The following is a 57465-nucleotide window of genomic DNA, read 5'->3' as shown; positions in this document are numbered from 1 at the left end:
GAGAGAGCCCTCGTGCTGCAGCGCCGCAAGCAGACGCGGATGCGCTCGGGCGATCGGCAGCTCGTCGGGGTGCATCGAGTGCACACCGCGCACGACCGGCGCGACGAGCCCCTCGACGACCGCGTCGCCCATCCGCCGTCGCACGAGCTCGCCGAGCGTCGCCGACTTCGCCGCCACGGGCGCGGGCAGCAGCGAATCGAGCTGCGCGCGGAAGGCGGCGCGTCCGCCGATCGCGCCGATCACATCCGTCGCCATCGGCACACCGGGGATGCCGAGGATGCTCGTCGCGGGCAGCGGCACCGACGAGCCGTCGGCACGGCGCAGCCAGGCGGGCGTGTCAGCCGGGGTGATCACGTCATCCGTCAGCCCGAGATCGTCGACGAGCGCTGCGACGGTGCCGCCGCGGGTCGCGAAGGATTCGGCGGCCGCATCGAGCTCGAGCCCCGCGACGGTCTGGCGCGCCAGCTGGCCGCCGGCGCGCTCGGAGGACTCGAGCACGACCACGCGGCGTCCGGCGCGCGCCAGCTCCCAGGCGAGCACGAGCCCGCCGACGCCCGCGCCGACCACGTAGGTCGTCGCGTCATCCTCGGACAGCGGCGCGTGATCCGTCGTCACGCGGGCCTCACTCCTCGCCGTGCACGACCCGCACGATGCGGGTCAGCACATCGGGGTCGGTCTCGGGGGGGACCCCGTGACCGAGGTTCACGACGTGCGCCGGGGCATCCCGACCGCGGTCGATGACGTCGTCGACGTGTGAGCGCAGCGTCGACCAGGACGCCGCGAGCAGGGCCGAGTCGATGTTGCCCTGCAGCGGCGTCGTGCCGCCGAGCCGGCGGTTCGCCTCGTCGAGCGGGATGCGCCAGTCGACGCCGATCGCATCCGCGCCGATGTCGCGCATCACGTCGAGGAACTCGCCGCCGCCGAGCCCGAAGTGGATCTTCGGAACCGTGCGGTCGTCGGCGTCGGCGATGCCCCGCAGGTGCGAGAATGCGCGCTCGGAGTGCGGGGCGACCCGGCGCTGGTAGTCGCGGCGCGAGAGCGATCCCACCCACGAGTCGAAGAGCTGCACGGCGCTCGCGCCCGACTCGACCTGCGCGCGCAGGAACTCGCCCGAGACGTCGGCGCACCAGTTGAGCAGTGTCGCCCAGGCGTGCGGGTCGGAGTACATGAGCGCTCGGGCGCGACCCTGATCCTTCGACGGACCGCCCTCGACGAGGTAGCTCGCGAGGGTGAACGGGGCGCCGGCGAAGCCGATCAGCGGGGTCTCGCCGAGCTCGGCGACCGTGAGCTTCACGGCCGCGCGGATCGGGTCGAGCGCGGCCGGGTCGATCGGGCGCAGCTTGAGCACGTCGGAGGCGGTGCGGATCGGCTCGTCGATCACCGGGCCGCGGCCGGGCACGATCTCGACGCCGACCCCCGCCAGCAGCACCGGCACGACGATGTCGCTGAAGAAGACCGCCGCATCCACCCCGTGCCGTCGCACCGGCTGCAGCGTGATCTCGCTCGCGAGCGCCGGGTCGAGGCAGGCGTCGAGCATCTTCGTGCTGACCCGCAGCTCGCGGTACTCGGGCAGGCTGCGGCCGGCCTGGCGCATGAACCACACGGGGGTGCGCTCGGGTCGGTCGCCGCGCAGGGCGCGCACCAGCGGAGAACGCGTGGTGCGGCCGTCGACGAGGGGATGCTCGGCGCTCAGACTCACGCGCCCATCCTCCCACCGCGCGCCTGCGGGCCCGCCCGGGCCCTGGTGCCCCGGACTAGGGATGCCTGACCCGGGACCTGAGCATCCCTGCCGGTAAGGGTTGCCTTTCTATACGGTGCGCGCACGCGGTTTTACCATGAGACACGTGCTCGTCTGCCTCACGGCGAACCACCGCAATGCGGGGTTCGACCTCCTCGACCGACTCTCTGTCGGCGCGCCGGGGGCGGTGACCGAGCTCATCTCGGCCGAGGCCGGCATCCAGGGCGCTGTCGTGGTCGCGACCTGCAACCGCTTCGAGGCCTACCTCGATGTCGACGGCGTGGATGCGGATGCCGCGGTCGAGCGCACCGTCGCCGTCATGAGCCGCGCGGGCGGGGTGAGCGGCGCCGAGCTGCTCGAGGCCGCCGACGTGAAGACCGCCGATGACGTCACCCGCCACCTCTTCGCGGTCGCCTCGGGTCTCGAGTCGGTCGTCGTCGGCGAAGACGAGATCGCCGGCCAGGTGCGCCGCAGCTACGACCAGGCCCGCACCGAGCAGACCTCGACCAGCGCCCTCGACCGTCTCTTCCAGCGTGCCGCCGCGACCTCGCGCGCCGTGCGCGGCGCCACCGACCTCGGCGGAGCCGGTCGCTCGATCGCGCGCCTCGCTCTCGAGCTCGCGACGAGCCGGGTCACCGACTGGTCACGCGCCCGCGTGCTCGTCGTCGGCACCGGCAGCTACGCCGCCACGACGATCGCCGCCCTGCACGACCGCGGCGCCGTCGACATCAGCGTCTACTCGGCCACGGGACGCGCCCAGATGTTCGCCACCAAGTACGGCGTGCGCGCCGTCAGCGAGCTGCGCGAGGGCATCGCCGCGGCGGATGTCGTCATCACCTGCACCGCCCGCTACGCCGTCGCCCCCGCCGACGTCACCGACGAGAACCGCCGCCTCGTGATCGACCTCGGCCTGCCGCGCAACGTCGATCCGGCCGTCGGACGCCTGCCCGGCGTCGAGCTGCTCGACCTCGAGATCATCGCCCTGCACGCGCCGCTGCCCGAGATGGGACTCAGCGAGACGGCGCGCGACCTGGTCGGCTCGGCCGCATCCGCCTTCGCCGCCGAGCAGACCGCCGCACCCGCGATCGTCGCGCTGCGCCAGCACGTCTTCGACGCCCTCGACGAGGAGATCGCCCGCGCCGAGTCGCGCGGTCACGGCGACCCGGCCGGCACCGCGAAGACCGTCGAGGCGCTGCGCCACCTGGCCGGCGTGCTGCTGCACACCCCATCGGTACGTGCCCGCGAGCTGACGGCCGAGGGCCGCGGCGCCGAGTTCGCCGCCGGACTCGAGGCCCTCTTCGGCGTGAGCGTCGAGGATGCGGCGAGCGCCGCCCCGGTCAGCCCGCTGCGTCGCGCGTCGGCCGACGAGGTCGCCGATGCCGCGGCCGCCTCCGGGCACGCCGCCGGCATGCCCGACGACGAGTTCCACCGGAACCTGCGCCGCAACGCCTGAGCCGGGTCAGGGGCTCCATGCGTCGCGCACCTAGGCTCGGCCCGTGACCGACGGACGCGGCCGCGCCGCCCGCGCCGTCGAGGTGCTGCGGGCGAGCGGAGTCGAGCTCGCGCCGGGACTGAGCGACCACGAGATCGCGCACGCCGAGCGGAGCTTCGGGGTGCGCTTCGGGCCGGATCACCGGGCGCTGCTCGCACTCGCGCTGCCGGTCGGCGAGCGCTGGCCCGATTGGCGCGACGACGACAACTCGGGGGTGCGATCGCAGGTGCGCTGGCCCGTCGACGGCGTGCTCTTCGATGTCGAGAACAACGTGTTCTGGCCGACCTCGTGGGGCGATCGACCCGACGACGAGAGCTCGCGCCGTGCCGTCGTCGAAGCCCGCGTCGCCGCATGGCCGCGCGTGACGCCGCTCTACGGCCACCGCTACCTGCCGGCCGACTTCGCACCGGGCGCGCCCGTGCTCTCGATCTACCAGACCGACGTCATCTACTACGGCGACGACGTGCTCGACTGGGCCGAACGAGAATTCGGATCGCGCCGCGGGAGCGCGACGCCCACGCGGTGGACGGCGCAGACGCTCGAGCCGTGGTCGCTCTTCGCCTTCGCGGAAGAGGACTTCTGAGCGGCGGCGCGGGGTAGCGTCGGCGGGGTGAGCCTGCGCATCCGTGTTCCCGAGCTGGTGACCGCGCGCACGCGGCTGCGTCCGCTGCGAGTCGACGACGGGGATGCGCTGCAGGCCTGGCAGGGCGACGCCGAGACCTGCCGCTACCTGCCGTACGCGCCGCGCACGCCGGAGCAGGTGGAGCAGTTCGTCGCCCGCTTCGTCGACGTCGACACCGTCGCCGCCGACGAGGACCGCGTCGTGTTGGGCATCGAGCTGCTCGCCGCGCTGCACGGCGACGACGGACGCACGATCGCCGATGCCGGCGCCGTGGTCGGGGAACAGCATCTGGTGCTGAAGTCGGCGGAGCTGGGCGAGGTCGAGCTGGGCTGGGTGCTGCATCCGGCCGTCGCCGGGCTCGGCATCGCGGGCGAAACCGCGCGGGCCGTGCGGGATGCCGCCCTCGCGGCCGGGGCGCACCGCATCGTCGCCGAACTCGACCCGCTCAACACCGCATCCACCCGGCTGTGCGCGCGGCTCGGGATGCGGGAGGAGGCGCACTTCCGCCAGAACTTCCGCGACTCCGACGGACGCTGGGCCGACACCGGCATCTGGGCACTGCTGGCGGGCGATCCGCTGCCCTGAGGCGTGGACGGAGCAGCCCGGTCGCGACGACCCCTCGGCCCCGCCGCTCACGACTCCACCCACGCCTCCGCCCGGTCGCGAGTTCAGCTGACGGGTCGCAAAGGCCCCGGAGACGCCCCGAATCGGGGCGATCTCGGGGCCTCTGCGACCCCTCGCGGATCAGGACGAGGAGGTGAGGCGTGTGCGGCGGCGGCTCCGTGCTCGGAGCACGGCGACCACGCCGAGCGCGAGCAGGGCGACGCCGAGCCCGAACCGCGGGCTGTCGACGCCGGACGCAGCGAGGCTCCCGGCGCGATCGGCGCCCGAGCCCGCGCCGGCCCCCGTCCCCGCACCAGAACCCGAGCCGACCCCGCCGTCACCCGGCACCGTGCCCGGACCGCCCGGCTGACCCGGCAGGCCGGGACCGCCCTGCTCGGTCGGCACGACGACCCGCACGGTGACCGAGCCGGCCGTCTCGACGTTGCCCGCCGCATCCAGCGACCGGAATTCGACCAGGCTGTCGCCCGGCGTCGACACGACCGCGCGCACACCCGGCGTCCACGTTCCGCCGGCGATGCGATACCAGGTGGAGGCGACGCCCGAGGTGGCGTCGGTCGCGGTCAGGTCGACGACGGCGGATGCGGCGTCAGCGGCCGGCGCGACGGCGGCCATCGCCGAGACGCCCGACGCAGCCGACGCACCCGGCGCACCCGGGACTGCCTCTGCGCGCACGCTCCGCGCCGCGACGGGCGAACCGGTCGACACCGTCGCCGAGGTCACGGGCGCCGTGCCGTCGATCGGCACGTCGATCGTCTGCTCGCTCCGGTTTCCCGCAGCGTCAGCCGCCGTCACCGCGAGCGTGTGCCGGCCATCGGCATCGAAGACGACCGGACCGTCGTAGTCCGCCGCCTCGGCGCCGTCGACGCCGACCTGCAACGCGACGTCGCCCGGGCGGTCGTCATCGCCCGCCAGCGCGACCGTGACCGGCGTCGTGCGGAACCAGCCGGCTTCGCCGTCGGGCGTCGCCGGCGTCGTCGTCGAGCTGACGACGGGCGCGGCCGCATCCACCGGCGCCGGCAGCGACCACACGTCGGCGATCGACGGGTCGTAGTACGTGTGGTCGTCGAGGTTCTGGAAGGTCACGCGGACCGTGTCGCCCTTCACCTTCTCGGCCGGCACGAGCACCTGGAAGGTCTCGGTCCCGGCGCCGGTCGTGCGGGCGTTCTGCCGCGTGTGCACGACCTCGCCGTCGACGAGGATGCGGTAGCGCTTCGTCTGCGAGCGGTCGTAGGTCTCGATCGACCGCAGCAGCAGCGGCTGCCCCGCCTTGGCCGCCAGGTCGAACTCGAACTGCGAGAAGTCGGTCAGGTGCCCGGCGTAGCGACGGGTGAGTCCGGCCTCGGTGTTCGTGCCCGAGCTGGCGGATGCGGTGAGCGCGTGCGCCTGCTCGGAGGCGTCATCGCCGAGGTCGACGTGGTCGATGGCGCCGTCGGCGCCGGCCGCGATCGCGACCGTCACCGCGACATCCTTCTGCGGCGGCAGGCCGTCGGCGGTGGCGAAGCGCGTCGTCAGCGCGACCTGGCGGCTGGCGACGGGCGCATCCACCGGCGACAGCACCGGCAGGCGCAGCTCACGCGACTCCCCCGGCGCGAGCGTCACGGTCGCTCCGGTGCCGACGGTCCAGCCCTCGGGCGCGTCGATCTCGAGGCGACCGGTGGCGCTCGCGACGCCGTCGTTGCGCACGACGGCGGTCACGGTCGTCGGCGATCCGGGCTCGATCGAGGTGGGCGCCGCGGTCGCGGAGGCGATCGCGAGGCCGCGGTTCTCGGCGACGTGGAAGGAGTACGTTCCCGACCCGAGCTGCAGCACGAGGTCGCCGCCGTCCATCGCGGCGGCGCGCACGCCGGCCGCGTCGGCCACGGGCGTTCCGCTCTCGGTCACCGCGCCGAGGCTGGCGGCGGGGATGCGCACGGTCGCGGTCGACCCGACCGGCACCCGCGCGTCGAGGGTGAGCCCGTCGGCGCCGACCTTCCACGACGACGCGACCTCGCCGAACGGCGTCTGCACCGAGGCGCTCGCGTGGTCGAGGCCCGAGCGGGTGACCTTCGGCGCGATCGAGAGGTCGCGCCATCCCGTCTCGTCGCCGGGCGTGATGCCGGCCACGTCGTGGAAGAACCAGTCGTCGGCGGTGCCGAGGAAGTAGTGCCCGAGCGAGCGGGCGTCGGTCGACCAGTGCTCCCACATCGTCGTCGCGCCGTTCGCGAGCATGTAGCCCCAGCTCGGGTACGTCGTCTGCTCGGCGAGCGCGTAGGCGACATCCGCGTGGCCGTAGTCGGTCAGCACCGGCAGCAGGTTCTTGGTGCCGAGAACCCCGGTGTTGAGGTGCATGCCGCGGGCGCGCACGTCGACGGCGATGTTGTCGGCCGCCTTCTGCGCCTGCGCCGTGGTGAGCGGCAGACCGTAGGCGACGGCGAGCACGTTGTGCGTCTGGCGGTAGCCGTTGTCGCCGACGCCGCGGTAGTACCCGGCCGCGGCATCCCAGAACTCGTGGTCGAAGGCCAGCTGCACGACGCCGGCCCGCTCGCGGAACGTCGCCGCGTCGGCCGTGTGCCCGGTCATGTCGGCCATGCGGCCCATGAGGGTCAGCATCCGGTAGAGCGTCGCGGTCGCCGAGACGCGCTTGTCCTCCTGCGGGTCGCCGCCGGCCGGGCTCGCCTCGGGCGCCACCCAGTCGCCGAGGCGCGAGTTCGCGAGGCCGCCGGGCGAGCGCGAGTACTCCAGATCGACGTACTTCTTCATGTCGTCGTAGAGCCCGGTGAGCACCTGCCGGTCGCCGCCGTAGCGGTTCAGCTCCCACGGCACCTCGACGAAGGCCATGTGCCACGGCGGTACCACACCCCAGTCGCCCCAGTTGTTCGACGACGGCGCGATGACCATCGGCGAGCCGTCGGGCAGGCGCGACTCGTCGACGTCGCGCATCCACTTGGCGAAGAGCTCCTGCGAGTCGAGGTTCATGAGGAACATCTCGGCGCCCACGGCCGCATCGCCCGTCCAGCCGTTCTTCTCGAACATGGGGGTGTCGGTCGGGATGCCGTGCAGGTTGTTGAGCAGCGTGTTCACGACGGCCTGGTGGGTGCCGTTCATGGTCGCGCTGCCCGAGTCGAACTCGCTCGTGACGGCGGTGTCGCTGTGCAGCAGCTGCGCCGTGAAGGCGCTCAGCGGCGGCTGGCCCGAGCCCGGCCAGCCGGTCACCTGCACGTACTGGAAGCCCTTGTACGAGAAGCGCGCCGCCCAGGTCTCGGGGCGTCCGCCGGCGAAGACGTAGCGGTCGGTCTGGAATCCGGCCGCGAAGCCGCCGTTGTTGTCCTGGTTGACGGTGCCGTCGGCGCGCAGCTTCTCGGCGTAGCGCAGCTCGAGCTGCGTTCCGGAGGGGGCCTCGGCGGCGATCTTCACGTTGCCGGCGAGCACGCGCGGGAACTTCACGACCCACGTGCCGGGTTTCGGCTGCGTCATCGACACGGCCGGCAGCTCTTCGGTGACGCGGATGGGCTGCTGGCGCTGGTGCACGAGCTCGCCCTTCGGGCCGGTGGTCTTCGCGGCCTTCTTCCACGCGCTGTCGTCGTAGCCGGCGGTGTCGGCCCCGGGCAGCTCGGTGCGCGCGTCGTAGAGCTCGCCGCCGTAGAGGTCGTCGAAGCGGGTGGGGCCGTCGTGACGGCGCCAGCTGTCGTTGGTCACGACATCCTGGATCGAGCCGTCGGCGTGCTGGATGCGCAGCACGGCCCGCACGGTCGGCTCGTCACGCCAGGCGGGCGACTGCCAGTTCCACACGTTGCCGCCGGTCATCGCGTAGAAGCCGCGGCCGAGCTCGACCGAGAGCGCGTTGCGCCCGGTGACGAGCTGCTTCGTCACGTCGATCGCGTCGTACTGCACGGTGTCGTCGTAGTCGGTGAAGCCGGGGGCGAGCATGTGGTCGCTCGCGCTCGCGCCGTTGAGCCGGAAGTCGGCGTAGCCGCCGGCGGCGAAGAACAGGGTCGCGTTCGCCGGAGCCGAGTCGAGGTCGAACTCGGTGCGCAGCAGCGGTGCCGGCACGGCGGCGTCGGCGGGCACGCGCACGCCCGAGCCCCAGGCGCCCTGGCCGTAGCGGGCGATCACGTTCGCGGCCGCCCAGCCGGAGTCGTCGAAGCCCGGCTGCTCGAATCCGGAGGGGATCTGCTTGCTGCCGCGCCAGCCCGCATCCGTCACGATGTCGGCGGTCGAGCCGTCGTCGTAGTTGACTCGGATGACGGCGATGAGCCCGGCGGGCGAGTTCGGCCCGTTGGTCGTGCGCACGGCGACGACGCTGCCGGTCTTCTTGAGGTCGACCGCGTACGAGCGCGACTGCTGCCAGCCGTTCTCGACGGGCTCGGTCGCGCCGATCTGCGCGCCGTCGACCCAGAGCGTGTACGAGTCGTCGGCGGTCATGACGATCTCGGCCGAGACGGCGTCGCGGCCGCTCGGCGAGGTGAGGGTGCGCCGGAACGCGCGGTCTTCGGCGGGCGGGTTGCCGGCCGCCTCGGGGGTCCAGATCCAGTTCGCGCCGTCGACGGTCAGACGCTGACCCTGCGGGGTGCGCGGGTTGCCGATCCAGGCCGCGCCGCCCCAGTCGGCGTCGTCGTGCAGTCCGGTGCGGAAGGCCGACTCGGCGTGGGCGCCGCCGGCCGTGGTGACGACGTCGACGCTCCAGTCGTAGCGGGTCGCGGCGTCGAGCGCGGCGCCGGCGTAGGCGATCTCGGTGCTCTGCGAGCTGGCGACGACGCCCGAATCCCAGGCGACGCCCGAGGGCCCGTCGACCACGACGCGGTACGACTGCTGCACGACGTCGCGCGCGGCCGGCGCGTCGATGACCCACGACAGGCGCGGGTGGACGACGTCGACGCCGATCGGCTCGCTGCTGTGCTCGACCTGCAGGCGCTCGAGCGCGATGCCGGGCGCGGCCGGCGCGGCGGATGCGGCGGCGACGCCGAGGCCGGCGCCGAGCGAGGTGACGGCGAGCGCGACGCTCGCGAGGAGCGCGGTGATCGTGCGGGGCGCGACGCCCGGGGCACGGCGGCGCGGCGGACTCTGGCGAGGGGTCACGAAGGAGTTCCAATCATCGTCGATCGGGTCGCGGGCGCGTCGTCGCGCACGCCGAAGAAGCGGTTCGGCCGTCTCGGTCAGGGGTGGTGGTCGACCTTTTGAAACGATTCATCCGCTCGGTGCAATGACGCTAGCAGGCGCGCGCGTCAGCCGACAAGAGTCGGACAGCGGTCACCCGATGCCGAGACGACGGGGCCGCCCGGCTACTCGGGCGCGGTCAGCGGCAGGGACACCACGACCGTGAGCCCCTCGCCGCGACGGTTGTCGAGACGCAGCTCGCCCGACGCGGCCGCCACGAGTGCCGCGACGATCGGCAGGCCGAGCCCCGCGCCCGTGCCCGTGCGGGCGCGCGGACCGCGGGTGAAGCGCTGCAGCGCGCTGCGCTCGAGTTCCGGCGGGAGCCCGCCCGCCTCGTCGGCCACGCGCAGCTCGGCCGAGGTCGCGCCGATCGACAGGGCGACGAGGATGCGGTGCGTCTCGACCGGCACCGCGCCCGCCTCCGGCGCGGCCCGCTCCTCGAGAGCGCGGATGGCGTTGCCGACGAGGTTGTCGACGATGCGGCCGGCGTCCTCGGCGGCGAGGGCGACCGTCGCGCGCGCGGAGACGGCGTGATCGACGGCGGAGTCGAGCGCCACATCCACCTCGACCGAGCTCGCGCGGAAACCGGCCCGGTCGACCGCCGCGGCCACCTCGTCCTGCAGGTCGCCGACGGTCGCGCGCCCGGCGCCGCGCGGCTGCTCGCCCCGCGCCTCGATCGTCGACAGCTCGAGCAGCGACGTGACGAGGGTGCTGAGCCGCTCGGCGTCGCGCTGCGCGGCCTCGAGATCGCGGCGCAGGGTCGCCGCGTCGGCGTCGCCCGCGGCGGCGAGCTCGAGTCGCGTGCGCAGCACCGCGACGGGCGTGCGCAGCTCGTGGCTCGCATCCGAGACGAGCTGGCGTTCGCGGTTCGCGGCGGCGCGCATCCGCTCGATCAGCCGGTTGAGGGTGCGGGCGAGCCGCGAGATCTCGTCGTCGACGGCGCCGACCGGCAGCAGCTCGCCGCTGCGGCCGACGCTGAGCCGCTCGGCGGTCTGCTGCAGGTCCTGAACCGGACGCAGCGAGAACCGCGTCAGCAGCCAGCCCGTCGCGCCGACGCCCGCGACCAGCACGACCACGATCGCCAGCAGCAGCAGTCGCATGGGCCCGAGCTCGGCATCCTCGCTCGAGGTGTCATCAGCGGCGATGACGGTCCAGGTGCCGCCCGTGCCGTCGGCGGTCAGGGCGAGCGTCACGTAGCCGGTGCCCCTCACCTGCGTCTCGCGCACGCCGCCGTCGCGGGTCACGTCATCCGCGTCGTCGTGCACGAGGTCGGGCAGCCTGCCCCGCAGCGGCTTCGGCAGGCTCGAGATCGCGGTGCTGCCGTCCGGACGCACGACCGCGACCCACTGCCAGACCGGCGGCTTATCGAGCGAGGTCTCACCGCTCTCGATGTCGTCGACGTACTCGCCGGCATCCCCCGCCAGGCCGTCGGCGGTGCCGAGGCGCACGATGTGCTGCAGCTGCGCGTCGATCAGCAGCGCCGCGGGCACGGCGATCAGCACGGCGATCAGCAGCGAGCCGAGGGCGATTCGCGCGCGGATCGTGACCCGGCGGCGGCGCCGACGCGGTTTCAGCCGGGGCGGCGCGAGCGGGGCGGATGCGGGGGGCTCGCTCACAGCGGCTCCGGCGACTCCGCCGACAGCGTGAACCCGACCCCGCGCACGGTCTGGATGCGGATGCCCGCCCCGGCCGCCGACAGCTTGCGTCGCAGGTACGACACGTACTGGTCGACGACGTTCGGATCGATGTGCCCGTCGGCGTCCCAGACCTCGGCGAGCAGCTCGGCGCGGGTCACCGTCGCGTCCGCGCGCGCCGCGAGGGTGCGCAGCACGTCGAACTCGGTGCGGCTGAGCCGCAGCTCGGCGCCCGACACCTGCACGCGCAGCCGCGGCAGGTCGAGCACGACGTCGCCCACCTCGAGGCGCACCGGCGTCGCGAGCGCGTCGCGGCGGCGCACGGCGCGGATGCGGGCCGCCAGCTCGGCGAAGGCGAAGGGCTTCGTGAGGTAGTCGTCGGCGCCGGAGTCGAGGCCGCGCACCCGGTCGTCGACCGCATCCCGCGCCGTCAGCAGCACGACCGCGATCGACGGGTCGACCTCCTTCACGCGGCGGCACAGCTCGAAGCCGGACATGCCGGGGAGGTTCACGTCGAGCACGGCGAACTCGATGCCGCCCTCGGCGAGCGTCGCGAGGCCGTCGATGCCGTCGTGCGCGACGACGACGTCGTGCCCCTCGGCGCCGAGGCCGCGCGCGAGCAGCTCGGCCATCTCGGCCTCGTCATCGACCACGAGCATCCTCATGCCGACATCTTCCCCGACCGGGGTGCTCGCGCGAGGGGCGGATGCGCGCTGCGAGCCGGTTCGTGTACGAGCTCTCAGAGAGCCGTGGCCCGCGTTTGCAGGGCCCCGGGATTTCCTGTCAGCCCTCTCAGGAGCGAGGGCCGCCCACCGGAGCCGAGACCCAGACGACGGTCACAGCATCCCCCTCGTGACCAGCACCGTGAACACCCCGATCGTGGGCGCCGACCAGACCGGATCGGCGACCCCCGCCGATCCGAGCCGCGCCGTCCGCGTGCTCCCGGGCACGGCGCCGGTCGCCGTCCCCGCGGGCGGCGAGATCGACGCGAATCGCTCATCCCTTCGTCTCGCCGCCCGCCTCCCCCGTCTCCGCGGCCTCGCCTCGCGCCTCGGCGCCTCCCGCGTCACCGCGCCGATCGCCGTCGCGGCCGGCGCCCTCGTCGTCGGCCTCTGGCACTCGGGCACCCCGTCGTTCTGGGGTGACGAGGCGGCCAGCGTGATGTCGGCCGAGCGCAGCATCCCGAGCCTGATGAGCGAGCTCAGCGTGATCGACGCCGTGCACGGGCTCTACTACCTGCTGCTGCACTTCTGGATCGGCCTCGTCGGCGACAGCGAGTTCGCGGTGCGCTTCCCCAGCGTCGTCGCCTCGGCCGCCGCGGTCGCCGGCGTCGTCGTGCTCGGTCGACGCCTCTTCGGCACGGCCGTCGGCGTCACCGCCGGCGCGATGCTCGCGATCGTCCCCGAGTTCAGCCGGCTGGCGATCGAGGGGCGTTCCTACGCCTTCGGCACCGCCGCCGCGGTCTGGCTGACGGTGCTGCTCGTCGCGATCGCCGCACGACGCGACAGCCGGATGCGCGCAGCCCACTCCGGACTCGGCCGCACCCGGGCGCTCTGGGCGCTGTACATCGTCGGCTGGGTGCTCGCCATCCACCTCTTCGTCTTCCTCGCGATGGTCGCCGTCGGCCACGCCGCCCTGCTGCTCGCGCTGCGCGTGCCGCGCCCGACCTGGCGCCGCTGGTTCACCGCCGGAGCCATCGTGCTCGCCACGATCACCCCGATCGCGATCGTCACCTTCACGCAGCGCCACCAGGTCGGGTTCCTGGCCGCCCGCGGCTACGCGACGCCCGACAACGTGCTCGTCTCGCAGTGGTTCATCACGATCCCGATGGCCGTCATCGGCTGGGGCCTCGTGGCGGTGGCCGTCATCGGCGCCGCCCGCGCCCGCCGCGAGCAGCGCTCCCGCCTGGCGGCGATCGCCGTCTGGATGGCGGGCCCGACCCTGATCGTGCTCGGCGTCTCCGCCGTCGCGCAGCCGATCTACAACCAGCGCTACCTGGCGATGTCGATGCCGGCGCTCGCGCTTGTGATGGCGTTCGGCGCGGTCGCCGGGGTGCGGATGCTCTCCGAGCTCGCCGCCCGCCGGGCGCCCCGCCGCGCCGTCGCCGCCGTGGCCGCCGCCGCGATCGGCGCGGCCCTGCTCAGCGGCGCCGCGCCGGCTTACCTCGCCCAGCGTTCCGCGTACGGCAAGGGCGGCGCCGACTTCCGCCAGACCGCCGAGGCGCTCGCGACGCACGCCGCCGCCGGCGACGCGGTGATCTTCGACCAGACCGTCAAGCCCTCGCAGCGCCCCCGCGTGATCCTGCACCTCTACCCGCAGCTCACGCAGAAGCTCGACGACGTCGCCCTGCGCACCCCCTTCGACCAGAAGGCCGGCATCTGGGATTCGGTCTGGCCCGTCGATCGTCTCGGCGACCGCCTCGCCGGGCACCGGGTCGTCTGGGCCGTCGAGGTGACGGGCAGCGGCTCGCCCGACCTCACCCAGCTGCACCGTCTCGGCTACGTCGAGACCCAGACCATCCCCGTTCATCGCACCGTGCTCATCCGCCTCGAGAAGGACCCGTCATGACGACCCTCATCTGCATCCCGACCTACGACGAGGCCGAGAACATCGCGGACATCGTGCGCCGCACGCTCGCCGCCGTGCCGGCGGCGCACATCCTCATCGCCGACGACGACTCGCCCGACGGCACCGGCATGATCGCCGACCGGCTGGCGCTCGCCGACTCGCGCGTGCACGTGCTGCACCGCACCGCGAAGCAGGGTCTCGGCGCCGCGTACACGGCCGCCTTCTCCTGGGGTCAGCGCAACGGATTCGACGTGCTGGTCGAGATGGATGCCGATGGCTCGCACCGCCCGGAGCAGCTGCCCCGCCTGCTCGACGCCCTCGAGCGCGGAGCCGATGTCGCACTCGGCTCGCGCTGGGTCACCGGCGGCGCCGTCGAGGGCTGGCCGCTGTCGCGCCGGTTCATCTCGAAGGGCGGATCGGCGTACGCCCGGCTCGCCCTCGGCATCCGCCAGCGCGACGTCACCGGCGGCTACCGGGCCTACCGCGCCGCGGCTCTGCGCGAGATCGGGCCTGAGGGCACGCAGAGCGCCGGCTACAGCTTCCAGATCGAGCTGCTCTTCAACGCCGTCAAGGCCGGACTGCGCATCGTCGAGGTGCCGATCACCTTCGCCGACCGCACCCTCGGCACGTCGAAGATGAGCACCCGCATCGTGCTCGAGGCCATGTGGCGCGTGACCGTGTGGGGCGTGCAGGCGCTGCCGTCGCGGTGGGCGCGGTACCGGGCCGGAGTAGATGCACGACGCACCGTCGTCGGCGGCGGCGCGGCCGACTCGGCCGCCGCCCGCATCGCGGTCGCCCAGCTCGAGCAGGCCGAATCGTCGGGACGCGCCGCCCATGTCTGACACGCTCCCCCGCCGCGGCGCCCCGGTGACCGCGTCGCTGCCGGTCGTCGACCCGACCGAGCACGCGGCCCGCGCCGCCGGCGCCGTGCGCTCGCTCGCGACCTGGTTCGACGGCTCGCCGTTCCGACGGCTCGTGAAGCAGGGGCTGTCGTTCCTCGCGGTCGGCGGCGTCGGCTTCGTCATCGACATCGGCGTCTTCAACCTGCTGCGGGCGACCGTGCTCGACCCGGCGCACGTCGCCGGCGGCGCGCTCTGGGCGAAGGCGGTCTCGGTCAGCCTGGCGATCGCCGTCAACTGGATCGGCAACCGCTTCTGGACCTTCGGAGCCGAGCGCCGAGCGCGGGCGGCCGAGCGGGATGCCCGGATCGCCCGGGCTGGATCGGATGCCGTCCGCGGCGGTGCCGGAACCAGCGCCGGCACCGCCGTCGCCGGCGAGGCCGCGCGCTTCGTCGTCGCGAGCCTGCTCGGCAGCGGCATCTCGCTGCTCTGCCTCGTCGTCAGCCACGACCTGCTGCACTACACCTCGGCACTCGCCGACAACGTCTCGGCGAACGTCATCGGCCTCGGGCTCGGCACGCTGCTGCGGTTCGCGCTCTACCGGCTCTGGGTCTTCGCCCCGGCGCGCCCGGCGCCGGCCGGCGCCGATGCCGCGGCCTGACGTCCCCGGCGCTCCGACCCGCCCGTCCCCGTCCCCCGTCCCCTCTCCGGAGTTGCCCACTTCCGCGGCCTGTCGCGCGACGGATGCCGCGGAAGTGGGCAACTCACGACACACCCCAGGGCGACGCGGGGACCACCCGCTGAACCCACCACCTCGAGAACCGGAAGCTGCTCATGCGCGCCTGGCTGCGATCCCACCTGCCCGACTGGCTGCAGTCGATCGTCATCATCGGCGGCCCGCTGCCCTGGATCATCGGCGCCCTCGCGGCGCTCGCCCTCGGCCTCGCGATCGTGCTGACACTGCGCGGCCGCCGCCTCCGCGGACCTCACATCTCGCGACCGCTGCGCGCCACCATCGTGCTCGCCGCCGCGGCGCTCGGCGCGGGCATCGGTGCGGCGCTCTGCTGGCTGCTCTCCGACCAGCTGCAGGTGCTCGAGGTCTCGCTCAGCCCCGTCTCGCGCGCCTGGGTCGCGGCCGCCTTCGCCGCCGTCGCCGCCTTCGCCGCGACGATGGTCTTCACGCCCGCGGGCGGCCGCGTCATCGCGACCTTCGGCGTCGTCCTCGCGGTCACGGTCGGAGCCCTCGGCGTCAACGCCGACTTCGGTCAGTATCCGTCGATCGGCTCGATCCTCGGCGCGCCCGCCGAGGCTCCGCTGCCCGCCTCGCTGCTCGCCGCGCAGAAGCAGCACGCTCCCGGCGGCACCGCGCCGCGCGACGGCGACGCCGACGATCTCACGCATCTCGCCGCACCCGCCGACCAGCCGCGCGACGGCGTGATCGGCACCGTCACCATCCCGGCCACGACCTCGCACTTCGCCGCGCGGCACGCCTACGTCTACCTGCCGCCGCGCGCGATCGCCTCACCCCAGACCGCTCTGCCGGTGCTGATCCTGCTCTCGGGCCAGCCCGGCGGACCCGACAACATGGTGCAGGCCGGCGACCTGCGCCGCATCGCCGACGGCTACGCGAGTCACCACGACGGCCTCGCGCCGATCATCGTCGTGCCCGACCAGCTGTCGCGGCCCGACAACAACCCGATGTGCCTCGACTCCGCGCTCGGGAACTCGGCGACGTACCTGACCGTCGATGTGCCGCACTGGATCCTCACCCACCTCGACGTCGACGACGTCAACGGAGCCTGGGCGCTCGGCGGCTTCTCGCAGGGCGGCACGTGCACCATCCAGCTCGGCTCGCAGCACCCGGAGCTCTTCACCGCGCTGCTCGACATCTCGGGCCAGGTCGCGCCGTTCAACACGAGCGTCGCGAACACGATCGCGGTCGGGTTCCACGGGGATGCCGCCGCGTACCGCGCCGCCCTGCCGCTGACGGTGCTCGCCGCGCGCGCCCCCTACGCGAACACGACGGCCGTCTTCTCGTCGGGCGAGCTGGATGCGCGCTACGGCCCGGGTGTCACCCAGATGGCCGCGGCGGCGAAGGCGGCCGGGATGTCGGTCACCCGCATCACCTCGCCCGGAACCGCCCACGACTGGACGACCGTGCGCTGGTCGCTCGCCCACGGGCTGCCGACGATCGCGCAGCATCTCGGGCTGGGGGCGGCATGAGCGACGAGCACGCGTCCGCCCCCGCCGACACCGGCTCGAGCGCGACGGACCCCGCGCCGACCACGGCCGCGCGCATCCCGGCCACAGCCGCGGCGTCCACGGCACGTCCGCAGCACCCGCTCCTCCGGCTCAGCCGCGGAGCCCTCGCCGACGCCGTGCGCTCACGTCCGCTGACGCTCGTCGTCGCGGGCCTCCTGCTCGTCGCCGCCCTCGTGACCGCGCTGCCCGGCCCCCATCACGCCCTGAGCACCGGGATCGACCAGGTCTTCGACGGCGACCGCCCCGCACCCTGGTGGGCGTGGACCGCCGCGCTCTCGGTCATCGGCGACGCCCACCAGTTCGCGGTCGCGCTCGCCGTCGCGGCCCTCGGTCTCGGCTGGGCGGAGCGCGCCCTCGGCACCCGCCGGGCTCTCGTCGCCCTGCTCGCGACCGGCATCCCGGCGACCGCCCTCGGCCTCGGCGTCGCCCTCAGCGGACTCTGGATGCACGGCTCGTGGTCGTCGTGGGCCGCGCGGGGCATCGCGCTCGACCCGCTCATCCCCCTGCTCGGCGCGACCGCCTGGGCGACGTCGGTCGCGAGCGCCCGCTGGTCGGGTCGCGTGCGCGTGCTGCTGATCGCGGCGACGTCGGCTGTGCTGCTCTACTCGGGTCAGCCCGCGGCGATCGGACTGCTGGCGGCCGTGCTGCTCGGCCTGCTCGGCGGCCGACTCGCGCAGGGACCCCGTCCCCGCCGGCGTCGTTCGCGCCACGAGACGCGCACGCTGTTCGCGCTCGCGACGGTCGTGCTCGCTCTCGGTCCGCTGCTGACCGTGCTCGTCGCGACCCGTTACGGCGTGCTGTCGCCGCTCGGCATCGCCGTCGCCGACCTCGGCCCGCTGCATCCCCGCGACCTCGACGACTTCGGCGACGGGCTCAGCGAGCTGGCCAGCGTGCGCGTCGTCGGCCCCGGCCCGATGCTCGTGTCGCTGCTGCCGCTCGCCCTCATGCTCATCGCCGCCCGCGGCCTCGTCGCCGGTCGCCGCATCGCCGCCGTCGTGCTCGCGCTCGCCTGCGCCGCCGCCGCGGTCGCCGGCTTCGTCTACTTCGGCGTGCTGCCGGCGACCGATCCCGACTGGGGAGTGGATGCCGGCGCGAGCCACCTCTGGGAGCTCGACGTCTGGCGCGCGATCAGCACGGTCGTGCCCGCGCTGCTCGCCGTCGGGCTGCTGCTGAACCTGCGGGTGTTCCCGGTCGCGACCGATCGACGCCGGGTGCTGCGCAGCGTGGGCCTCGTCGTCGGCGGATTCGTCGTCAGCGCCGGTCTCTTCGCGCTCGTCGCCGCGGCGGTACCGGGCGCGTTCCGCCCGCATCCGACCGTCCTGCTGGTTCTTCAGGAGCTGCCAGACCGCTTCGTGCCGGCCCTGTTCCTGCGCCACGATCGGCCCAGCCTGCTGCCGCACTCGCCGCTCGGTCACCTCGTCTACTCGGGGGTCGGGCCGCTGTTCTGGGTCGTCGTCGTGCTCGCCCTGCTGCTCCTGCTCACCGGGCGCCGCGGCCTGCCGGTCGAGGCGACGGATGCCGACCGCATCCGCACCCTGCTCGCCGCCGGCTCCGGCTCGCTCGGATTCATGTCCACCTGGGCCGGCAACCGGCTCTGGGTCGCGCCCGACGGCGCCACCGGCGTCGCCTACCGCGTCGTCGCGGGGCACGCGGTCACGCTCTCCGATCCGCTCGGCGCCGTGCAGGACGAGGCGCACCGGGATGCGGTCATCGCCGGATTCCTCGCCCACTGCGACGCGCAGGCGTGGACGCCCGCGTTCTACTCCATCCACGACGACTGGCGCGCCGCGCTCGCCCGACGAGGCTGGCACTCGATGCCCGTCGCTGAGGAGGCCGTGATCGACCCGGCCGTGTTCACGACCGCCGGCAAGAAGATGAACGACGTGCGCACCTCCGTCAACCGCGCCGCCCGCACCGGCCTGCGCGTGCACTGGTCGACGTGGGCCGAGCTGCCGCTGCCGATCGCGCTGCGCATCGACGCGCTCTCGGAGGAGTGGGTCGCCGAGAAGGACCTGCCCGAGCTCGGCTTCACGCTCGGCGGCGTCGACGAGATGCGCGACCCCGACGTGCTGCTCGGCGTCGCGGTCGATGATCAGGATGCGGTGCTCGGCGTCACCAGCTGGCTCCCGGTGCGCTCGAACGGCGTGGTCACCGGACGCACGCTCGACGTCATGCGCCGCGCGCCCGAGAGCCCGAACGGCGTCATGGAGTTCCTCATCGCCGAGGCCGTGACCCACTTCCGTTCGTCGGGGGTGTCGGAGGTCAGCCTCTCGGGCTCGCCCCTCGCCTCCTCGCCCGACGAGGCGGGGGCGCCCCTGCTGGGCGCCGTGCTGGGCCTCGTCGCGCGCACGCTCGAGCCGATGTACGGCTTCCGGTCGCTGCTGCGCTTCAAGCGCAAGTTCGGCGCCGCCGAGCGCACCATGCACCTGAGCTACCAGGATGCGGCGGGCCTGCCCGCCCTCGGCCTCGCGATCGCCGGCTGCTACCTGCCGGGCCTGAGCCTGCGCCAGCTGCGGGCGTTCCTCCGCCGGGCGTAGGGCCCGGAACGCCCGGCTCCGGGCCGGGCCGACCGGGCTCGCGTCAGTGCACGTACTCGAGCAGGTCGAAGCCGATCGTGCGCATCGTGTCGAGCACGCGCAGGCGCGACCACACGTTGGCGTCGTTGAACTGGATCGTCACCGAGTAGCAGACCGCCGTGCGCGGCCCGCGCAGCACGCCGACCTCGGCGCGCACGCCCTCATCCAGCCCGGTCTTGTTGACGAGCAGGATGCCGTGATCGGTCGCGCGGTGCGCCAGCGGATCGAGGCCGAAGGCGCTCGACACCATCGAGAAGTCGCTTCCGAGCGAGAGCCAGCCGAGCACCCGCGACGAGGTCAGCGAGTCGACGACCTCGCCGCGCGCGAGGGCGCCGAAGAGTCCGGCGAGCTCGGCGGTCGAGCCGACGGAGAGCTGGGGGGCGTCATCCGGTCCGCGCGTCGCCCGCACGATGTCGAGCATCGCGGTGCGCGAGAGGCCGAGCGACTCGGCCCGGCGCCGCACGGCCGGCAGCCCGACCTCGCGCAGCAGGGCGTTCGTCGCGACGTTGTCGCTCGTCGCGCCGACGAGCGACGCGAGATCGGCGACCGGCAGCGAGGGCGCCTGCAGGTGCTGCCAGACGCCGCGGCCGCCGACGGCATCCTTGTGGCTCTTGTCGAGGATGCCGTAGCCCGAGAAGTCGCGCTGCGTCAGCCGGGCCGACACCTCGATGAGCAGCAGCACCTTGCCGATGCCGGCGGTGGGCAGCACGATGCGGTCGTCGATCGCGACCAGCGGACGCCCGCTGTCGAGGTCGACGACCGACGCCGAGACGCGGGCGCCCTCGTACGCGAGGTCGCCGAGACCGGTGAAGGTGCCGATGAAGTTCTCGGCGGCCACGGGGGCACGGTGCCGCGGCGCACGACGGGCGCGAGAGCGCTCCCGCCGCCCGCGAGCGGCAACCGTGTCTACCAAATCGTGACTCTGTCTTCCGGGTCCAGCCAGAGGTCGTCATCCGACGTGACGTCGAAAGCCGAGTAGAACACGTCGATGTTACGGACGATCTGATTGCAGCGGAACTCCGCGGGCGAATGCGGATCGATCGACAGCAGGCGCAGCGCCTCGGCGTCGCGCAGCTTCGTGCGCCAGGCCTGCGACCAGCTGAGGAAGAAGCGCTGCGCTCCGGTGAGTCCGTCGATGACCGGGGGCTGCTCGCCGTCGAGCGACAGCAGGTAGGCCTTCCAGGCGATGCCGAGGCCGCCGAGGTCGCCGATGTTCTCGCCGATCGTGAGGGCGCCGTTGACGTGGTTCGTCTCGGCAGCATCGGCGTCGGCCGAGCCGCCGGCGTCGCCCCCGCTCGCCTCGCTCCCGCCCGCGTCGCCCGCGAGCTGCGGCGGAACGAGCGCGTCGTACTGCGCGATGAGCGAGCCGGTGCGCTGCTCGAAGGCCGCGCGGTCCTCGGCCGTCCACCAGTCGGTGAGGCGGCCGTCGCCGTCGAAACGCGAACCCTGGTCGTCGAAGCCGTGCCCGATCTCGTGGCCGATGACCGCGCCGATCGCGCCGTAATTGGCGGCCGCATCCCGCGTCTCGTCGAAGAACGGGTACTGCAGGATCGCCGCGGGGAACACGATCTCGTTGAACCCGGGGTTGTAGTACGCGTTGATGGTCTGCGGCGTCATGAACCACTCATCGCGGTCGAGCGACTTGCCGATCTTGCCGAGCTCGCGCTGGAACTCGAACTCGTTCGCGGCGCGCACATTGCCGATCAGGTCGTCGGCCGAGACCTCGAGGCTCGAGTAGTCGCGCCAGCGGTCGGGGAAGCCGATCTTCGGAGTGAACTTCTCCAGCTTCTCGAGGGCGCGCTCGCGGGTCGCGGGGGTCATCCACTCGAGGTTCTGGATGCTGTCGCGGTAGGCCTCGACGAGCTTCGCGACCAGCGCATCCATGCCCTGCTTCGCGGTCGGCGGGAAGTGCCGCTCGACGTAGACCTTGCCCACGGCCTCGCCCATCGAGCCCTCGACGAAGCTGACGCCGCGCTTCCAGCGGGCGCGGATCTCGGGGGCGCCGGTGAGCGCGGTGCCGTAGAAGTCGAAGTTCGCCTGCACGAGCTCGCTCGACAGGTAGGGCGCGAAGGCGCGCACGATCTGCCAGCTCAGCCAGTCCTTCCAGGCGTCGAGGAGGTCGGCCGTGAGCAGTGCGGGCAGCGCCTCGAGGTAGCTCGGCTGGTGCAGCACGACCTCGGCGAAGGCGGCGTCGGGCGCGTCGAGTCCGTGCAGCCAGCCGGCCAGGTCGGCGCCGGCCGCGGCATGCTCGAGCTCGGCCCAGGTGCGCAGGTTGTAGGTCTTCTCGGCGTCGCGGCTGGCGACCTTGTCCCAGTGCGCGGCGGCGAGGTCGGTCTCGAGGGCGAGGATGCGCTGCGCCCGCTCGGCCGGCTGGTCGAGCCCGGCGAGCCCGAGGATGCGCTCGAGGAAGCTCAGGTACTTCGTGCGCAGGTCGGCGAACTTCGCCTCGCGGTAGTAGCTCTCATCCGGCAGCCCGAGCCCCGACTGCACGAGGTTCACGACGTAGCGCGAGGGGTCGCCCGGGTCGTTGTCGACGTAGGCGCCGAGCACGCCGCTGACGCCCCCGCGCTCGAAGCGGCCGAGGGCCGGCAGGAACGCCGCGATGTCGGCGATGTCGGCGACCTCGGCCAGCAGCGGACGGATCGGCTCGACACCGAGCGCCTCGATGCGATCGGTGTCGAGGAAGCTGGTGAACAGGTCGCCGAACTTGCGGTGCTCGGTGCCCGGCTCGGCCTGCGCGGCCTCCTGGATGATGTCGCGCACCGCCTCCTCGGCCTGCTCGGCCAGCTGGTAGAAGGTGCCGTAGCGCGCCTTGTCGCTCGGGATCTCGGTGCGGTCGAGCCACCGGCCGTTCACGTGACGGAAGAGGTCGTCTTGCGGGCGGGTGGCGGGGTCGAGCTCGTCGAGCTCGATGCCCGAGGGCAGCGCGGCGTCGGTCATGCCCTCACGCTAGCCGCGCCGACCGTCACGCCGCCCGGGAGTTTCCCCGCACGACGCCCTGCTCGCCCGGCGCGGCGGTGTCGCCGGGCGGGCCTAGCGTGGATGCCGTGAGCAGCCCGGCCCCGCGACGACGCCTGATCGCGCTGCGCACCGCGCACGACCGCGAGATCGGGCGGCTCGCGATCCCGGCGCTCGGCGCGCTCGTGGCCGAGCCGCTGTTCCTCGCGACCGACACGGCGCTCGTCGGCCACCTCGGAGCGACGCCGCTGGCCGCGCTCGGCCTCGCCGGAACCGTGCTGCAGACCGCCGTCGGCCTGCTCGTCTTCCTCGCCTACGCCACCACACCCGCCGTCGCACGCCGCCTCGGCGCCGGCGACGAGCCGGGCGCCCTCCGCGCCGGCATCGACGGGCTCTGGCTCGCGCTCGGCGTCGGCGTCGCGCTGGTCGTGCTCGGCAGCGTGGGCGCGGATGCAGTGACCGGCTGGTTCGGGGCCGATCCGGCCGTGGCGACCGCGGCATCCACCTATCTGCGCGTCGCCGTCTGGGGCCTGCCGCCGATGCTCGTGGTGGTCGCGGCGACCGGCCTGTTCCGCGGACTGCAGGACACGCGCACGCCGCTCGTCATCGCCGTCGCGGGCTTCGGCGCGAACGCGCTGCTCAACGCGCTGCTGATCTACGGCGTCGACTGGGGTCTCGTCGGCTCGGCCGTCGGCACGGTGCTCGCGCAGCTCGGCATCGCGATCGCGTGCGTCGTGATCGCGGCCAAGCACGCCCGCCGGGTCGCCGTGCCGCTGCTGCCCGGACGCGGCGGCGTTCTCGCCTCGGCGAGCGCGGGCGGATGGCTGTTCCTGCGCACGCTCTCGCTGCGCATCGCGATCGTCGGCACGGTCGTCGCCGCGACGGCGCACGGCACGACCGCCCTCGCCGCGACGCAGGTGCTGGCGACGCTGTTCAGCATCATCGCGCTCGCCCTGGATGCGCTCGCGATCGCCGGCCAGGCGATGATCGGGCACGCGCTCGGGGCCTCGGACGAGGTGCGGGCCCGAGCGATCCTTCGCCGCCTGATCGAGCTGTCGGTCGTCGGCGGGCTGGCCTTCGGCATCCTCATCGCCACCGTCAGCCCGGTGCTCGGCCGCGTCTTCACGAGCGACGCGGAGGTGCTCGCGGCGATCCCCGGCGGCCTGCTCGCGATGGCCGTGGGCCTGCCGTTCGCGGGCGCCGTGTTCGCGCTCGACGGCATCCTCATCGGCGCCGGCGACGGCCGCTACCTCGCGCTCGCCGGCCTGCTCAACCTGATCGTCGCGATCCCGCTGCTCGTGCTGGTCACGGTGCTGCCGCTCTCCGCGGCGGGCGCGGTCATCGGGGTGCAGCTCACCCTGCAGGTCGGCTACATGCTCGCCCGGCTCGCGACGCTCGGCTGGCGCATCCGCGGCGGCGGATGGGTGCGGCTCGGGCACGCCTGACGGCACGCCGGTCGGCGGCTCCGCGGCGCACTGACGCGACAACGCAACGACACGAGGACACCGACGCACGGCGTCCTGCCGGGCGGCGCGCTGCCTCCCTCGCCGCCGAACGACGCAACTCAGGGGATCCGACTCGAGACGAGGCGCGCGCCGTCCGAGCGCGGATCTCCTGAGTTGCGTCGCGGGTCAGACGCGGGCGCGGGCCGTCGTGGCGCCGCGGTGCAGGGTCGTGCGAAACAGCACCGGATCGGGCGCCGGCGCGTCGGGGTCGGCCAGCGCCGCCAGCACCGCGCGACCGGCCGCCTCGCCCTTGGCCCGGGCGGGCTGCACCATCGTGGTCAGGTCGTGATCCGTGAGTCCGTCGACGCGGATGCCGTCGAAACCGGTCACGCTGAGGTCGTCGGGCACGCGCAGCCCGCGCTCCTCGGCGGCCCGGATGACGCCGATCGCGATCAGGTCGCTCTGCGCGAGGATCGCGGTCGGGCGCGCGGATACGGCGGAGCCGCTGCCAGCGCCAGCCCCGGCGCCAGACGACTCGGCACCGACGACCCTGACACCAGACGACTCGACGCCGGCGAATCCGACGCTGCCGTCGTCGGCGCGCCCGTCGAGCAGCGCCGCCGCCGCCTCGTACCCCGCGGCGATCGAGCTGGCGCTCGCGATCCAGCCCGGCGCATCCGGGAACACCTGCCGCACCCCGTCGAGCCTTTCGCGGGTCGACGGCGCGGTCGCGGCCGCCTCGAGTCCGGGCGTGAGCGGGCCGCTCGTGCGGCGCGACCCGAGCGGCAGGGTGACGATGCCGACGCGATGATGCCCGAGCTCACGCAGGTGCTCGGCGAGGGCGCGGGCACCCTCCACGTTGTCGAGGTCGATCGCGGCGACGCCGTCGGCGTGCGGCGCCTCGAGTCCGATGACGGGGACGCGGCGGCGGCGCAGCAGCTCGAGCGTGTCGAGGATGCCGACGCCGCAGCCGACGAGCACGGCCGCGTCGAAGGGCGAGGAGCTGACGCGCGCTGGGTCGTCAGCGGCGCCCGGGATGATCAGCAACGAGGGTCCGCCGTCGCCGAGACCGTCGGCGAGCCCGTCGAGCTGCGCGAGGTTGATCGGGTCGCGGAAGGCGTCGCCGAGCGCATCCTCGGTCACGACGGCGACGATGCCCGAGCGGCCCTGGCGCAGTCCGCGAGCCCGAGGATCCGGTCCGGCGTAGCCGAGCTTCGCGGCGGCATCGAGCACGCGCTGGCGGGTGGATGCGCTGGCCGGTCCGCTGCCGTTGAGCACGAGCGAGGCGGTCGAGTTCGAGACGCCGGCGCGGGCGGCGACGTCGCTGAGGCGGATACGCGGGTCACGTCCGCCGGGTCCGCCCGTCGCCGAATCGCTCATGGGCTGTTACTGTACTCGAAACGATTCGATCGAAACGATTCGACATCGATGGACCGGCCCGCGGCACCGCCCGCGCTGACCATCCGATGCGTCACGGCAGGCGAGTCCCCCGCCGCACGACCACCCGATCCACCGACCGAGAACGACCTCCGCCGGAGCAGCTCATGACCGACCCCACCGCCGCACCCACCAGCACCGCTGGCAAGCCCCGCGTACCCGCCTGGCGCAACGCGACCTTCGCGATCTTCGCCGCGAACGGCTTCGCGATGGCCACCTGGGTCGCCCGCATCCCCGCCGTGCGCGACGACCTCGGCATCGATCCGGCGCGCGTCGGCGTGCTCATCGCCGGCCTCAGCGCCGGCGCGATCATCGGACTGCTCTCGTCGAGCCACGTGCTCGCCCTGCTCGGCGGGCGCCGCTCGCTGCACGCGGCCCTCGTCATCCAGGCGGTCGGGCTCGTCGTGATCGGGCTCGGCGCCGAGGCGCTGCACAGTTTCCCGATCGCGTTCGTCGGACTGCTGATCTTCGGCTTCAGCTCGTCGATCTGCGACGTCGGCATGAACGTCGAGGGCTCGCTCGTCGAGCATCGCGAGAAGCGCACCCTGCTGCCGCTCATGCACGCCGCCTGGAGCCTCGGCACCGTCACCGGCGGCGGCGTGGCAGCACTCGTCGCCCAGTTCGATGTCGTGCTGTCGGTGCACCTCAGCGTCGCCGCGGTGATCGTCGCGATCGCGGGGCTGATCCCGCCCCGCTTCATCCCGAAGCACCACGAAGACCCGACCGGCGAGCCGACCCAGCCGACGACGATGCGCGACCGCCTCGCGATCTGGCTCGAGCCGCGCACACTCGCGATCGGACTCATCCTGCTCGGCATGGCTTTCGCCGAGGGCAGCGCCAACGACTGGCTCGCGCTCGCGATGGTCGACGACCGCGGGCTCGACCACGCGGCCGGCGCCGCGATGTTCACGATCTTCACGATCGCGATGACGATCGGACGCGTCGGCGGCACCATCGTCGTCAACCGGATCGGCCGCGTGCCCGCCCTGATCGGCTCGGCCGTGCTGGCGATCGTCGGGCTCGTGACCGTCATCCTGATCGACAACCCCGTCACGACCATCGTCGGCATCGTGCTGTGGGGCATCGGCGCATCCCTCGGATTCCCGCTCGGGATGTCGGCGGCCGCCGACGACCCGAAGAAGGCGGCGGCCCGCGTGAGTGCGGTCGCGACCGTCGGCTACTTCGCGTTCCTCGTCGGGCCGCCGGTCATCGGCGTCATCGGCGACTCGATCGGACTGCTGCGGGCCCTGCTGCTCGTCGTCGGGCTCATCGTGATCGCCGCGATCGCCTCCCCCGCCGCTCGCGAATCGGGTGTGCGGGCGCGCAGCGGCAAGGATGCGGCGCCCGGCGCCGGCACGGGCGGCGCGGCGTCCTGACCGACGCGAAACTCAGGAGATCCGCGCTCGGGCGGAGCGCCTGCCTCGCCGGGCGGCGGATCTCCTGAGTTGCGTCGCCCATGGGTATGGCTCGCACCGCACTGCGGATCTCCACGGCCTCACCGCACCTCGCCCGGCGAAGGTGACGGAAGCACAGCGGATGCGCGCGCCAGCCCGGCGCGGCGCTCCCGGCCGGCGGCGGCTCGTGCTGTGATGGGGCGCCCGGCGATGTTCCGGGCATCCACCTCGAGAGAGCCGAACACCGTGTCCCTGCCTCCGCAGCAGCCCGGCCAGCCCGTCGACCCGGAGTTCGGGCGTCGGCCCGACCCGCAGCAGCAGCCGTACCCGCCGCAGCCGCCCTACCCCCAGCCCTCGGCTCCGCAGCCGCTCTACCCGCAAACCTCGGGCCCGCAGCACCTCGTCCCGCCGCAGCCCGCTGGGCCCCCGCAGCCGATCAGCGTGTCGTTCGGCGGCAGCGCGGGCATCGTCAAGGGCGTCGGCATCGGCTGCCTCGTCGTCGTCGCGCTGTGCGCTGTGCAGGTCCTCCTCGACGTCGTGAAGAACGACCCGAGCTGGATCGCGCTCGCCATCGTCGGCGTGCTCGTCGGACTCTTCGGCGCCCTGTGCCTCGCGAGCGTGCGGAACATCCGCGGCGCCGGGCTCGCCGTCGGCGCCGACGGCATCCAGGCGACCCTGCAGGGCAGGACGGTGCGGATCGGCTGGCACGAGATCGCCTACGTCGGCATCTCGATCACGTCGTCGGGCTTCGACGGGCCGGGCGCTCCCCCGGTGCCGAGCCGCTACCGCGGACGCTCGATCATCCGCATCCGCCTCGCCGGAACCACCCCGGGCTTCACCGATCGGCCAGACATGAAGTTCCTCGTCACGAACGACGAGCAGGCGCCCTACACGCACAAGCTCCCGATCGCGAAGGCCGGCGCGCTCGGCGACGACCGCTTCGGCTTCATCGACCCGGTCGCGCGCGCACTCGCGGGCTTCGGCGGGACGCGGTTCACGGGTGTCGAGCAGAAGCGCGTGGCCGTCGGCCGGTACAGCTGAGCCCCGCGCTCCGGCGCTCCCGTCGTGCGCCGTGCCGCATCCGCCGACCTAGACTCGTCGGGTGCGTCTCGTCGTTGCCCGCTGCTCGGTCGACTACGCCGGCCGACTCAGCGCCCACCTCCCGCTCGCGACCCGCCTGCTGCTGCTGAAGAGCGACGGCAGCGTGCTCGTGCACTCCGATTCGCTGAGCTACAAGCCGCTCAACTGGATGAGCCCGCCGTGCGCCCTCACGATCGACGAGGTGGATGAGGAGCGCGCCGCCGCCGGCGTCAGCGAGATCTGGCGGGTCACCCACGCGAAGACCGCCGACCTGCTCGTGATCTCGATCCACGAGATCCTGCACGACTCGCAGCACGAGCTCGGCATCGACCCGGGCCTGCAGAAGGACGGCGTCGAGGCCGACCTGCAGCGCCTGCTCGCCGACCAGATCGAACTGCTCGGGGAGGGCCACACGCTCGTGCGCCGCGAGTACATGACGGCGATCGGGCCCGTCGACATCCTCGCGCGGGATGCCGCGGGCAAGTCGGTCGCGGTCGAGATCAAGCGTCGCGGAGACATCGACGGCGTCGAGCAGCTCACCCGCTACCTCGAGCTCATGAACCGCGACCCGCTGCTCGCGCCGGTCGCCGGCGTCTTCGCCGCGCAGGAGATCAAGCCGCAGGCGCGCGTGCTCGCCGAGGATCGCGGTATCCGCTGCCTCGTGCTCGACTACGACGCCATGCGCGGACTCGACGACCACCTCGCCCGCCTGTTCTGACCCGTCGTCCAGAGGCCTCGTCCGGCATGACAGAACCCTGCATCCGACCTGACCGCCAGAGCCGCCGTCGGTCGCCGCGCGTAGCCTGACGCCATGCGCCGCCCCGTTCCCGAGAAGCCCGGCCCCGGCCAGGAATCGGTGTGGGACTACCCGCGCCCGCCCCGCGTCGAGCACGTCGACCGGCGCGTGACGATCGACCTCGGCGGCGAGCGGATCGTCGATACGCGCGACGTGGTCCGGGTGCTCGAGACGAGCCATCCGCCCGTCTACTACGTGCGGTTCGCGGATGTCGCCGACGGCGTCGTGCAGTCCGCGGCGGGGGCGTCGATGTGCGAGTTCAAGGGGTCCGCGCGCTACTTCAGCCTCACCGCGGGCGGCGTCACGGCCGAGCGCGCCGCCTGGAACTACCCGACGCCGCTCCCCGGATACGAGACCCTCGCCGACCGCCTCGCGATCTACCCCGAGCAGATGGATGCCTGCACGGTCGACGGCGAGCGCGTCATCCCCCAGCCCGGCGGCTTCTACGGCGGCTGGATCACCTCGGCTGTCGTCGGCCCGTTCAAGGGGATCCCCGGCTCGATGGGCTGGTAGCGCCAGCGTCCCGCCGACCGGAACCCGGCATCCCGCGCCCCGCCGACCTCAGTCGAGCTTCGGCGACGCCTCCCCGCGCAGGCCGGCCGCGCGCAGCTCGGCGCCGACGCGCGACGTGCGGCGCCCGTAGAGCAGGTAGACCACGAGTCCGACGACGAGCCAGATCAGGAACCGCACCCAGGTCAGCGTCGTCAGGTTGAACATGAGCCACAGGCACAGGGCGGCCGAGAGGATGGGCAGCACCGGCGACAGCGGAACCCGGAAGCCGCGCTGGAGATCCGGCCGGGTGCGCCGCAGCACGACGACGGCGACGCTCACCAGCACGAACGCGGAGAGCGTGCCGATGTTGATCATCTCTTCGAGCAGCCCCACGTCGAAGAACGCGGCCGTGAGAGCGACGAGCGCTCCGCCGATCACGATCGTGCGCACCGGCGTCTTGCGCGACGAGGTCTTCGAGAGCGCCCGCGGCAGCAGCCCGTCGCGGCTCAAGGCGAAGACGATGCGCGAGAGCCCGAGCAGCAGCACCATGATCACGGTCGTCAGCCCCGCAAGCGCGCCGAAGGAGATCACGGCCGACGCCCACGGCTGGCCGACGAGCTGGAACGCGGTCGCGAGCGACGGCGCATCCGACTTCGCCAGCTCGGTGTAGGGCACCATGCCGGTCAGCACGATCGACACGAGGATGTAGAGCACGCTCACGATGCCGAGCCCGAGGAAGATGCCGCGCGGCAGGGTGCGCTGCGGCTTCTTCACCTCCTCGGCGCTCGTCGCGACGACGTCGAAGCCGATGAAGGCGAAGAAGACGAGGGATGCCGCGGCCAGCAGCCCGAAGACGCCGTACTGCGCCGGCGCCGAGCCGCTGACGAAGGAGAACAGCGACTGCGTCCAGACATCCGCGCCGCCGCCCGTCGTGGGCTTCGCGGGAGGGATGAAGGGGCTGTAGTTGGCGGCCTTGACGAAGAAGAAGCCGACCACGATGACGAAGATCACGATCGCGACCTTGATGACCGTGAACACGGCGCCGACGCGGGTCGTGAGCTTCGTGCCGAGGGCCAGCAGCGCGGTGAAGACCGCGACGACGACGAACGCCGGCCAGCTCACCTCGATGCCGCCGAGCTTGAACGTCGAGGCGAAGGGCAGCCCGATCGATTCGAGCGCCGTCGCGAGATAGACGCCCCAGTACTTCGCCAGCACCGCCGCGGCGGTGAACATCTCGAGGATCAGATCCCACGCGATGATCCACGCGATCGGCTCGCCGAGCGTCGCGTAGGTGAAGGTGTAGGCGCTGCCCGCGACCGGCACTGTCGAGGCGAACTCGGCGTAGCACATGATCGCCAGGCCGCAGGTGATGGCGGCGAGCACGAAGCTGATGATCACGCTCGGCCCCGCGAAGCTGGCCGCGGCCTGCGCGCCGACGCTGAAGATGCCGGCGCCGACCGCGACCGCGACGCCCATGAGCGCCAGGTCCCAGGTGCCGAGGCTGCGCTTGAGGCTGCGCTCGCCGTCGTCCGAGTCGGCGACCGAGGCCTCCACCGATTTCACGCGCCACGCCATGTCATCCGCCTTCCGTGCAGGGTCGTCGGGGTGGGGCGCTCGCGGGGCGGAGTCGCGCGGGGGCGCGAGCCGGGCGGTGTCCGGGGTGTCCGACGATGACCCGCGGCGACGACCGTCGTCGGTGCCGGAGTGGGGGATGGTGCCAGGTGGATGCCGTCGGGCTGCCGCCGCGAACGCGCCGCCCATCCTTGCAGTCGCGTCGTCGGCGGGGCGAATCGGGCATCGGCGGAAGGGGCGCGCGTGCCGGCATCCGCGCGTCCGCCGGCGCACAGCACCGCGCCCCGGTCGGGGGCGGGAAGCGTTCACCTGGCGGGCCTAGCCTGGACGGGATATGAGCATCTCCCCGTACTCCGCCGTGCTGTTCGACCTCGACGGCACGATCGCCGACTCGGCGCCGGGAATCACCGCCTCGCTCGCCTGGACCTACGAGCAGCTCGGCCGCCCGGTGCCGACCCCGGCCGAGCTGATGAAGTGGGTGGGGCCGCCGATCCTCGACTCCTTCCGCGAGTACATGGGGCTGGATGAGGCCGGCGCCCGCGACGCCCTCGCGATCTACCGCCCGCACTACGTGGCGCACGGGGTCAACGACGCGACGATCTTCCCCGGCGTCGAGCGCGTGCTGCGCGCGATCAAGGCCGCGGGGCTGCCGCTGTCGCTCGCGACGTCGAAGCCCGAGGGGCCGGCCCGCGCGATCCTCGATGGCTTCGGCATCACCGACCTCTTCGACGAGATCGCCGGCGCGAGCGAAGACGAGACGCGCAGCGCGAAAGCGGATGTGGTGGAGGAGGCCCTGCGCCGCCTCACCGCCGACGGATTCGACGCGAGCCGCCCCGTGCTCGTCGGCGACCGCTCGCACGACATCGAGGGTGCGGCTGCGCACGGCGTTCCGACGATCCTCGTCGCCTGGGGCTACGGGGCCCCGGCCGAGCAGGCGGGCGCCGTCGCGGTGGCGGGCGACGCGGATGCGCTGCTCTCGGCCCTCGGACTCGTCGAGGATCGCGCGGCCTGAGCCCCCGCTCGCATCAGGCGGCGGACGACGCGCTCGGCGTCGGGCAGTGCAGGCGCGTCGGCGTGTGCCCGTCGGTCGAGCGCTCGATCTCGTGCGACGCCATCGCCTGGCCGCAGAGCGGGCACATCGCGGGCGGCGGAGCGTCGGTGCGCTCTCCGCCTCGACCCGGCCCGAGCTGCGCCGGGCCGAGGTACGGGTACAGCGCCCTGTTCAGGCGATCCCACCAGCGCTTCCCCTTGGTCATGATCGTTAGTGTACTAATGATTCGCACACTATGCTGACGGACGTGGATGCCGCGACACCGGACGAGATCACCGCACCCGGCGTGACATCCGCCGCGACGGAGAGCGCCGCATCCGCAGCTGGTCGTGATGCCGAGCCTGGCGCGCCGGCGTGGACCTCGACGGCGAACCACACCCCGACGTCCACGCCCGACGACCCGCTCGCGCTCGACCGCCAGCTCTGCTTCGCGCTCGTCGCCGCGGCGCGCAGCGTGGTCGCCGTCTACGGTCCGGTGCTCGAGCCGCTCGGACTCACGCATCCGCAGTACCTCGTCATGCTCGCGCTGTGGGAGCGCAGCCCGCGCACGCTGCGCGACCTCGCGTCCACGCTGCGGCTCGAGTCGGCGACGCTGAGCCCGCTCGTGAAGCGGCTCGAGCAGGCCGGACTCGTCGAGCGCCGCCGCGACCCCGCGGATGAGCGCGCGCTCGCGGTGTCGCTGACGGACGCGGGGGTCGCGCTGCGCCGTGAGGCCGAGAAGGTTCCGGGCCGCGTCGTCGAGAGCCTCGGCATGAGCGTCGAGCAGCTCACCGGGGTGCGCGACGCGCTGACCGGGCTGCTGGCGGGCATCGACCGCTGACCCTGCTCCCCGGCATCCCCCGCTCCTCGCTCCCCCGTTCCCCGGATCGATCGGTCGCAACGCGCCGTCATGGCGCGCGGATAGCGGCGCGTTGCGACCGGTCGACTGCTTGGCCTGTCGAGTGGGGCGCGCGAAACGTGGGTGGGCGGCGACGCCAGTGGTCGCGGCGGGGCGCGCCCCGGCTCAGCGGGCGAGGCGGTCGACGACGGCGCCGAACCAGGCGGGGCGGGATGCCGCGAGCGGCACGATGCGCCGCCGCAATGCCGGCACGGTCGCGGCCCAGGCGAGCAGCCCCGTCACCCGCCGGAACTGCCGCGTCACGTGGAACCAGTCCGCCTCGTAGTGCACCGCATCCCCCGAGCGGATGCGCTTCACCGCCGCGCGCGCCTGGTCGAAGCCGAGGCGCAGGCCCTCGCCGGTGATCGCATCCACGTAGCCGGTGGCGTCGCCGACGAGCAGCACGCGCCCGGCGACGCGGCGCCGCGTGCGCTGCCGGAACGGCCCCGCCCCCATGACCTCGTCGGCCCACTCGACGTCGGCGAGGTCGGCGAGGGGATGGGCGTCGTCGGCCGCGACGGAACCGGCCCCGGAGCGGGTCGCGCCGGGTGAGGACTCGCCGGGTGAGGACTCCCCACCGCGTGCCGGCACGTCGCCGCCCGGCGCGCGCCCGGCGAGCCGGGCGACCAGCTCCGGCGCCTCGGCGATCGCCTCGTCGAAGCCGACGCCCTGCCGCGCGAGCACGGCGATGCCGACGAGCCGGTCGTCGACGGGGGTGACGTAGATCTCGGCGCGCGGAGTCCAGTGCACCTCGATGAGCTCGCTCCACGGGGTGACGCGCGCGTGCCGGCGCAGTCCGTAGCGGCGACGCCGCCGCGGCGCCGGACGCGCGAGCCCGACCTCGCGGGCGATCGTCGAATGCAGTCCGTCGGCGGCGATGAGCCAGCTGGCGCGGATGCCGGCGGCGGTGACGCCCGTCGCGTCCTGAACCACCGCATCCGCTTTCACCGGGATGCGCGTGACCCCGAGACCGGCGGCGCGCTCGGCGAGCGCCCGGTGCAGCTCGGTGCGGCGAACGCCGAGGCCGACCGCGGCGCCCTCGGGGAAGCGGTGCTCGACCGAGCGGGCGCCGTCGGTGTAGCGCACACCGCGCAGGGCTAGGCCGTGCGGGGCGACACCGAGGCGGCCGAGCAGCGGGAGCGCGCCGGGCATGAGTCCCTCGCCGCAGGCCTTGTCGATGGGGTCGCCGGGGCGCGCGAGGCCGAGGAGGCTGGATGCGGGACCGGCGTCGGGACCGGCAACCGCCTCGGCACCGTCAGCGAGCGCGTCGACGCCGCTCACGCTGCCACCGCGCTGGTCACCGACCGGGAGGGGCGCATCGCCGCCGGCGACGCTCCCGCCGGCCTCCGTCGTACTCACAGCCGGACGCACTCCACGATCCCGCTGCCCGCCGCCGCGCGGCTCCGCGATCGCGACCGTCAGCCCGGCGAGGCGGGCCTCGATCGCCGCCACGAGACCCACGGGGCCGCCACCGACGATGAGCACGTCGACGTCGGCGGTCGGATCGAGCGCGGCGCGGCCATGGTCGACGTCGGCTTCGGGGTCTCCGCCGGCACCCGCTGCTTCGGCGACGCGGCGCCCCGCGGCGCGGGCTGCGCCGAGAGCCGTGTCGCCCGCCCTGCCGAGCCGGTCGCGGGCGCGCGTTCCACCGGCGCCGCTCTCCGTGCGCTCCTTCGGCGGATCCCGCCGCTCATCCCTCTCGACCATCACTCCGACCCTGCCTCATCGGCGGGCTGACCGTCGATCGGTCGCAAACTGTCGCCACGAACACGACCAGGCGACAGTTTGCGACCGATCGATGGAGAGGGCGCGATGGGCGGGGCATCCGACGTCCCGTGAGCGTCGGCCGACTCGACGATGTCCGAGCCCGCGCCCGAGCTCACGCCCGCGCCCGCAGCCGCGCCCGAAGTCGAGACCTCACTCGCATCCGCATCCGCAACCGCACTCGCGGCGAGCGCCCGCAGCGCGCGATCCTCGACCGGGATGCGGAAGCCGAGCAGCAGCACCGCGTTGAGCACCGTGAAGGCGAGCGCGGTGATCCACGCGGTGTGCACGAGCGGCAGCACGATCCCCTCGATCACGACGACGAGGTAGTTGGGATGCGGCAGCCACGCCCAGCGGTACGGTCCGCGGGTCACGCGGCCGGCGCCGGGCACGACGATCACGCGGGTGTTCCACTGCGGGCCGAGGCTCGCGATGATCCACAGCCGGGCGGCCTGGCAGGCGACGGCGATCACGAGCATCGGCCAGCCGAGCGCGGGGATGAACGGACGATCGAGTGCCCACGCCTCGACGACGGCGCCGACGAGCAGGGCGGTGTGCAGGGCGACCATCCACGGGAAGTGCCGCCGCCCGTGCTCCACCCCGCCCCGGGCGAAGGCCGCGGCCGCGTTGCGCGTCGAGACGCGCAGCTCGTTGAGGCGCTCGACGCCGGTCGCGACGACGAGCGCGGTGAACAGGATGAGGCTGGTCACGCGGGCGCCCCCGGCTCGGCATCCGCTGGCGGCACCGCATCCCAGCGCAGCAGCACGATCTCGCTGGTGACGCCGGGGCCGAGCGCGAACAGGAGTCCGATGGCGCCGGCCGGCTGCGCCGGGGTGCGCGCGAGCACGTGCAGCACCGACGCCGAGGAGAGGTTGCCGGTCTCGCGCAGCGATTCCCACGCGGTGTCGAGAGCATCGTCGGGCAGGTCGAGCGTGTGGGCGAAGGCCTCGAGCACGCGGGGTCCGCCGGCGTGGGCGACCCAGGTCGACACGTCGCGGCGGACGAGGCCGTTGCCGCCGAGCAGCGCATCCACGTCGGCGGCGAAGTTCGCGTCGATCGCTCCGGCGACCTCGGCGGTCAGCACGATGCGGAAGCCGGTGCCGCCGAGCTCGAACCCGAGCACGCCCTCGCTGTCGGGGTAGAGCGAGCTGAGCGTGTCGACGATCCTCGGCACGGTCGCGGGCGGCGGCGTGTGCACGGCGGATCGGGTGGATGCTCGCGCCGGCGGGACCCATGCATCCCCCACCACGACGGCCGCGGCGGCGCCGTCGCCGAAGAGCCCCGTCGCGACGGCGTTCGCGATGCTGCGGTCTGCGCGCTGCAGCGTGAGCGAGCACAGCTCGACGGCGAGCACGACGGCGACGTCCTCGGGATACCCGGCCAGGTAGTCGTGGGCGCGAGCGAGGCCCGCGGCCCCGGCGACGCATCCCAGCCCGAACGAGGGGATGCGCTTCAGATCGCGCCGGAAGCCGAGCCGCCCCGCGAGCACCGCGTCGATCGACGGTGCGGCCGCTCCGGTCACCGAGGTGAAGAAGAAGTGGTCGACATCGGCGGGCTCGAGGCCCGCGTCGGCGAGCGCCGCCCGCACCGCCCGCTCGCCCAGGTCGGCGCCCGCATCCAGCCATACCCGGTTCGTCGCGTCGAAGCCGCCGAGATCCGCGTAGCTCTCGATCGGCAGCACGGTGTGCCGGGTGCGGATGCCGGCGCTCGCGTGCATCCGCTCGAACACCGCGCGCTCGGTGCGCAGAGCCGGATCGTCGAGCCCGATCGCGCGCACGAGCTCAGCCGTGATGTCGGACTGCGCCGACGAGTGCGACGGCAGAACCGGGGCGACCGCCACGATGCGCGACATGGCGCCATCGTGTCAGCGTCGCGCCGCCTCGCGCGCGGAACGGGTCCGCTGTTCGGGGCACACCCAGGTCGGACCCAGCGCTCAGCGGCGCGTGTCGGTGCTCCCCTTCCCGGAGCCGGCCGCGGCGACTCGACCCGAGCCCGACGCGGGTTGATCGGTCGCCAACTGTCGCTATGACCGCTCGATAGCGACAGTTATCGACCGATCACGTTGGAGTGGTGGCGTTCCGCGGAGGGTCTCGCGGGGAGGGCGCGTGATTCGCTACCAGCGCTCGTCGGCGCGCGGCACGACCCCGGCGACGGCATCCAGGTCGGGGAAGCACATCGCGAGCAGCTCGTCGGCGGGTCCGCTGCCGTCGCTGTCGAGCATCCTCAGCCCGATCAGGGTGTTGAGCAGCATGCCGTAGGAGAGGAACTCCTTGCCGAACTCGGCGTCGAAGCCCGCTTCTTCGCGGATGAAGCGCCAGATGCGGCCGAAGGAGGCGCGCGCGACGGGGCCGATGACCGGGTCGCCGCCGCGCAGGAACGCCTGCAGCATCGTGAGGTGCAGCCCGCGCTCGCCGAGCAGGCGCAGGTAGGCGACGCTCATCGCCTGCTTGCGGGCGTGGATGCGCTGGCTCGCGTCGGCGTCGGCGTCGGCCGGGAGTGACGCGTCGGCCTCGGCGAGCGCGGCGCGGAAGTCGGTCTCGAGCCGCTGGGCGACGACCTCGAAGGCGGCGAGGAAGAGCCCCTGCTTCGAGCCGAACATCCGCACCACGTAGGCCTGGCTGACGCCGGCCGCCTGCGCGAGGTCGTCGGTCGTGGCGCCGTCGTAGCCCTTGGCGCCGAAGACGGCGATCGAGGCGGCGAGGATCTGCGCGCGACGCTCCTCCGAGCTCATCCGCCCGCCGGATGCCGGCGCGGCGGCGCCCGATCCCGCGTCGCCCGCACCCGTGATCTCGGCGGTTGCGCCACCGGAGCTGGCAGTTCGGGCGGAGGTTCGCGGGCTCATGTTGACAAGGTTATCAAACGTTTACTACGTTTCGAGTAATCAGTTGATTACAACCACAGCGAGCCCTTCGCCCGCCGCGAGTTCTCGACCGACACCGCGACCGGATGCGCAGCCGGCCGCACCCCGCATCTACTCGACACTCCCTCTCGACTCAGGAGAAACGATGTCCACCGACACCCTCGACACCGCGCCCAGCGGCGCGCCCGGCGCGACCGGCGCCCCGTCGACCCCGCGCACCCGCCGCGCGCGCCCCTTCGGGCTCGTGCTGATCGCCGCATCCCTGCCGATGTTCATGGCGACCCTCGACAACCTCGTCATGACCAACGCGCTGCCCGTGCTGCACGAGAAGCTCGGCGCGAGCGTCGAGCAGCTGCAGTGGTTCGTCAACGCCTACACGCTCGCCTTCGCGGGCACGATCCTGTTCGCCTCGGCGCTCGGCGACCGCATCGGCCGCCGCCGCGTGTTCCTCGCCGGCATCGCGATCTTCGGCATCGGCTCGGCCCTCGCCGCGCTGAGCACCGAGCCGTGGCAGCTCATCGTCGCCCGCGCGATCCAGGGCTTCGGCGGCGCGGCCGTCATGCCGCTCTCGCTCGCGCTCGTCGCCGGAGCCGTGCGTCCCGAACGTCGTCCGCTCGCGATCGGCATCTGGGGCGGCGTCAGCGGCCTCGGCGTCGCGCTCGGGCCGCTCGTCGGCGGCGCCGTCATGGAGGGCTGGAACTGGCAGGCGATCTTCTGGATCAACGTGCCCGTCGCGATCATCAGCATCCCCCTCGCCCTGATCGTGCTGAACGAGGTGCGCGGCCGCCGCGAGCGCCTCGACATCCCCGGCGTGCTGCTCGCCGGAGTCGGCGTGCTCGCCCTCGTGCACGCGATCGTGCGCGGCAACGACGACGGCTGGGATTCGCTCGGGGTCATCGCCGAGCTCGTGATCGCCGGCGGTCTGCTGGTCGCGTTCCTCGTGCGTCAGCGCCTCACGGTCGCGCCGATGATGCCGCTGCGGCTGTTCCGCGACCGGTCGTTCTCGGTGGTCAACGTGGTCGGCTTCGCGTTCAGCTTCGGGTCGATGGGGGCGGTGTTCATCCTCATCCAGTTCCTGCAGGTCGTTCAGGGCTCGAGCCCGTTCGAGGCCGCACTGCAGACCACCCCGTGGACGCTCGCGCCCGTCATCGTGGCGCCTCTCGCCGGCATCTTCGGCGGACGCATCGGCACCCGCGCCCTCATCACCGCCGGCATGCTGCTGCAGGCGATCGGGCTGTTCTGGATCGCGTCGATCATGAGCGCGACCGTGCCCTACGTCGACCTCGTCGCGCCGTTCATCATCGCCGGCGTCGGCATGGCGCTCGTCTTCGCGCCGTCGTCGACCGCGCTGCTCTCCACGCTGGTGGATGCCGACCACGCCAAGGCCTCGGGCGTCAACTCGACGGTGCGCGAGATCGGCGTCGCGCTCGGCATCGCCGTGCTGACCGCGATCTTCACCGGCGCCGGCGGCGAGCTCACCCCGACCGGCTACGTCGCCGCGGCCCAGCCGGCGGTCATCACCGGCGCCGCGGTGCTGCTCGGGGCGGCGGTGCTCGGGCTGCTGCTGCCGGCGGGACGCCGGGTCGCGGCGGCGGCGGGCGGGGCGGCTGGTGCGGCCGACGCGACCTCGGTGACGCGGTCGACGTCGACGGCCGGGGCGACCTCGGATCTCGAGCCGGCGGGCACGCCCGCCGACTGATCGGTCGCGTGCACGGAAGCCGCTGAGCAGCACGGTCGAGCCGCAATACCGCTCGAGACCGCCGCTCAGCGGCTTCCGTGCACGTCGTTGCGGAAGCACGAGCTCGCCGAACCGCCTCTGGACGGGTGCGCCGCCCATCCGAAACCGCGTACCCGCACGGAACCCGCCGCCGCACGGCGTCCGACCCCGAAGTGGCTCGGCGCAGGTATCGCCCGGCCCGGAACGAAGGAACCGCCGCCGCGCATCCTGAGTCGTCCCTGCACGGCGACCCGCGGAGCGCGGCGACGGTTGTCTATGGGGCCCGTCCGGCGGTGAACCGGATGGGTGATGAGGCGTGGAACGGTGATGCGGATGACGCAGCCGGGGTCTCGACGCCCCTCAGAGGAGCGTCAGCACTCGCAACTGATGACACCGTCCACCCCGGGGCGGGGTGCCGTCAAGATGTCGAGGGGGATGTTCAGCGCGCCGCCATCGTCTTCGACGCCCAGACCCTCCTTCGCCCAGTACTCGAAACCGCCGATCATCTCGCGCACCGCGTAGCCGAGACGGCTGAATCGCAGGGCCGCCTTGGTGCTGCCGTTGCATCCCGGGCTCCAGCAGTAGACGACCACGGGCATGTCGAGCGGGATCTCGCGCGGCGCCCGGTCATCGATCTCGGCGGTGGGCAGGTGGATGGCGCCGGGCACCCGCCCCTGGTGCCAGGCGGCGTGCCCGCGCGTGTCGACGAGCACGAAGCGCTCCCCCGCGGTGATCGCGGCGGCGACGTCGCTCGGGTCGGTCTCGTAGCGCAGCTTCGCGGCGAAGTGCTCGATCGCGGCGGCGCGAGCGGCGGGGTCGAGGCCGGCGGCGACGGGCGCCCCGGCCGGCTCGGTCGGCGTCGCGGTGGTGGATGCGCTGCTCATGCCGTCAGCGTAGGAATGCCGCCTTCTCGCCGTCGCGCGCTTTCCCGCCAGCGGCACCCGACATCCGGCCACTGGATCCGGCCACGCGATCCAGCCTCGCGGTCCGGACGCGCCACCCGTGCGGAAGACTGATGCGGTGACCCGCGCGCTGCCCTCCTGGACGAGCGCCCCGCCGACCGCCGCCGGACTGGTCGTGATCGGGCTCGCCTGCCAGGAGGTCGGCGCCTCGATCGCGGTGCTGCTGTTCCCCTCGGTCGGCGCCCTCGGGATGGTCACCCTGCGTCTGGTGTTCTCGGCGCTGGTGCTGCTGCTCGTCGCGCGGCCGAAACTCAGCGGGCGCAGCGGTCGGGACTGGCTGACGGCACTGCTGTTCGGCGGCGCGATCGCGGCGATGAACAGCGCCTTCTACGTGTCGATCGAGCGCATCCCGCTCGGCATCGCCGTGACGATCGAGGTGCTCGGTCCGCTGACGCTGTCGGTCATCGCCGGACGCAAGCCTCTCGCCTTCCTCTGGGCCGGCCTCGCGGTGATCGGCGTGATCGTGCTCGGCGGCGTCGATCTTGGCCGGCTCGAACCGCTCGGCGTCGCGCTCGCACTCGTCGCCGCGGCCTGCTGGATCGGCTACATCCTCGCCTCGGCCGAGACCGGACGCCGCTTCGCCCGCCTCGACGGCCTCGCGATCGCGATGGCGATCGGCGCGGTGCTGAGCCTGCCCGGCGGCATCGTCAGCGCGGGCGCGTCGCTCGTCGATCCCGTGCACCTCGGCCTCGGCTTCGCGGTCGCGCTGCTGTCGTCGGCAGTGCCGTACGGCCTCGAGATGATCGCGCTGCGCCGCCTCAGCGAGGCGACGTTCGGGGTGCTGATGAGCCTCGCGCCGGCGCTCGCGACCACCGCCGGACTCGTGCTGCTGCACCAGGCCGTGCATCCGCTCGACCTCGTGGGCATCGGGCTCGTGATCGCGGCGAGCATCGGCGCGGTCGTCAGCACGTCGCGCGGACGCGGCGGCGACAGGGGTCGCGGCGCGCGCGGACGGGACGCGGCGGATGACGGGCGCGGCTCCGCCGGCACGTCGCCGTTCGAGCCGCCGCTCGCCTGAACTGGGAGCGTCGACGCGAACCGGGACCGCCGGCCCGCACGGGATCGTGTCAGTCGGCGTCGGCGATGAGGTGGTCGATCGCGCGGCGGGCGTCGGCGGCGAAGATCGGGCTCGTTCCGGCGTAGTAGCCGACCGCGGCGGCCGCCTTGCGCCAGGCGCGCAGCCGGGCGAGGTGCCAGTCGGCGTCGGCGGGATCGAGCGCGGCGCGGAAGGCGCGTCGGCCGGCGGTGCCGAGCGTCCACCACCCGGCGACGAGGTCGTGGGTCGGGTCGCCGAGACCGCCTCCGCTCCAGTCGATCAGGGCCGAGATCGTGGCCTCGGTGGTGGCGCCGCCGACGAGGACGTTGCCGGGCAGCGGGTCGGCGTGCGTCCAGACCAGCGGGCGGCACGGCGAGCCCGCGACACCGGTCGTGCCGGCGACGCCGACCCGCGGGGTCAGAGAATGCGCGAGATCGCGCTCCAGCCGGTCGACCGCCGCCGCGACGTCGATCAGGCCGTTCGGCGAGCGGAGGCCGGCGATCATCGCGTCGCGCTCGGCGACCGGATCGCCGCCCGAGGTCGAGAGAGGGATGCCGACGTCGCCGACAGGAAGCGTGTGGAGAGCCCCGAGCGCCGCGCCGAGCACACGGCCGCGCCGTTCATCAGCCCGCGCTTCCGCAGCCGACGCCGCCCCGGCACCGGCACCGGCACCGGCATCGGCCTCAGCGCCCGAGCCGAGGTGCGCGCTGAGGGAGCGGCCCGGGATCCAGTCGAGCACGGTCCACGCCCACGGCAGACCCGGCGCGGGCCGGCCGAGCGCGACCAGCTCGGGCGTGCGCACCGGGAGCGCGCCGTGCAGGCGAGGCAGGATGCGCGACTCGCGCTCTGCATCCGCCGCACCCCATTCGATGAGCGGCACGCGCACGACGAGCTCGTCGCCGAGGCGGAAGACCCGGTTGATCGTGCCGCCGCCCGCGAGGGTCGTGAGCGGCAGATCGCGGAAGCGCGGATGCTGCGCGTCGAGCGCGCGGCGCACATCCTCGAGACGGATGTCGACCTCGTCGGCGTGCATCCGCGGCGCCGTCATGAGCGGCGACCCCGGCCGCGCGGCGCCCGCCGCGGCGAGCTCGACACGACCGGCGTGACGATCAGAGCGAGGCGCCCGTCGAGATGCTGATGACGCTGGCGACGCCGAGGGCGACCGCGGCGACCGTCACGGCCGCGCCGATCACCAGCACGATCCCGGTGCCGACCACCGCACAGAACTTCAGGAACCCGTTCACTTCGCCTCCGCACCGACGGCCGCGGACAGCGGCACGACATCCAGCTCCAGGGTAGCCAAGTCGACGACCGCCACCGACTCGGCCGGTACGGGCTCCCAGTCGGCGACGTCGAGCCCCGACGACGCGAACACCGTCGTGCCGTCGGCGTCGCGGCGGTAGCGCATCAGGTAGTAGGCGCTGAGGCTCTCGAACGGCAGGTCGGCCTCGGGCACTCCGGTCGCGGCGAGCTCGGCGCGCGGGATGCCGCTCCGCTCGCTCGCGTGCACCGCCACGAGGTGCGTCGGGGTGAGCAGGATCGCGTTGAGGCTCGCCCGCGGGAAGCGCGAACGCAGCTCGGCGACCGTGCCGACGACCGCCTCGCGCAGGCCGTCGCCCGCGAGCAGGCGGGTGCGGATCGCCGCGAAGTAGCGCTCGCTGTCGGTCTCGCCCTCGATCTCGCCGCGCAGCTCGGGCGCGACCAGATCCTCGAAGCGCTCGACCGGCGTGAGCGAGCCGTTGTGCGCGAAGGCGAGTCCGTCGATCACGAAGGGATGCGTGTTCTGCGGCGAGCACACCATCCCATCGGTCGCGAGGCGCAGGTGCAGCAGGCGCGCGGTCGCGGGGTCGTCGGCGAGCGCGGCGGTCAGCTCGGCGTCACCGAGTCCGCTGCGATCGGACGCCTGGCGGCGCAGGCGGGCGGGGGCGGATGGGGTGGGGGCCTCCGCGTCGTGCGGCTGCGCATCCCGGTGCTCGTGCACGCCGCCGGCATCCAGCCAGACCGTGCCCCAGCCGTCGCGGTGGAGCAGCGCCATGTCCTGGAAGACGGCGCTCTGGTCGCGGCCGAGCACCTCCTGCGCGGTGACCGGGCGGGGTGCGGCGTAGGCGAGCAGACGGCACATGGGCGGGCGGAACCTCCAGCCCCCGAGAGTACGCGCGCCCGCCGCCGAGCGCCGACCGTGTGACGCGTCGCAGGCCGACCCTGCAGTGCCTGCACGTTCGCGGCACTACGCTCGGGGCAGTGAGCGAGCCCGACGAGAACAGCAGCGCATCCCCGTCGGAGCAGCCCGCCAAGAAGCGCCGCTTTGTCGATCTGAGCCCGCTCACGGCGTCCCCCGCGTTCGCGCGCATCTGGATCGGCGGCGCGATCTCGGGCATCGGCGCGCAGCTCACGATCGTCGCCGTCGGGCTGCTGATCTACGACATCACTCCGGGCAGCGCCGCCGCGAAGACGCTCGCCGTGTCGCTCGTGGGCGTCATCTCGCTGGTGCCGATGATCGTCGCCGGACTCTGGGGCGGCATGCTCGCCGACGCCTTCGACCGCCGGCTCGTGCTCATCATCAGCGCGCTGGCCGGTTGGCTGTCGACGCTCGCTCTCATCGTGATCGCCGTGGTCGACGCCGTCGTGCAGGACCACGACCGCACCGTCGCCGTCTGGCCGCTCTACGTCATCACGACCGTCAACGCGGTCGCCGCGACGATCTCGAACACGACGCGCATGGCGGTGACCCCGCGCATCCTGCCGGCCGACATGGTCGCCCGCGCGGCGGCCCTCAACGGCATCTCGATCGGCGTCATGGTGATGGTCGGGCCGGCGGTCGCGGGCGTGCTCGTCGCCGCGGCGGGCTTCCCGATCACCTTCGCCGTGGATGCGGTGCTGTTCCTGGCCGGTTTCGCCGGCATCCTGACGCTGCCGAAGCTGCCGCCGCTGGAGAAGGTCGGCCGGCCCGGGATCGCGTCGCTCGTCGAGGGCGTGCAGTTCCTGAAGCGGGCGCCGAACATCCGCCTCTCGTTCCTGGTCGACATCGTCGCGATGACCTTCGGCCGCCCGCACACGGTGTTCCCGGCCGTCGGCGCGGTGCTGATCGGCGGCGGCTCGATCACGGTCGGCGTGCTGACGGCGGGCATGGCGGTGGGCGCATTCCTGGCGAGCGTGTTCAGCGGACCGGTCGCGCACATCCACCACCACGGCCTCGCCGTGGGCCGCGCGATCACCGCCTACGGCGCCTTCGTCGCCGGCTTCGGACTCGTGCTCGCGGCGATGGCGACGGGCTGGTTCGGGAAGGTCGGTCCGGGGCTGGATGCGGTCAACTGGGTCGCGCTCGCCCTCGCGACGCTGGCGCTGATCGGCATGGGCGTGAGCGACGAGTTCAGCGCGATCTTCCGCTCGACGATGATGCTGATGGCGTCGCCCGACTCGATGCGCGGACGCCTGCAGGGCGTGTTCACGGTCGTCGTGACCGGCGGCCCGCGCGTCGGCGACCTCTACGTGGGCGTGTTCGCGACGGCGGTGGCGCTATGGTTCCCGCCGCTGCTCGGCGGGCTCATCATCATCGGGCTCATCGCGGTGCTGCTGCGGCTGCAGCCGTCGTTCCGCGCCTACGACGCGCGCACCCCGACGCCGTAGATACGCGAGTTGCCCAGTTCGGTCGGGTTCCGGGGCCGGAACGCGGCAGAACTGGGCAACTCGGCGAGAAGCGGACGCGCGTCAGGCCTTGGCCTCGCCGACCTTGCGCTCCTCGTCCTCCTGCTCCTCGCTCTTCACGATGTCCTCGGCGGGAACCGGCGAGAGCCGATCCCAGACGAAGAAGAGGATGCCGAGCACGAGCATCGCCGCGCCGGTCCACAGGTTGATGGCGATGCCGCCGGTGCGCTTCAGCTCATCCGTCGCGCCGACCGTGACGAGCCCGGTGATGCCGACGATGAGGCCGTAGACGACGAACAAGGCGCCGAGGATGCGACGCAGGTCGAAGCGTCGCGTGGACTTGACCAGCTCCTCCTGCTCGGCCGTGAGGGTGCGGTCGGTGCTGCCCGAGCCGCTGGGCTTGTTCTCACTCATGAGTTGCTCCTTCAGCAGTCCGGATCAGAGGAACGGCAGGTAGAGGGCGACGCAGCCGGCGAGGGCCACGGTTCCGAGCAGCGCCGGCGAGCGGTACCACTTGGTGTCGCCGGCGACATGGTCCTTCGTGACGTCGATCTTGCCGACGCCGTAGACGAGGCCGGTGAGCTCGGACACCGGCTTCGGCTTCGTGACGAGGCTGATGACGACCGCGAAGACGAGCACCGTGGCGAAGGAGATGATCGCGCCGTAGAGCGTCTCCGACGTGGCGGTGGCGAAGATCGGGGCCTTGTTCGCGACGCTCACCTGGTAGGCGATGAACACGATCGTCGGCGCGATGATGCCCGCGATATACGACCAGAGCGCGGCCTTCGGCGTCATCCTCTTCCACAGCAGACCCAGGATGAAGACGCCGAACAGGGGCGCATTGAAGAACGAGAACAGCGTCTGCATGTAGGTCATGATGTTCTGCGCCCCGGCCGCGATGAACGCGGTTCCGACGCCGATGATCACGCCGATCACGGTCACCCAGCGGCCCACCTTGAGGTAGTGCTCGTCGGGCATGTCCTTCTTGATGTAGCGCTGCCAGATGTCCCAGGTGAAGACCGTGTTGAAGCTCGACACGTTGGCCGCCATGCCCGCCATGAACGAGGCCATGAGTCCGGTGACGGCGACGCCGAGCACACCGGTCGGCAGGTACATCTGCATGAGCTTCGGGATGACCTCGTTGTAGGTCACGCCCGAGTCGGGGTCGGCGAGCAGGTTGCCGATCGTCGCCGCGCCGATGAGGCCGGGGATGACGACGATGAAGGGGATGAGCAGCTTCGGGAAGGCGCCGATCAGCGGCGTGCGCCGCGCGGCCGACATGTTCTTCGCGCTGAAGGCGCGCTGCACCTCGGTGAAGTTCGTCGTCCAGTAGCCGAAGCTCAGCACGAAGCCGAGGCCCAGCACGATCGCGAGCCAGTTCGCGCCGATCGGGTTCGACTCGTCGCCGAAGCCCGTGCCGACCCAGGTGTGCAGCAGCTTCGCGCTCTCGGTCTTGTTGAGCGCATCCACCAGGCCGTTCCAGCCGTGCACGCGGTTGAGGCCGACGATCGTCAGCGGGACCAGGCCGGCGATGATCACGAAGAACTGCATGACCTCGTTGTAGATCGCGCTCGAGAGCCCGCCCAGGGTGATGTAGACGAGCACGAACGCGGCCGAGACGAGGATGGCGATCCACTGCGACCAGCCGAGCATCGCCTCGATGACGAGCGCCATCGCGAACAGGTTGATGCCGGCGATGAGCACGTTCGAGACGGCGAAGGCCAGCGAGTTGACCAGGTGCGGCGCCTTGCCGAAGCGGCGCAGCATGAACTCGGGCACGCTGCGCACCTTCGACGCGTAGTAGAAGGGCATCATCACGAGGCCGAGGAACACCATCGCCGGCACCGCGCCGATGAGGTAGTAGTGCAGGGTCGACATGCCGATCTGGGCGCCGTTCGCCGCCATCCCGAGGATCTCGGTGGCGCCGAGGTTGGCGCTGACGAAGGCGAGTCCGGTGATCCACGCGGGCATCGAGCGGCCGGAGAGGAAGAAGTCGACGCTCGACTTCACCCGCTTGCGGGCGATCAGGCCGATGCCGATCACAACCGCGAAGTAGATGGCGAGCATCAGGTAGTCGACCCAGGTCAGGTCGAGGCGGATGCCCTGGGTGGCGGTGTGCACACCGCCGGCGGGGCTGAGGGCGGTCGGGATCGCGCCCGCCGTGCTCAGGGCGAGTGCTGCAGGCGCGAGTGCCATGCGGGTCCTCTCCGGATTCGTCGTCGATCGGGAGCGAGAACCTCCGCCGGTGGGCGGCGCTTCGCAACCTGTGGCAGGAGGGCCGTGGGTCGCTCATCGCGGGGGTGGTCGCAGCGTGTTCGGAACGGTGTCCGGAACAGCGCCGGGATGGGACTCTGCCACACCCTGACAGCGCTGACACAACTCGCGCAGGTCGCGTTCAGGTGCTATCGCGCGGGCGCGGGTGCGCGCCGTTCAGCTGTCGCGCGCGGGCGATCCCGGTCCGTCGCCGTCGAGCAGCGCATCCGGGTCGTGGATGCTCGGCTCGCGGTAGGAGGCGACCGTCAGCACGACCGTCTGGATGATCTCCTCGGCCTCGAGCGCATCCTCGATCGCCCGCAGCTGGTCGGCGACGGCGTGCTCGGGCTTGTCGCCGAGCAGGTCGACGGCGCCGACCACGAAGAGGCGGTTCGGTCCGACGATCTCGACGTGCAGGTAGGTGACGTGGTCGATCTCGGGGCGCGACTCGAGCAGGTCGATGATCCAGTCGCGCAGCTTGCCGCCCTGCGCGCCGCCGATGAGGAAGCGGCGGTTGCGGTCGATGAGGAAGATCGCGACGACCGCGAGCAGCAGGCCGATGAGGATGCTCGCGATCGCGTCGAAGGCGGCGATGCCGGTCGCCTGATGCAGGGCGATCCCGGCGGCGGCGAGCAGGATGCCGATGAGCGCGGCGCCGTCTTCGGCGAAGACCGCGCGCAGCGTCGACTCCGAACTGCCGAGCACGTAGGGCAGGAACTCGCGTCCGGTCTCGCGGGCCCGCTTGCGGCCCTGCCGGATCGACTGCAGGAACGACGTGCCCTCGAGCACGAAGGCGACGCCGAGCACGATGTAGTTGATGACGTAGTCGCCGGCCGGCTCGGCCTCCGGGTCGAGCAGCTGCGTGATGCCGTGGAACACCGACACGGTCGCGCCGACCGCGAAGACGCCGATCGCAGCGAACAGCGACCACAGCCAGGCGTCGCGGCCGAAGCCGAGCGGATGGTCCTTGTCGCGCGGACGCACCGCCGCCCGGTCGGCGAACAGCAGGAAGATCTCGTTGCCCGCATCCGCCCAGGAGTGCGCGGCCTCGGCGAACATCGCCGCCGATCCGGTGAACACGGCCGCGACGGTCTTCGCCGCCGCCACGAGCACGTTCGCGATGAGGGCGAGCAGCACGGTCACGCGGGCGACGCTACTCCCGCGCCTCCTGCCGGTGCGGGCTGAAGGCGCGGGAGCGAGCCGACGTTCAGGATCAGAGGTAGGCGCCGCCCGAGGCCTCGACGCGCTGGGCGTTGATCCAACGTGCGCCGGGCGAGAGCAGCGTGACGACCGCATCCGCGATGTCGTCGGGCTGACCGCCGCGTCCGAGCGCGGTGACCTTCGACACGGCCGCCTGGAACTCGTCGCTCATGAGCGAGCCGCCGCCGAAGTCGGTCGCGGTCGCGCCGGGCGCGAGGGTGTTGACGGCGATGCCGCGGCTGCCGAGGCCGGCCGCGAGGTAGCGCGAGTAGACCTCGATCGCGCCCTTCGTGGCGGCGTAGACGGCGTAGGGCGCGCCGGCGGTGTAGCGGGCGAGTCCGCTCGAGACGTTGAGGATGCGGCCGCCGTCGGCGAGCAGCGGCAGCACCGCCTCGGTGAACAGCACGACGCCCTTGAGGTTGGTGTTCAGCAGCTCGTCGATCTGTTCGGCCGTGGTCTGGCCGACGGGGGTGAGGATGCCGACGCCGGCGTTGTTGAAGAGGTGGTCGAAGCTGTCGCGACCCCAGGTCTCGGCGAGCGCTGCGCGCAGCTGCTCGACGAAGGCGGGGAAGCTGTCGAACTCGGTCGTGTCGAGCTGCAGCGCCACGGCCTTGCGGCCTTTCGCCTGGATCGCGGCGATCGTCTCCTGCGCGGCGTCGGCAGAGGCGCGGTAGGTGATGACGACGTCCTGTCCGGCGTCGGCGAGGGCGAGCGCGGCGGAGCGGCCCAGGCCACGTCCGCCGCCGGTGATGAGGGTGATCTTCTCGGTCATGACCTCATCGTGCGCCGCGTCCGGCGGGCTCTCCAGGGCGCGCTCATCCACGGATTCCCGATCCCTGGTCGCACTCGCACCGCGGGGGGATGATGGGCGCATGGACCGCATCCAGCTCGCCGATTTCCTGCGCAGCCGCCGCGAGGCGCTGCAGCCGGAGGACGTCGGCCTGCCCCGCGGACCGCGCCGGCGCACCGGCGGGCTGCGGCGCGAGGAGATCGCGCAGCTGTGCGGCATGTCGACCGACTACTGGAGCCGGCTCGAGCAGCAGCGCGGACCCCAGCCGTCCGAGCAGATGCTCGGCGCGATCGCCCGCGGCCTGCACCTCAGCGTCGACGAGCGCGCGCACCTGTTCCGCCTCGCCGGGCACGCGGCCCCCGAGGCGGCCCGCGCCTGGGATCACGTCTCGCCCGGCGTGCAGCGCATCCTCGATCGCCTCGGCGACACCCCCGCGATGGTGCTCAACGATCTCGGCGAGACGCTCGTGCAGACGCCGCTCGCGCGGGCTCTGCTCGGCGACCACTCCGGCTACACCGGGCTCTCGAAGGTCAACGTGTACCGCTGGTACGCCGACCCGGCGACCCGCGACGTGTACCCGCGCGACGACCAGCCCGAGCACGGCGCTGTGTTCACGGCCGAGCTGCGCTCCGCCTACTCCACGCCCGCGACCCGAGCGCGGGCGACGGCGGTGGTGGATGCGCTGCTCGCGTCGAGCCCGGAGTTCGCCGAGGTCTGGGCGCGGCACGATGTGCGGCTCAAGCATCCGCGGCACAAGCGCTTCGCGCATCCCGAGGTCGGCGAGCTCGAGCTCGACTGCCAGACGCTCGTCGACCCGGAGAGCGGGCAGACCCTGCTCGTCTTCACGGCGACGCCGGGCTCGCCGAGCGCCGAGAAGCTGGCGCTGCTCGCCGTGATCGGGGCGCGCAGCTTCGCCTGAACCGCGAACGCGGGCTCTCGAGCGGAGAAGAGCGATGGGAGAATCGCGCCATGGAGCTCGATGCCATCGACGTGATCGATCGCAAGATCATCGATCAGCTGCGCATCGACGGCCGCCGCAGCTTCGGCGAGATCGGCCGCTACGTCGGGCTCTCGGAGGGCAGCGTGCGCGCCCGCTACAAGCGGCTGCTGTCGCTCGGCGTCGTGCAGGTGGTGGGGATGCCCGACCCGACGAAGATGGGATGGGTCGGTGCCCACCTGTCGATCCGGGTGCGTGGGGCGACCGCCGACAGCGTCGCGCGGGCGCTCGCGGCCTTCCCCGAGGTCAAGTACGTCGGAACGTGCATCGGCTCCTTCGACCTCATCGCCGATGTGCGCTTCGAATCGAACGAGGATCTCGGGCGCTTCCTCACCGAGACGGTGCGGCGGGTGCAGGGCATCGACGCGATCGAGACCGCCACCCTGATGGAGACGCTCAAGGACGAGTACGTCTGGGCCGGATTCCGCGACCCGGTGAACCGGCCGACCCGCCCGCATCCGGGCAGCGTGACCGGCGCCTGAGCCGGGCTGACCGCCTCGCGTGGGCCGGATCGGCGGTCAGCCGTTCGAGCGGCCGAGCATTCGTTCGGCCGCCGCCGCGATGCGTCCCACGCCGACGCGCTCGAAGCTCGGCAGCGCCAGGAACTGGCGTGCGAGCGTCAGTCCGAGGATCGCGCTGACAGCGACGGTCGCCTCGGCTTCCGCATCGGCGTCGCGGTCGCGCTCCTGGGCGGCCCGCGTCTGCCGGTCGATGCGGTCCTGCAGATAGTCGCGCATGATCCCGGCCGCTTCAGCACTGGTCAGGATCGAACGGAGCACGGCACGCACCTCGGGCGGGAGATCTCCGAGTCGCTCGGCCAGCACGCCGGCGACGTGGCCCGGGTCTCCCGCATCGTCACGCACCGACAGGGCGACGGCGGCGGCGAACAGAGCCGCCTTCGATCCGTGATGCTGCATCACGAGCGAGGGGTGCACGCCGGCGCGCGCGGCGATGGACCGGATGGTCGCGGTGTCGTACCCGCGTTCGCCGAATTCGTCTCGAGCCGCGGCGAGGATCCGCTCCGCGGATCGAGCCCTCTGCTCTGCGCGTGTCGTCACCCGCCGACTCTACAAGCGTTCAGCGAAGTGCTATTTTCGCTATACAACCGTTTAGCGATAGGAGACGTCGTCATGCGCATCGCGATCGAAGAGCACTGGATCCTCCCCGAGCTCGACTCGGCGCTCCGGCGACTGCCGGCAGATCGGTCCGACCCGAGCCTGGCGCTCAACGACCACGGCGGCGCCCGCGAGAAGCTGCTCGACCTGAGTGGACGACGGCTGGCCGACATGGACGCGCTCGGGATCGACCTCCAGATCCTGTCGCTCGCCCCTCCGGGCGCGGGTCCGCTCGATCAGGACGAGGCGATCGCCCTGAGTCGCGCAGCCAACGACCGTGCCGCGGCCGCCGCGGCCGAGCATCCCGATCGATTTCGATTCCTCGCGACCCTGCCGATGAGCGCGCCCCGCGCGGTCGCAGCCGAACTGCACCGGGCCGTCGGCGTCGGAGCGGTGGGCGCGATGGTCTACGGCCGCACCGGCGACACCGCACTCGACGACCCCGGCACAGAGCCGCTCTTCGAGGCCGCCGAACGACTCCACGTTCCGCTGTTCGTGCATCCGCAGATCCCCCCGCAGTCGGTTCGGCAGGCGGAGTACGCCGGATTCAGCCCCGATGTCGAACTGGCGCTCGCGAGCTTCGCCTGGGGGTGGCATGTCGAAGCGGGCACCGCGGTGCTGCGGATGATCGCGGCTGGTGTGTTCGATCGCCACCCCGGCCTGCAGGTGGTGCTCGGGCACTGGGGCGAGCTGCTGCTGCTCTGGCGCGAGAGAGCGCGCAGCGTCGGCCGCATCGCACGACTCGAGCGCTCGGTCGACCAGATCATCGCCGAGAACCTGCACGTCACCAGTTCGGGCATGCTCGATGCGGAGGTGCTGCGGCACGTGCTCACGATCACGAGCATCGACCGCCTGATGCTGTCGATCGACTACCCGTTCCAGCAGCCCGGCGCGGACGAGCTCGACGAGTTTCTCTCAGACTTCTCTGTCGTCGACCGGGCGGCGTTCGGTGCGACGAACGCCCAGTGGCTGTTCCGCATCCCGCCGTCGGCCTGACCGGGGCCGGACCCCGAGCGTCAGGACTCCGGGTGGCCCGAACCGCCGAGGGCGCGTTCGCCCGACTGGTCGCGCAGTCCGTTCCACGAGTAGTCCTTGTAGAGCCGGGTCATCACGTACTGGTCGATGCGGGCTACGCCCGGGGTGCGGCGGATCTCGTCGAGCAGATCGGCGAGCTGACCGAGGTCGCGGGGCGTGCCCTCGAGATAGATGTCGTGGGCGCCCGACACGAGGGCGACATGGCCGATCATCGGTGCCCCGACCAGTGAGCGGGCGACGCTGCGCGGGGTGAGCCCGCGCACGCTGATGAGCAGCCGCACCGACTGGTGGCCGAGCGTGAGCGGGTTGCAGAGGGCGACGATGCGCAGCGTCCCGTCGCTCGTCAGGCGCTGCACGCGGGCACGGACGGTCGCCTCCGAGACGCCGAGCTGCTGCGCGATCTCGGTGAAGGCACGACGGCCGTCCTCGCCGAGCAGCTCGACGAGCCGTCGGTCGATCGGATCCGCAGTCATCGCCTCATTCTCCCCCGCGCGTCACCCTGACGTACCCCGTGTTCGCGGCGGGGATTCGGAGCATCCGCCCCCGCGGATCGGCCCCGGCAGAGCGGAGCGCCGGCCGCCACCACGCGACCGGCGCTCCCGGGCCGCCCTCTCCACGAGGTGCCCGCGTCGCCCCGCACCCTGCACGGGCGGAGCGACGTCGATCGGAAGCGGGGCGAGCCGTCAGGCGCGGGCGCCCGAGGCCTCCGCGCGGGCGCCGGCGAAGCGCGCGGCGCCCTCCAGCTCGCGGGCGAGACGCACCATCGCGGCCGTGTCGGCGGCGGGCGCATCCTCGTCGAGCACGAGCATGTCCTCGAAGCCGACGCGGGTCTCGTGCCCGTCGTCGATCGCGGCCCGCACGAGCGGCCAGGCCGTCTCGTCGTAGCCGTGGTAGAGCAGCGGCGCCGTCACACCGGCGTCGCGCAGGGCGGTCGCGATGCGGCGGGCGTGGTCGACGGCGACCTCGATGTCCTCGTCTTCCGGCTCGATGAGGATGCGCACGTTCTGGTGCAGGGTCGACGCGGCCAGCAGGGCGGGCACGTCATCCATCGACCAGACGGCGCTCTCGAGCACCATGCCGCGCTCGAGCACGAGCTCGGCGGCCTCGGCGGCGCCCTCTTCGCAGAAGGCGACGCTCGCGAAGTCGGGCAGGGCGTCTGCGGGCCAGGCGGCGAGCAGCTCCATGCGCTCGGCGTGACCCGAGCAGGTCCAGAGGCCGGTCGTGGTGCCGACGATCACGCCGGGGGCGCCCTCGCGCACGGCGCGCACCATCGCCCCGATGTCGTCGGGGTGGATCGTCTGCCCGCCGTCGGCGGTGCGCGCGTGGGCGTGCACGACGTCGGCGCCGGCGGCGACCGCATCCGCCGCCGCGACGGCGATCTCGGCGGGGGTCAGCGGGATGGCGGGGTGCTCGTCACGCGAGCGCCCGCCGTTGATGGCGGCCTTGATGAGCATGGAGGGTCCGATCGGAGGTGCGGGGGGGGTCGGGCGGAGGGCGGTGCGAGAGCGGATGCGGCGGCGAGCGGGGCGTCGGCGCGCAGGCGGGCGGACGGGGCAGACGGCGGCGGACGCGGCCGGCTCAGCCGCGCGCCGCGAGCACCTTCTCGACGAGCTCGGTCGCGCCGGAGGCGGTGCCGAGCGGAACGCCGCCGAGCACCTCCTGCACGAAGCCGGGCTCCTCGGCGTCGTCGTCGAGGGCGGTGTCGATGATCGCGGCCATGACGGCGGGGCTGCCGAACAGCACCCCGTTGCGGTCGGCGAGCACGACGTCGCCGGGCTGCACGCTCACGCCGCCGACGCTGACGGGCACGTTGATGCCGCCGGCGTCGAGGCCGAGCAGCTTCGTGGTGAGCACGCTCAGGCCGCGGGCGTAGACCGGCAGGCCGGTGCGGTCGATCTCGTCGATGTCGGTGACGACGCCGTCGACGATCACGCCGGCGGCGCCGCGCGCGTGCAGCACCTCGGCGAGCACCTCGCCGACGGGCGCGTGGCGCGCATCCCCGCCCATGTCGATCACGAAGACGTCGCCGGGCTCGGCGGCGCCGGCGGCGTGGTGCAGCAGCGTCGAGTCCTGACCGGTGAGGCGCAGGGTCACAGCGCGGCCGACGACTTTGCCCTCGCCGGCCTGTCGGCGGATCTCGGGGGCGGCGAAGCCCTCTTCGAGGTAGTGCCCGATGGTCGGGAACGAGACGCGGCGCAGCTTCTCGACCAGTTCGGGGTCGAGCGGGGCGCCGGCGGCGTTGATCGTGAGGCTCACGGCTGGTTCTTCTGAACGGTGACGCGGGTGTCGAGTCGGCGGTTGGCGAGGGCGGGCAGGATCTCGCGCACCTCGGCGATGCGGTCGAGCGTGACGTCGACCACGGCGAGGTCGTCGCCGGCCGGCGGCAGCTGGGCCCGCACGACGCCGAGCGGGTCGACGATCATGCTGGTGCCGACGCAGTCGGGCACGCTCGTGGAGGCGGCGACGACCCAGCAGGTGTTCTCGATCGCCCGGGCGCGCACGAGCGTCGTCCAGTGATCCTCTTTGCGGGGGCCGGCGACCCAGGCGGCGGAGACCGCCAGCACGTCGGCGCCGCGCGAGACGAGGTCGCGGCTCAGCTCGGGGAAGCGGATGTCGTAGCAGTTGACGAGTCCGACGGCGACGCCCTCGATGAGCACGACCGGGGGCAGCTCGGTGCCGCCCGTGACGTAGTCGCTCTCGCGGTAGCTGAAGGCGTCGTAGAGGTGCAGCTTGCGGTACACGTCGACGAGCTCGCCGCGCGGGTTCACGACCGCGATGCTGTTGTGCGGGCGGGCCTCGCCGCTGGGCTCGTAGCCGCCGGCGATGATCCAGGTGCCGTTCTCGAGGGCGAGGCGCGAGAGCAGTCCGAGGAACAGCGGCCAGTCGCGGGCGACGGTGTCGGCGCGCACCGACTCGTCGAGCTCGCCGGCGAGCAGCATCGACTCCTCGGGCAGCACCACGAGGCGCGCACCGCGCTCGCGGGCGGCTTCGACGAGCTCGACGATGCGGTCGCGGTTGACGCCGGCGTCGACGGTCGGCGCGAGCTGCGCGACGGCGACGCGGAGGGCCGGGTTCGAGGCGGTCATGCGGCCGCTCCCTCGGAGGTCGGGCCGGCGGTGACGGTCGCGGTCGCGCCGGCGGCGTCGCCGGACGTCTGGTCGACGGCGGGCAGGATGCGGCCGGCGGCGGTCGTCCACGAGACGGCCACCTCGGCGCCGTCGGCGAGCGCGGCGAGCGCCGCCCCGGTCTCGCCCGAGGGCACCTGCACCGTCAGGGTGAGACCCTGCGCATCCACGTGCACCGTCCACTCGTCGCCGAGGAAGACGCGGGCCGAGATGACGCCGCGCACCGCGCCGGCGGGAGCCGCCGCGGGGTCGGCGTGCAGGGTCACACGCTCGGGGCGCACCGCGACGACGACCTCGGCGCCGTCGGCGAGGCCGCGGGTCGCCGCCTCCGCCGTGTCGGCCGGGATCGCGCCGGCGCCGGAGGTGACCGCGCGTCCCGCTTCGAGTCGGGCGGGGATGAGGTTGCAGCTGCCGATGAAGCCGGCGACGAAGCGCGAGGCGGGCGCGTCGTAGATGTCGATCGGCGAGGCGACCTGCAGCACGCGCCCCTCGGACATGACCGCGATGCGGTCGCTCATCGTCAGCGCCTCCTCCTGGTCGTGCGTGACGTAGATGAAGGTGATGCCGACCTCGCGCTGCATGCGCTTGAGCTCGAACTGCATCTCCTTGCGCAGCTTCTGGTCGAGCGCGCCGAGCGGCTCGTCGAGCAGCACCACGGCGGGGCGGCCGACGACGGCGCGGGCGAGCGCGACGCGCTGACGCTGACCGCCGCTCAGCTCGTTGGGCTTGCGGTCGCCGAAGTCGGCGAGGCGCACGAGCTCCAGCGCCTCGCGCACCCGGGTGTCGAGCTCGGCCTTCGGCGTGCGGCGCACGCGCAGCTCGAAGGCGACGTTCTCGTAGACGGAGAGGTGCGGGAACAGCGCGTAGCTCTGGAACAGCATGTTCAGGTCGCGGTCGCGTGTGGGCACCTTCGACACGTCGCGGCCGGCGAGCTCGACCGAGCCGTCGGTCGGCGACTCGAAGCCGGTGATCATGCGCATGAGCGTCGTCTTGCCGCATCCGGACGGTCCGAGGATGCTGAAGAACTCGCCGTCGCGGATGTCGAGGTCGAGCGGGCGCACCACCGTGTTCGACCCGAAGGTCTTGGTGATGCCGCGCAGTCGCACGGCGACGGGGGCCGGTGTCTCGGTCATCTGTGCTGCTCCCTGAGCGGGGTGGTTCGAAGTGTGGGGTGAGGCCCGAGCGCTCGGCGGTCGGCCGTGCGCCGGGATGCCGCGGCTCGGTCTCGGATCAGGTGAGACCGAGCCGCGGACGCCGATCAGCTGGCGCGGACGCGCGTCCAGCCGTCCTGGTAGTAGGCGAGGGCGTCGCCCGGGTCGACGATGAACTCCGACTTCTTCAGGCTGTCGGCCGGCGCGTAGATCGCCGGGTTCGTGACCTGCGTCTGGTCCTTGACGAGCTTGAGCGCGGCCTCATTGGCACTGGCCGAGGCGCCGTCGTCGGTCGCGAGGGCGGCGACCTCCGGCTGCAGCGTGTAGTTCAGCCACTTGTAGGCCGCATCCTCATTCGGCGCGTTCTTCGCGATCGAGAAGCTGTCGGTCCAGAGCGTGCCGCCCTCTTCGGGGATGATGTAGTGCACGCTCGGGTTCGACGCGACGGCCTTCGCCGACGCGCTGCCGCTGTAGGCCTCGGCGATGCAGGCGTCACCGGTGGCGACGAGGTCGGCGTAGTTGTCGCTGTTGTAGCCGGCGAGCAGGGGCTTCTGCTCGATGAGGGCCTGCGTGCCCTCCTCGATCTCCGACTTCTTGGTCGAGGTCGCCTTCAGGCCCTCGACCTGCATGCCGCCGATGTAGGCCGACAGCATGTTGTCGAGCATGTAGATCTTGCCCTTGTACTTCGGGTTCCAGAGGTCCTTCCAGCCGGTGACCTTCGCGCCGGTGCAGTCCTCGTTGTAGAGGATGCCGGTGGTGCCCCACACCCACGGGATGCTGTGCTCGTTGTCCTTGTCGAACGACGGGTTCACGAACTTCTCGGCGATGTTGTCGAAGCCGGTGAGCTTCGACTTGTCGATCTTCGCGAGCAGGTCGCGCTGCACCATGAGCGGCACCGCGTACTGGCTGGGCTCGACGATGTCGTAGCCGGAGTTGCCGGCGGCGAGCTTGGAGATCATCGTCTCGTTGCTGTCGAAGTTGTCGACCGAGACGGTGATGCCGGTCTCCTTCTCGAAGCCCTTGATGACGGAGTCGGGGATCTCGCCCGACCAGGCGTAGATGTGCAGCTTCGTGCTGCCGCCGGACGACGTCGATCCGCTGCCGGCCGAGCAGCCGGCGAGCGCGAGGGCGGCGACGACGGTGACGCCGACAGCGGCGAGGGCCTTGCTCTTCATTGCTGTGTCCTCTCGTGAGGGGTTCGGGTGATGGTGCGTGGGAGGTGCTG

At 72.8% G+C, this 57465-nt stretch carries 49 protein-coding genes and 1 pseudogene (1 of these 50 running past the window's edge); 21 read left to right on the top strand and 29 right to left on the bottom strand.

What is annotated here, in order from left to right:
• Together FJ657_RS04825 and hemE are read right to left on the bottom strand one after the other, a co-directional pair.
• Positions 1-615 carry the 5' end (the start) of a protoporphyrinogen/coproporphyrinogen oxidase gene (locus FJ657_RS04825; protein WP_255447140.1) on the bottom strand. 780 nt of this gene lie to the left of the window's left edge, so 615 of the gene's 1395 nt are visible here — the first part of the coding sequence; it begins with the start codon at positions 613-615; the stop codon falls past the left edge of the window.
• Positions 616-622: 7 nt separating this feature from the next.
• Positions 623-1699 (bottom strand): uroporphyrinogen decarboxylase, encoded by a 1077-nt coding sequence (gene hemE, locus FJ657_RS04820; protein WP_141162489.1) that lies wholly within the window; start codon positions 1697-1699, stop codon positions 623-625.
• Between the two features lie 145 nt (positions 1700-1844).
• Here hemE and FJ657_RS04815 point away from each other — a divergent pair, with 145 nt between their 5' ends.
• The 3 genes from FJ657_RS04815 to FJ657_RS04805 are packed head-to-tail and all read left to right on the top strand — an operon-like array spanning position 1845 to position 4437.
• Positions 1845-3191 carry a glutamyl-tRNA reductase gene (locus FJ657_RS04815; protein ID WP_141162488.1) on the top strand — a complete coding sequence of 449 codons (1347 nt, stop codon included), beginning with the start codon at positions 1845-1847 and terminating at the stop codon, positions 3189-3191.
• 43 nt (positions 3192-3234) lie between these two features.
• Positions 3235-3813 (top strand): hypothetical protein, encoded by a 579-nt coding sequence (locus tag FJ657_RS04810; protein ID WP_181408870.1) that lies wholly within the window; start codon positions 3235-3237, stop codon positions 3811-3813.
• 27 nt (positions 3814-3840) lie between these two features.
• Positions 3841-4437, top strand: a complete 597-nt coding sequence (locus tag FJ657_RS04805; RefSeq protein WP_141162487.1) for a GNAT family N-acetyltransferase — start codon at positions 3841-3843, stop codon at positions 4435-4437.
• A gap of 159 nt (positions 4438-4596) precedes the next feature.
• On the opposite strand, the gene FJ657_RS17490 is transcribed toward FJ657_RS04805, so the two are convergent.
• From FJ657_RS17490 to FJ657_RS04790, 3 genes are all read right to left on the bottom strand, one after another.
• Complete coding sequence (locus FJ657_RS17490) at positions 4597-9531, bottom strand: family 78 glycoside hydrolase catalytic domain (RefSeq protein WP_141162486.1); 4935 nt, start codon at positions 9529-9531, stop codon at positions 4597-4599.
• Between the two features lie 203 nt (positions 9532-9734).
• Positions 9735-11225: a sensor histidine kinase gene (locus FJ657_RS04795; RefSeq protein WP_141162485.1), complete on the bottom strand. Its 1491-nt coding sequence runs from the start codon at positions 11223-11225 to the stop codon at positions 9735-9737.
• Complete coding sequence (locus FJ657_RS04790) at positions 11222-11908, bottom strand: response regulator transcription factor (RefSeq protein ID WP_141162484.1); 687 nt, start codon at positions 11906-11908, stop codon at positions 11222-11224. The genes FJ657_RS04795 and FJ657_RS04790 overlap by 4 nt, the downstream gene beginning before the upstream one ends.
• A 187-nt stretch (positions 11909-12095) precedes the next feature.
• On the opposite strand from FJ657_RS04790, the gene FJ657_RS04785 reads away from it, so the two are divergent.
• The 5 genes from FJ657_RS04785 to FJ657_RS04765 all read left to right on the top strand — a co-directional run bounded on the left by FJ657_RS04785 (position 12096) and on the right by FJ657_RS04765 (position 19449).
• On the top strand, positions 12096-13811 hold the full coding sequence (locus FJ657_RS04785; protein ID WP_141162483.1) for a glycosyltransferase family 39 protein: 1716 nt from the start codon (positions 12096-12098) through the stop codon (positions 13809-13811).
• On the top strand, positions 13808-14653 hold the full coding sequence (locus FJ657_RS04780; RefSeq protein WP_141162482.1) for a polyprenol monophosphomannose synthase: 846 nt from the start codon (positions 13808-13810) through the stop codon (positions 14651-14653). Before FJ657_RS04785 ends, FJ657_RS04780 begins: the two co-directional genes overlap by 4 nt.
• Positions 14646-15311, top strand: a complete 666-nt coding sequence (locus FJ657_RS04775; RefSeq protein WP_141162481.1) for a GtrA family protein — start codon at positions 14646-14648, stop codon at positions 15309-15311. The genes FJ657_RS04780 and FJ657_RS04775 overlap by 8 nt, the downstream gene beginning before the upstream one ends.
• A gap of 173 nt (positions 15312-15484) precedes the next feature.
• Positions 15485-16873, top strand: coding sequence for an alpha/beta hydrolase (locus FJ657_RS04770; protein WP_141162480.1), 1389 nt, complete (start codon positions 15485-15487; stop codon positions 16871-16873).
• Positions 16870-19449: a bifunctional lysylphosphatidylglycerol flippase/synthetase MprF gene (locus FJ657_RS04765; RefSeq protein WP_141162479.1), complete on the top strand. Its 2580-nt coding sequence runs from the start codon at positions 16870-16872 to the stop codon at positions 19447-19449. Before FJ657_RS04770 ends, FJ657_RS04765 begins: the two co-directional genes overlap by 4 nt.
• A 43-nt stretch (positions 19450-19492) precedes the next feature.
• Here FJ657_RS04765 and FJ657_RS04760 read toward each other — a convergent pair whose 3' ends face one another.
• The gene (locus FJ657_RS04760) at positions 19493-20326 is read right to left on the bottom strand and encodes a serine hydrolase (protein WP_255447139.1); all 834 of its coding nucleotides are present in this window, start codon (positions 20324-20326) and stop codon (positions 19493-19495) included.
• 68 nt (positions 20327-20394) lie between these two features.
• Positions 20395-22428 (bottom strand): M13 family metallopeptidase, encoded by a 2034-nt coding sequence (locus tag FJ657_RS04755; RefSeq protein ID WP_141162477.1) that lies wholly within the window; start codon positions 22426-22428, stop codon positions 20395-20397.
• Between the two features lie 107 nt (positions 22429-22535).
• On the opposite strand from FJ657_RS04755, the gene FJ657_RS04750 reads away from it, so the two are divergent.
• Complete coding sequence (locus tag FJ657_RS04750; protein WP_255447138.1) at positions 22536-23891, top strand: MATE family efflux transporter; 1356 nt, start codon at positions 22536-22538, stop codon at positions 23889-23891.
• A gap of 186 nt (positions 23892-24077) precedes the next feature.
• Here the strand turns inward: FJ657_RS04750 and FJ657_RS04745 are convergent, their stop codons facing one another.
• Positions 24078-25271 carry a LacI family DNA-binding transcriptional regulator gene (locus tag FJ657_RS04745; RefSeq protein ID WP_141162476.1) on the bottom strand — a complete coding sequence of 398 codons (1194 nt, stop codon included), beginning with the start codon at positions 25269-25271 and terminating at the stop codon, positions 24078-24080.
• A 164-nt stretch (positions 25272-25435) separates the two neighbouring features.
• Here FJ657_RS04745 and FJ657_RS04740 point away from each other — a divergent pair, with 164 nt between their 5' ends.
• From FJ657_RS04740 to FJ657_RS04725, 4 genes are all read left to right on the top strand, one after another.
• The gene (locus tag FJ657_RS04740; protein ID WP_141162475.1) at positions 25436-26704 is read left to right on the top strand and encodes an MFS transporter; all 1269 of its coding nucleotides are present in this window, start codon (positions 25436-25438) and stop codon (positions 26702-26704) included.
• Positions 26705-26968: 264 nt separating this feature from the next.
• Positions 26969-27763, top strand: a complete 795-nt coding sequence (locus FJ657_RS04735; RefSeq protein ID WP_141162474.1) for a hypothetical protein — start codon at positions 26969-26971, stop codon at positions 27761-27763.
• Between the two features lie 61 nt (positions 27764-27824).
• A complete protein-coding gene (gene nucS, locus FJ657_RS04730; RefSeq protein ID WP_141162473.1) occupies positions 27825-28520 on the top strand; it encodes an endonuclease NucS in 696 nt (231 codons plus the stop codon).
• A 93-nt stretch (positions 28521-28613) separates the two neighbouring features.
• The gene (locus FJ657_RS04725; RefSeq protein WP_141162472.1) at positions 28614-29111 is read left to right on the top strand and encodes a DUF427 domain-containing protein; all 498 of its coding nucleotides are present in this window, start codon (positions 28614-28616) and stop codon (positions 29109-29111) included.
• Positions 29112-29159: 48 nt separating this feature from the next.
• Here FJ657_RS04725 and FJ657_RS04720 read toward each other — a convergent pair whose 3' ends face one another.
• Complete coding sequence (locus FJ657_RS04720; protein ID WP_141162471.1) at positions 29160-30665, bottom strand: APC family permease; 1506 nt, start codon at positions 30663-30665, stop codon at positions 29160-29162.
• 331 nt (positions 30666-30996) lie between these two features.
• On the opposite strand from FJ657_RS04720, the gene FJ657_RS04715 reads away from it, so the two are divergent.
• Positions 30997-31674, top strand: a complete 678-nt coding sequence (locus tag FJ657_RS04715; protein ID WP_141162470.1) for an HAD hydrolase-like protein — start codon at positions 30997-30999, stop codon at positions 31672-31674.
• A 13-nt stretch (positions 31675-31687) separates the two neighbouring features.
• On the opposite strand, the gene FJ657_RS04710 is transcribed toward FJ657_RS04715, so the two are convergent.
• Positions 31688-31918, bottom strand: a complete 231-nt coding sequence (locus FJ657_RS04710) for a hypothetical protein (RefSeq protein ID WP_141162469.1) — start codon at positions 31916-31918, stop codon at positions 31688-31690.
• Between the two features lie 30 nt (positions 31919-31948).
• Here FJ657_RS04710 and FJ657_RS04705 point away from each other — a divergent pair, with 30 nt between their 5' ends.
• Positions 31949-32533, top strand: a complete 585-nt coding sequence (locus tag FJ657_RS04705) for a MarR family winged helix-turn-helix transcriptional regulator (RefSeq protein ID WP_141162468.1) — start codon at positions 31949-31951, stop codon at positions 32531-32533.
• Positions 32534-32716: 183 nt separating this feature from the next.
• Here the strand turns inward: FJ657_RS04705 and FJ657_RS17190 are convergent, their stop codons facing one another.
• The 4 genes and pseudogenes from FJ657_RS17190 to FJ657_RS04685 all read right to left on the bottom strand — a co-directional run bounded on the left by FJ657_RS17190 (position 32717) and on the right by FJ657_RS04685 (position 37196).
• A complete protein-coding gene (locus FJ657_RS17190; protein ID WP_219995860.1) occupies positions 32717-34297 on the bottom strand; it encodes an FAD-dependent monooxygenase in 1581 nt (526 codons plus the stop codon).
• Between the two features lie 239 nt (positions 34298-34536).
• Positions 34537-35064: pseudogene (locus FJ657_RS04695) on the bottom strand (isoprenylcysteine carboxyl methyltransferase family protein); the annotation flags it as partial.
• Entirely contained in the window at positions 35061-36206 is a 1146-nt protein-coding gene (locus FJ657_RS04690) for a type III polyketide synthase (RefSeq protein ID WP_141162466.1), read from the bottom strand. The gene FJ657_RS04690 and the pseudogene FJ657_RS04695, both read right to left, overlap by 4 nt.
• 261 nt (positions 36207-36467) lie before the next feature.
• Complete coding sequence (locus tag FJ657_RS04685) at positions 36468-37196, bottom strand: TetR/AcrR family transcriptional regulator (RefSeq protein ID WP_141162465.1); 729 nt, start codon at positions 37194-37196, stop codon at positions 36468-36470.
• Between the two features lie 163 nt (positions 37197-37359).
• Between FJ657_RS04685 and FJ657_RS04680 the strand changes: the two genes are divergently transcribed.
• Positions 37360-38913, top strand: coding sequence for an MFS transporter (locus FJ657_RS04680; RefSeq protein WP_141162464.1), 1554 nt, complete (start codon positions 37360-37362; stop codon positions 38911-38913).
• 389 nt (positions 38914-39302) lie between these two features.
• On the opposite strand, the gene FJ657_RS04675 is transcribed toward FJ657_RS04680, so the two are convergent.
• Positions 39303-39815, bottom strand: coding sequence for a rhodanese-like domain-containing protein (locus FJ657_RS04675; RefSeq protein WP_141162463.1), 513 nt, complete (start codon positions 39813-39815; stop codon positions 39303-39305).
• A 136-nt stretch (positions 39816-39951) separates the two neighbouring features.
• Between FJ657_RS04675 and FJ657_RS04670 the strand changes: the two genes are divergently transcribed.
• Positions 39952-40911, top strand: a complete 960-nt coding sequence (locus tag FJ657_RS04670; RefSeq protein WP_255447137.1) for an EamA family transporter — start codon at positions 39952-39954, stop codon at positions 40909-40911.
• Positions 40912-40960: 49 nt separating this feature from the next.
• Here FJ657_RS04670 and FJ657_RS04665 read toward each other — a convergent pair whose 3' ends face one another.
• The 3 genes from FJ657_RS04665 to FJ657_RS04660 all read right to left on the bottom strand — a co-directional run bounded on the left by FJ657_RS04665 (position 40961) and on the right by FJ657_RS04660 (position 43051).
• The gene (locus tag FJ657_RS04665) at positions 40961-41962 is read right to left on the bottom strand and encodes a phosphotransferase (protein ID WP_181408869.1); all 1002 of its coding nucleotides are present in this window, start codon (positions 41960-41962) and stop codon (positions 40961-40963) included.
• Between the two features lie 76 nt (positions 41963-42038).
• Positions 42039-42173 carry a hypothetical protein gene (locus FJ657_RS17310; RefSeq protein ID WP_255447136.1) on the bottom strand — a complete coding sequence of 45 codons (135 nt, stop codon included), beginning with the start codon at positions 42171-42173 and terminating at the stop codon, positions 42039-42041.
• On the bottom strand, positions 42170-43051 hold the full coding sequence (locus tag FJ657_RS04660) for a class II glutamine amidotransferase (RefSeq protein ID WP_141162461.1): 882 nt from the start codon (positions 43049-43051) through the stop codon (positions 42170-42172). Before FJ657_RS04660 ends, FJ657_RS17310 begins: the two co-directional genes overlap by 4 nt.
• Before the next feature lie 119 nt (positions 43052-43170).
• On the opposite strand from FJ657_RS04660, the gene FJ657_RS04655 reads away from it, so the two are divergent.
• Entirely contained in the window at positions 43171-44556 is a 1386-nt protein-coding gene (locus FJ657_RS04655; RefSeq protein WP_181408868.1) for an MFS transporter, read from the top strand.
• A gap of 81 nt (positions 44557-44637) precedes the next feature.
• Here FJ657_RS04655 and FJ657_RS04650 read toward each other — a convergent pair whose 3' ends face one another.
• The 4 genes from FJ657_RS04650 to FJ657_RS04635 all read right to left on the bottom strand — a co-directional run bounded on the left by FJ657_RS04650 (position 44638) and on the right by FJ657_RS04635 (position 48799).
• The gene (locus FJ657_RS04650) at positions 44638-44988 is read right to left on the bottom strand and encodes a hypothetical protein (RefSeq protein ID WP_141162460.1); all 351 of its coding nucleotides are present in this window, start codon (positions 44986-44988) and stop codon (positions 44638-44640) included.
• Between the two features lie 24 nt (positions 44989-45012).
• Positions 45013-46770 (bottom strand): sodium:solute symporter family protein, encoded by a 1758-nt coding sequence (locus FJ657_RS04645; protein WP_141162459.1) that lies wholly within the window; start codon positions 46768-46770, stop codon positions 45013-45015.
• A gap of 234 nt (positions 46771-47004) precedes the next feature.
• Positions 47005-47970, bottom strand: coding sequence for a cation diffusion facilitator family transporter (locus FJ657_RS04640; protein WP_255447135.1), 966 nt, complete (start codon positions 47968-47970; stop codon positions 47005-47007).
• Between the two features lie 70 nt (positions 47971-48040).
• Entirely contained in the window at positions 48041-48799 is a 759-nt protein-coding gene (locus tag FJ657_RS04635) for an SDR family NAD(P)-dependent oxidoreductase (RefSeq protein WP_141162457.1), read from the bottom strand.
• Positions 48800-48899: 100 nt separating this feature from the next.
• On the opposite strand from FJ657_RS04635, the gene FJ657_RS04630 reads away from it, so the two are divergent.
• Positions 48900-49736 (top strand): helix-turn-helix transcriptional regulator, encoded by an 837-nt coding sequence (locus tag FJ657_RS04630; RefSeq protein WP_141162456.1) that lies wholly within the window; start codon positions 48900-48902, stop codon positions 49734-49736.
• A 50-nt stretch (positions 49737-49786) separates the two neighbouring features.
• Complete coding sequence (locus FJ657_RS04625) at positions 49787-50296, top strand: Lrp/AsnC family transcriptional regulator (RefSeq protein ID WP_141162455.1); 510 nt, start codon at positions 49787-49789, stop codon at positions 50294-50296.
• A 36-nt stretch (positions 50297-50332) separates the two neighbouring features.
• Here FJ657_RS04625 and FJ657_RS04620 read toward each other — a convergent pair whose 3' ends face one another.
• The gene (locus tag FJ657_RS04620) at positions 50333-50872 is read right to left on the bottom strand and encodes a TetR/AcrR family transcriptional regulator (RefSeq protein WP_141162454.1); all 540 of its coding nucleotides are present in this window, start codon (positions 50870-50872) and stop codon (positions 50333-50335) included.
• Positions 50873-50944: 72 nt separating this feature from the next.
• Here FJ657_RS04620 and FJ657_RS04615 point away from each other — a divergent pair, with 72 nt between their 5' ends.
• Positions 50945-51925: an amidohydrolase family protein gene (locus tag FJ657_RS04615; RefSeq protein WP_141162453.1), complete on the top strand. Its 981-nt coding sequence runs from the start codon at positions 50945-50947 to the stop codon at positions 51923-51925.
• A 20-nt stretch (positions 51926-51945) separates the two neighbouring features.
• On the opposite strand, the gene FJ657_RS04610 is transcribed toward FJ657_RS04615, so the two are convergent.
• From FJ657_RS04610 to FJ657_RS04585, 6 genes are all read right to left on the bottom strand, one after another.
• Entirely contained in the window at positions 51946-52437 is a 492-nt protein-coding gene (locus tag FJ657_RS04610) for an Lrp/AsnC family transcriptional regulator (RefSeq protein ID WP_141162452.1), read from the bottom strand.
• A 210-nt stretch (positions 52438-52647) separates the two neighbouring features.
• Positions 52648-53418, bottom strand: coding sequence for a 3-keto-5-aminohexanoate cleavage protein (locus tag FJ657_RS04605; protein ID WP_141162451.1), 771 nt, complete (start codon positions 53416-53418; stop codon positions 52648-52650).
• Between the two features lie 124 nt (positions 53419-53542).
• Entirely contained in the window at positions 53543-54220 is a 678-nt protein-coding gene (locus tag FJ657_RS04600) for an RraA family protein (RefSeq protein ID WP_141162450.1), read from the bottom strand.
• A complete protein-coding gene (locus tag FJ657_RS04595) occupies positions 54217-55050 on the bottom strand; it encodes a carbon-nitrogen hydrolase family protein (RefSeq protein WP_141162449.1) in 834 nt (277 codons plus the stop codon). Before FJ657_RS04595 ends, FJ657_RS04600 begins: the two co-directional genes overlap by 4 nt.
• Positions 55047-56222: an ABC transporter ATP-binding protein gene (locus FJ657_RS04590; RefSeq protein ID WP_141162448.1), complete on the bottom strand. Its 1176-nt coding sequence runs from the start codon at positions 56220-56222 to the stop codon at positions 55047-55049. The genes FJ657_RS04595 and FJ657_RS04590 overlap by 4 nt, the downstream gene beginning before the upstream one ends.
• A gap of 125 nt (positions 56223-56347) precedes the next feature.
• Entirely contained in the window at positions 56348-57415 is a 1068-nt protein-coding gene (locus tag FJ657_RS04585; RefSeq protein ID WP_141162447.1) for an ABC transporter substrate-binding protein, read from the bottom strand.
• Positions 57416-57465: the final 50 nt, after the last annotated feature.

Source organism: Schumannella soli, from assembly GCF_006517435.1.
Lineage (GTDB): Bacteria > Actinomycetota > Actinomycetes > Actinomycetales > Microbacteriaceae > Schumannella > Schumannella soli.
The sequence above is the reverse complement of the archived record's forward strand: the minus strand, read 5'-3'. Positions and strand labels throughout refer to the sequence as shown.

Coding starts and splice junctions, on each gene's coding strand:
- FJ657_RS04790 (WP_141162484.1), bottom strand. CDS start 11,908: ATGAGGATGCTCGTGGTCGATGACGAGGCCGAGATGGCCGAGCTGCTC.
- FJ657_RS04780 (WP_141162482.1), top strand. CDS start 13,808: ATGACGACCCTCATCTGCATCCCGACCTACGACGAGGCCGAGAACATC.
- FJ657_RS04775 (WP_141162481.1), top strand. CDS start 14,646: ATGTCTGACACGCTCCCCCGCCGCGGCGCCCCGGTGACCGCGTCGCTG.
- FJ657_RS04770 (WP_141162480.1), top strand. CDS start 15,485: ATGCGCGCCTGGCTGCGATCCCACCTGCCCGACTGGCTGCAGTCGATC.
- FJ657_RS04765 (WP_141162479.1), top strand. CDS start 16,870: ATGAGCGACGAGCACGCGTCCGCCCCCGCCGACACCGGCTCGAGCGCG.
- FJ657_RS04755 (WP_141162477.1), bottom strand. CDS start 22,428: ATGACCGACGCCGCGCTGCCCTCGGGCATCGAGCTCGACGAGCTCGAC.
- FJ657_RS04745 (WP_141162476.1), bottom strand. CDS start 25,271: ATGAGCGATTCGGCGACGGGCGGACCCGGCGGACGTGACCCGCGTATC.
- FJ657_RS04740 (WP_141162475.1), top strand. CDS start 25,436: ATGACCGACCCCACCGCCGCACCCACCAGCACCGCTGGCAAGCCCCGC.
- FJ657_RS04725 (WP_141162472.1), top strand. CDS start 28,614: ATGCGCCGCCCCGTTCCCGAGAAGCCCGGCCCCGGCCAGGAATCGGTG.
- FJ657_RS04720 (WP_141162471.1), bottom strand. CDS start 30,665: ATGGCGTGGCGCGTGAAATCGGTGGAGGCCTCGGTCGCCGACTCGGAC.
- FJ657_RS04715 (WP_141162470.1), top strand. CDS start 30,997: ATGAGCATCTCCCCGTACTCCGCCGTGCTGTTCGACCTCGACGGCACG.
- FJ657_RS04710 (WP_141162469.1), bottom strand. CDS start 31,918: ATGACCAAGGGGAAGCGCTGGTGGGATCGCCTGAACAGGGCGCTGTAC.
- FJ657_RS04705 (WP_141162468.1), top strand. CDS start 31,949: ATGCTGACGGACGTGGATGCCGCGACACCGGACGAGATCACCGCACCC.
- FJ657_RS17190 (WP_219995860.1), bottom strand. CDS start 34,297: ATGGTCGAGAGGGATGAGCGGCGGGATCCGCCGAAGGAGCGCACGGAG.
- FJ657_RS04690 (WP_141162466.1), bottom strand. CDS start 36,206: ATGTCGCGCATCGTGGCGGTCGCCCCGGTTCTGCCGTCGCACTCGTCG.
- FJ657_RS04685 (WP_141162465.1), bottom strand. CDS start 37,196: ATGAGCCCGCGAACCTCCGCCCGAACTGCCAGCTCCGGTGGCGCAACC.
- FJ657_RS04680 (WP_141162464.1), top strand. CDS start 37,360: ATGTCCACCGACACCCTCGACACCGCGCCCAGCGGCGCGCCCGGCGCG.
- FJ657_RS04675 (WP_141162463.1), bottom strand. CDS start 39,815: ATGAGCAGCGCATCCACCACCGCGACGCCGACCGAGCCGGCCGGGGCG.
- FJ657_RS04665 (WP_181408869.1), bottom strand. CDS start 41,962: ATGCACGCCGACGAGGTCGACATCCGTCTCGAGGATGTGCGCCGCGCG.
- FJ657_RS04660 (WP_141162461.1), bottom strand. CDS start 43,051: ATGTGCCGTCTGCTCGCCTACGCCGCACCCCGCCCGGTCACCGCGCAG.
- FJ657_RS04650 (WP_141162460.1), bottom strand. CDS start 44,988: ATGAGTGAGAACAAGCCCAGCGGCTCGGGCAGCACCGACCGCACCCTC.
- FJ657_RS04645 (WP_141162459.1), bottom strand. CDS start 46,770: ATGGCACTCGCGCCTGCAGCACTCGCCCTGAGCACGGCGGGCGCGATC.
- FJ657_RS04635 (WP_141162457.1), bottom strand. CDS start 48,799: ATGACCGAGAAGATCACCCTCATCACCGGCGGCGGACGTGGCCTGGGC.
- FJ657_RS04630 (WP_141162456.1), top strand. CDS start 48,900: ATGGACCGCATCCAGCTCGCCGATTTCCTGCGCAGCCGCCGCGAGGCG.
- FJ657_RS04625 (WP_141162455.1), top strand. CDS start 49,787: ATGGAGCTCGATGCCATCGACGTGATCGATCGCAAGATCATCGATCAG.
- FJ657_RS04615 (WP_141162453.1), top strand. CDS start 50,945: ATGCGCATCGCGATCGAAGAGCACTGGATCCTCCCCGAGCTCGACTCG.
- FJ657_RS04610 (WP_141162452.1), bottom strand. CDS start 52,437: ATGACTGCGGATCCGATCGACCGACGGCTCGTCGAGCTGCTCGGCGAG.
- FJ657_RS04605 (WP_141162451.1), bottom strand. CDS start 53,418: ATGCTCATCAAGGCCGCCATCAACGGCGGGCGCTCGCGTGACGAGCAC.
- FJ657_RS04595 (WP_141162449.1), bottom strand. CDS start 55,050: ATGACCGCCTCGAACCCGGCCCTCCGCGTCGCCGTCGCGCAGCTCGCG.
- FJ657_RS04590 (WP_141162448.1), bottom strand. CDS start 56,222: ATGACCGAGACACCGGCCCCCGTCGCCGTGCGACTGCGCGGCATCACC.
- FJ657_RS04585 (WP_141162447.1), bottom strand. CDS start 57,415: ATGAAGAGCAAGGCCCTCGCCGCTGTCGGCGTCACCGTCGTCGCCGCC.